Source organism: Mesorhizobium loti (assembly GCF_003148495.1).
In the GTDB taxonomy this organism is placed as follows: Bacteria; Pseudomonadota; Alphaproteobacteria; order Rhizobiales; family Rhizobiaceae; genus Mesorhizobium; species Mesorhizobium loti.
In genome coordinates this window covers 55,604-112,467 of record NZ_QGGH01000013.1, presented here as the reverse complement: position 1 = coordinate 112,467, position 56,864 = coordinate 55,604, and the positions used below count along the sequence as shown (strand labels likewise).

Here is a 56,864-nt window from a genome sequence, read left to right as displayed (position 1 = left end):
GGCGATTTCGAGGGCCCGCTGATCCGCCTGCAAATCGGCCTCGAGGACATTGAGGACCTCAAGCAGGATCTGGCGCGTGGATTGAGAGCGGCAAGATGCACGGGCCAGCCAGGCGCTGATCAATCGGTTTTATGAAGGAGATTCGACATGGTGAGCCCACGGGACAATGCCGACACATCCGACCCGCTCAACACAGTGAGCCGTGGTTCGGTCATGCCGAACGGCATGGTCACCGATGAGCCCACACACGTGCGGGCAGCGGCGGCGCACGCGGATCCCTATCCCTTCTATGCGCGCCTGGTGTCCGGCGAGCCGATTTATCGAGAGGGGCCGGCCGGACCATGGGTCGCCGTCAGCGCGGCGGCGGTGAACGCTGTGCTGACCAGCCCGCTTTGCCTGACGAGGCCGGCGGTCAGCCCGGTGCCCGAGCCGCTGATCGGTACGCCTGTCGCCGAGATTTTCAGCCGCCTCGTGCGGATGAACGATGGGGAGATTCACTGTCCGTTGAAAAGCACGGTGACGACCACGCTCGAAGGCTTGAACGAACGACGTGTCACTGACCTCGCGAATGATCTGGCGAAGGACCTGGCGGCAACGATCAAACCCGAGGAAGATAGCGAGCGGCTGAACCGGTTTGTTTCTGCCTTGCCGGCACAAATCATCATGAGCCTGCTCGGGATTCCAGCCGCCAGCTTTTCGGACGTCTCACGCTGGATGGGCGACTATGGCGCGGCTGCAACGGCCGCTGTTACGGGTGTTCCCAAGTTCACCCCTGCCATTCTGCAAGCCGGGGCCGACAGTTCGGCCAAGCTTCTCGGCCTGTTTCGCGGCATGCTTGAGGCTCTGCGCGACGATGACGGTTCGCTCTTTGCCACGTTGTCGCGGCAAGCGGCCCGTTCAGGCCGGTTGGATGCGGATCTGGTGATCGCCAACGGCATAGGGCTGATGGCGCAAGGCTTTGCCGGAACCTCCGCGCTGATCGGTTCGACGCTTGTCGCGCTGGCACGCCATCCCGATGCGTTGGCGGCTGTCCGTGGCGATCGCGCACTGCTTGGGCAGGCTATTCAGGAGGTGCTGCGGTTCGATCCGACAACGCACAGCACCCTTCGCTTCGTGGCCCGCGATGGCGTCGTCGCCGGGCAAGCGATGCAGGCGAATGACATGATCATCGTCACCTTGGCCGCGGCCAGCCGCGATCCGGCGCTCAATCCTGATCCTGATCGCTTCGACATGTTTCGCGACAACAGACGATATCTGGAGTTCGGCGCCGGCGTGCATGCCTGCCCCAGTGCTGTGCTAGCGACGACGATCGCCGAGATCGCCCTGAGCCATCTGCTTGGTCGAGGGGTCGTTTGCGAAGGCCTTGAGGAACGGGTTTCCTACCGACACTCAGCGCATGTCCGGATGCCTGTTTTCAGTGTCTAGGTCCCCGGCAAGCGTTCGAGTGGCTTGACCGCTCTGTCGATCGCTGTGTTTTCCCTGGCCCTCGCGTGCAGCGTCAAGCAAAGACGCTTTGTGACTTTGCGCAAAGCAGGGCCAATTCAGGAGGACTTCCCTTCCTCGTCAGTCGGCGCGATCAAGCCGTTCCGCAACCGCCTGTTGAGTTCATGCCACGACGGATCCATTACAAAGCCGCTCATGTTTCCACATGCCTCGGCGAGTGTCAGGTCGCCGAGGCGCTTGATAAGGTCACCCAATCCGCCGGCTCTGCCATCCAGCACCGCCGTGCAGACCATCGATCTCGGACAAGGGCGAACCTCACGGCGGCAGCGAGCGGGAACGTCATGCTGCCGAGATCGCGCGACATGGTCGAATGGCCTGGCAGAAGCGACACGGTTACGGCAAACGCTCCCTCTTCGAAACCGCAATTTCACGCGTCAAGAGGATCAACGGCGGATGCCTGGCGTCCCGGACCCTCGGGTCGCAGCAGAACGAGATAGCCATTCACATCGCCATCGCCAATCGCAACATGCGGATCGCGAGGCCAATCTCCGAGCGCGTCCGCTGAAATCACTACAAAGTCTGCTTCAGCCGCTATAGGCTCAATGCACCAGCGCCGTCCATAATAAGCGCCTTGGAGGCACCCTGCCGATTGTTCATTGGATGCGAGTGCCCGCTGCGGTCATCCTCTTTCCGTGGACGTACTCGTCGCCGATGTGCGTCGATCTCAGGATGCTGTGCGCCTTCGACGGCCGCTTAAGAACTCCATGATGCCGTGTGCGCTCACCGGCCGGCTCAGCCCATAGCCTTGCAGGATGTCGCAGCCCAAATCCTTAAGGATCTCGGCCTGCCGCATCGTCTCGACACCTTCGGCGATGACTTCCACTCCCAAAGATCTGCCAATCTGCACAATCGATTGAACGACCTCTCGCTGCTGGGCTGACTCGGCGACTGGGCCGATTAGCTGGCGTGCAATTTTCAGCCGTCGCGGCTGAAGTTTCATCACGCTGACAATCGACGCGTGGCCGGTGCCAAAATCGTCAATTTCGATGTCGATACCAAGTTCCTTGATCTGGTTGACGTTCCAGACCATAAGCTCATCATTGTCGTCGAGAAAAATTGACTCTAGAAGCTCGAACGAAAGGGTTCCTGGTTTTATTGAAAGCGACGTCAGGCTGTTGATCAGTTCCTCATCCTGCAGCCGCCTCGCAGAGACGTTGACAGAAGTGCGCGGCATCAGCAGCCCGGCTCTCTGCCACTGATCAAAGTCGTGAAGGGTTTGCTCGAGTATCAGCCGGTCAATAATCGCAACGACATCCAACTCTTCCGCAATCTTCAGGAACTCGGCCGGCGTCTGAAGTCCGCCGGTCGGATGGTTCCAGCGCGCGAGCGCCTCAACGCCCGCAACCTCCAGTGTTTTTGCGTCGAACTGCAGCTGGTAATGGGGAACGAATTCGTTACGTTCCAGGCCTGCAAGGATCTCATCGGCGACCCGTTTGGTCCGAACGATCTCAGACTGGAGATCTTGGGTAAAGAACTCATATCGATTGCGTCCGCGGCTCTTTGCCCGGTAGAGCGCTATGTCCGCGTTGACCATCAGGCGCGGGCCGTCGACAGCACCGTCCGCATCGACCGCGATGCCGACGCTGACCCCGATACGGCATTGGTGGTCTTTGTAGGGCACTGGCTGTCGCAATCTCTGTAGAATGCCATCGGCCCGTTGGCTGAGTTGGTCAATCGAGATATCGCTGCTGCAGACTACGACAAACTCATCGCCTCCGACTCGGGCAACGAAATCGGCTGGCCGAACAGTCGATGTCAGCACCTTTGCGGTATGGATCAGCACGGCGTCCCCGACAGCGTGGCCGAGTGTGTCATTGATCTGTTTGAAACGATCGAGATCAAGATGCAGAAGCGCGGCGCCGCGGCCGGCGGTTGAACCTGTGGCGGCGTGGCTGTCAAGCATGATGTCGAGGTAGCGGCGATTTGGAAGGCCGGTCAGCGTATCGTGAAGCGCTGCATACTCATTGCGCGCCGTCGCCGCCTCGAGCTCAGCATTTCTCGTTTCGGCGAGGTCCTTTGCTTGCTCCAACTCCCGCGTCAGGGCCACATCCGCCGTCACGTCCCATTCTGCTCCGACCATTTTGTGCTTGGTATCATCACTGTAACTTTTGGCACGCGCGCGAAGATGTCGAACAATTCCATTGGGAAGCACGACACGATATTCTGAGGAGTACAGACCCGTCGCGATCCCTTGCTTGAAATCCAGCTTGGCCTGCTCAAGATCGTCGATGTGGATCGATCTTGACCACTCTTCGAAGGACCTCGGTTCGCCATCTGCCGGCTTTCCATAAATTTCGTTCAGGCGGTCGTCCCAAAATATGATGTCTGAGTCGAGATCCTGCTCCCAGACGCCAATTTGCGAGGCGTCAAGCGCGAGTTCCAGCCTCTCCGAAAGCTGTGCAAGCCGTCGTTCGCTGCGGCGCAGATCGGCGTAGTGCTTACGCCGTTGCTCGAGAAGCCGCCCTGCAATGACTATGGGAACCACGACCAGTGCGCCGCCGATGAGCATTGCCAGTCGCAAAATCCAGGCGTTGCGGGGCGTAGCACTCCAACCACCCTTGGGAATAGCAGCAATCTGCCACGATCCTGTCGGCAGCCGCACCTCGGCTGTGACGGGATTGCTTTCGATCACGTGCGCGGGACCGTAAAATCGCGCGCCGCTTTGGCCGAGAGAGTCTTTTCCCGTCAGGGCGATCTCGATCGGCAGTTTCTTGTCTAAAAGACCGCTGTCCTCGTACAGTTTTTGAATGTCGATTACCGCAGCCACTATGCCCCAGAACGTCTCGGTTGGGCGGTCACGGTCGAGGAAGACGGGGAATCGCCCGATGAATGCCTGACCGCCTTGTTTGAGTTCTACTGGTCCGGCCAACACCAGTCGTCTGGAATCGCGTGCCCGAAGTACCGCTTCACGCTGCTCTTCATCCTTACTAAGGTCCAGTCCAACGACCTTTTCATTGCCTTCCATCGGATACATCAACGAAATGACCAGGCCAGGGGCCGCGCCAATGTTTCTGAGATGTGTCTTCTCGCGAAAGATGCTCTCTGCCAGCTTGGCAAAGCGGGCTTGGCTCATATTCGGTTCGGTAACGATCGTCGCGATCAGGCCGCGCGCCAATTGGAGATCCCCATTGACGTTGCCCTCGAGATTGGCGCGGATGAGGTTCATCTCCTTCGCAACGTCAACGCGCATTGCCTGCTCGGCAACGACGCTGTTTTGATGGTCGGCAAAAAATCCAGCGATCAACAGCACGACGAGGGCAATCACTGCCGGAAGACTGGTCCAGGTCATCAAGGTGCGGAAGCGCTGCTGCATTGCAAATGGCAAGGTGGAATCTCGATCGGCCAAGCTTCCGATTGGCCAAGGCTATCAGAGCGAACTTAATCGAATCTTGGTTCGCCTACTCAAAGTTTAGAAAGACATTTCTTTGCCGGTTAGGCAAATACTGGAGGCGGCCAGTACGTCAGGGTTTCTTCCGGTTGGCTTTTTTTGATGGAATGGCGCCAGACGACTTCGACAAAGGGCTTCAGTGCTCCGTGTCCGCTACAGACATCGGAGGAGTGCGTTATCTAACTTCGACGATCTTTTGTCGCAAGGCGTTTTCGATGGGATCAGGCATGGTGCCAGCGCTGGTCGCGGACGCACTGAGATGAAGATAAAGCGGCTTGCCGGCGCGTACCATGGCACGCGCGATCGCGAGCTCGGCTTCAGTCTTGGCATTCTCTTTCTGTGTCATGTTGTCGGCGGCAATGAGCCGCTTCAGCGCCCGCAATGTCTCACCCCGGGCCCAGCCCACTTCGACGCGATGGCACGAGGTGAGTTTAATGACGCTGCATTGGATTCATCGAGCGGCGACGGTTGCATTGAGTACCCGTCCCCCGCGCGTTTTCGAGACATTTGATATCGCGACATAAGTTTCCGAACGAAAACTGCGTTCAGCGAGGGCAAATGAGGGACTAGTTCGCCGATGTCCTGAAAACGGTTGATTTCCGGGCAGAGGCCAAGTCGCTTATAAACGCGTTTCGGTTGAGCTCAGCAACGTCTTTTGAAGGGCCGCTTTGCGCCGCTTCTCCGTGATGACCTTGGCAAGCGGAAACGAAACGGCTCCGCTATTGGAAATGGGCAGGTCGGCGCCAGTCGGGCCAACTGTCAGCCCTGGGCTACATACGAGCCGGCACCCTGAGTTGGACATAGGGTCACCGGCCGATCCTCTCACACTCGTCGAGCATCCCGCCGAGTTCCTGGCAAAGAATGACTTGGCCCAAACCGTTCGAATTGTCGTCCAGGCCCATCCGCCGGTTATAAGACGACACCTGGTCCCTCAATTGAGATACCCGGCCAGCGCTATGACCGCTGGAGTAGGCCCATCCGCCTACAGCGCATATGATCAGTGCAGAAACGAAGACGGCAAGTGTCAACTTGTTACCGTGCACCTTTTCAGGCAAAAACTTAACAACGCTTTGCATGAACTATTATCTACAGTTGCCATTTTACGGGCCTCAAGTGTGACGCAAAAAGATAAACATTTTCTTGGGCGCCCGATCACCGAAATGCGCATAGATGTGGCAGATGGGCGCCGTTTTCTACAGGCTGGGGTTTCGGTATGCGCCCCCCGAGTTGCGGCATTACCAAGTCCCCACTGGAAAACCAGCAGCAGGGAGGCATCCTCCTCATGTCCGGCGGATTGCTGACGTTGTCAGTGGGAATGCCTCTTCGCAGACGCTAGACAGGCGTTCGGGCAGCATTGGTCATTTTCTGAAATTCAGAAAGAATCTCCGGGAAACTCTGCGCAAGATATCGAACAATGCGGGCGTTCTCCAGCAGCCGGCTGAGATACCCCGTGGCCACCACCAGATCCAGATGGTCAGATCCATAGCTCTCCTCGACAAGCCGGTATTCCTTATCGAGTTTGGTTGACTCGTTCTCCATCAATGCGATCTGCGCGTCGCTCAGCCCGGCAAGCTTTTTCGGCTGCGACGTATCGGCAAGCTGTGACTGCGGGGTCGCGCCGACCAGGGACTTTGCGTAGTTGATCGAGAATTTGTTCATGGCGATCATCAGTTGCGCCGCCTCGATCTGACGCACCGCGGCCAACTTCCGTAGTTCGATGAATGTGTTGGTCGGGACGAAGCGGTCCTTGAGCATGTCGACCGCTTCCCGACAGATCCCTTTCAGCAGATGTTTTTTAAGCCTGATTTGGGCGATGTTGACATTCAGGGTTCTCGCGATGGTCTCTTCAGGGACGCCGCTGTCGATGGCTTTCAGGATCATGAAGTGTTCCTGGATCGTCGCGAGCCGGCTCACCCGTTTGTTGTAGGTGAATGCCTCGTCATCGTTGGCCACCAGACAATCAACCTCAGTGGCGCCTATCTCGCGCAAGATCTCGATACGCATGTGGCCGTCGACCAGCAGGTACTTTCCCGGCGTGTCTTTGTCCCTTGCGACCACGGGCAGTTCCACAAGTCCGATCTCGCGAACGGATGACCTGACCTGTTGGTATTTCGGAGTTTCCCTGGCGCTTTCGGTAAACAGGTGAAGCGGCTGGATGTCTTCAAGCCGAAGGCGAATTGTATCGCGCTCAAAAGCGGATTTTATGTCCTGAATTGTAGGGTGCTGTGTGGTCATGCGGGCTCAACTCTGCTGATCCTGGCCGCCAGGTTTCGTGGAAGGGTGTTCAGTCCTTCCGCCGCAAGAAGGTCCTGGAATGCCTCTTCTGCCATCAGTTGCCGCAAGGCGTGGGTCACAAACAGCAGGCGGTTTCGCGTTGCGTCCGCTTTCCGGACAAGAATGCGTTTTCTGTCCGTGTCCGCTTTGAAAGCCTTGATCAATGCTGATGCTGAAGGAGTCTTCGTGCGATCTGGCAGGAACGTTCCCAGGCCTTTCCCCCGCCTGCGGCGGTTCTCAATCAAGCGGCGCGCTATCACAAGCTTATGACCACGCAGCTGGTTCTTTTTATAGGCAAGCTGAAGAACCGCTTGGATACCGGGCTCGTCGGCGGTGGAAATATCGACTGCGACCGACAGCGGGATCTGGCCGGAGTCGACGGCCCGCAGAAGGCGCTGTTCGCCTTGTGACAGAAGGCGTGCAACCCCTCTGACATATTCGGTCGAAAGACCGATCTTTGCTGCGATGCCGGCGTCCGAATAGCCGCTTTCTTTCAGCCGACCGATATCGCGAAGAAGGTCATAGGCGGTATGATACCGGCGAGCACAATTTTCCACCAACCCTTTAACCAGCGCTTCGGCCTTGGTTGCCTCTATCACAAAGGCGGGAATCTCGGTCTGGCCAAGCAGCCTGAAGGCCTCGATCCGCCCCTGGCCGCACACCAGATCGTGCGTGAAGGCGCCTTCGTCGACATCGCTTTTCGTCACCGTGACGGGACGCTTCAGGCCGACGCTCTTGATGCTGTCGACAATATCCTGGAAGGATTTTTTGCCTCGCGTGCGCGGGTTGGTAATTTTGATCGCGTCCAGGCGCAGGAGCGAGATTGGTCTGTTGGTGGCGTCCATCAGCGAGCGGCCGTGATGGCGTTGCGTTCGGCCAAGGCGAACAGCGGATCCAGCGATTTGAAGAAGAAAGTGTTGAACTCCAGTCTCTTGTTCAAGGCGCGGTTTAAGGGTTTTCCACCAATCTCATTTGCTGGCGCAATCAGATAATCCAGGATCGTCTGGTTATCCGGGCTCATGCGGATGGCCACTTTCACGTCCGCAGCGGTACCCCGTTCCGCAGGGGCCAACCAATGAGGATAGCCGTATGGCGTGTTGCGACAGCGACCCATCGCAATGGATACGGTGAATTCATCATTGACGCGAAGCACGCCGAGACCGCTCTGACGCACCGCAGAGCCGCCCGCCCGCTCAATGGTCGCGACTATCGTTTGGACGACTTCTTCGAAGATCTCACGAAGCCGCCTTCTGATATCAAGAAACCGATAGTTCTGAGACGGATCGTATCCAACGAGCTTGTAGGCTCGCAGCAGACTGCCGAATTTTTTCCTGTAGCGGCTGCTTGGCGGACAATTAGCCGCCGCGTCAATGATCGGGCCTGAGAGGGTACCGCGCTTCTTCAGAAGTTCGGCGAGCACAACCAACATCTGATTGTTGCCCATCTTAGATGAGCGGGCGTCGGCTATGACTTGAGCCCGTTCGAACAGTTTGCGGTCTACAATGGGTTCAAAGACACCATCGGCGCGCACCCATTTGGTCGTATCATTGGTCACCTTCCTTTGCTTGAGCTTGAAAGACTGCCGATTCCAGACGTTGTTGCCGACATATTTTTCGTTGCTGAGTATCTGGTGAATGGATTCGCGTTTCCACGATCGATTGAGATCGGTGACCACTCCCTTGGTATTCAACGACCGCGCAATTTGTAGCTCGGTCCGACCACCCTTCACATATTCATTATAGATACAGCGCACCGTAGCAATTTCATCAGGTGGTCCAGGTACGAGGATGACCCGATCCGTCTGGAGGCTCTTGTACTCTTTGAGAGCGAGCATGGTCTTTGTGCGCCCATGCTGGTCGATGAGCCGGCGCCTCAGGCCCAGGCCGGACGACCCTCCTTGCCGGTATCCCATTTGAATGAGCCTGCACTGGCCGGCAAACACCTTGACCGACAACACGCGACTGTGCTCGGCCGCCATGGTGCGCTTTATTGCCTTGAGCAGGTCTGATGCGATGGTGCCATCGTTGGCAAACTGTTCGCCACAGTATTCAATTCGCACTCCGGCAACGCGACACCGGTACTCGTACGACGCACTCTCATCGGGGTTCGGGAATCGCCCCCAGCGGCTCACGTCGTAGACGATGATGATTTCGAAACCCGCGTTCTTCGTCTCGACGTCCGCCAACAGCCTTTGCAAGCCGGCGCGACCTTCAAGGTTCAAGCCGCTGCGACCAGCGTCCTCGTATGTGGCTACGATGTCGTAGTTCATCGCAGCCGCGAAGGCGCGGATTGCATCCTTCTGATTGTCGATCGAGAAGCTCTGGCGGTCAGTAGACATTCGCACGTACTGAGCTGCGCGCACGCGTTGTGCGTCTACAGAAGGTCGACGGGCCGTGTGCGCCTCTTCCATCACTCCGCGCCTAAAAGGCAGATTGAACGTTCGCTTGAACCAGCGACCCTAGCGGCATGACGCTTCAATCCCGTTACACATTGACCGACACTTTGTATCGAATGAGGCTTTGTTGCCATGAACCGAGAGGGTCAAAAAATAGCAGGCAGGGTTTCTATCAACGCCCGAGAAACCATGTCTTTTATCGTGAGGCCTCGTGCCCCCGTTCCGCCGCATTGCGGCCGCAGGTGGCAAGCCATAGGGATTTCAGGCCTTCAAGGGAGAACGCACATGAACTTTCACAAAGCCATCGCAGCCGTGCTGATGACCGCAGCACTGGCAGGCTGCGCGCAGACCGAAGGCCAGCAGCGGGCCGGAACCGGCGCGCTGATCGGCGGCGCCGGCGGCGCCCTCGTCGGCCAGGCCATTGGCGGCAACACCAAGAGCACGGTCATCGGCGCGGCCAGCGGCGCCCTGCTCGGCGCCGTCGTCGGCTCAGCCACCACCCCACAGCGCCGCGAAGACCAGCGCCGCGGCGACCAGATGTGCCGCTACGAGGATCGCGACGGCCGCATCTACACGGCGCCCTGCGACGACCGGTACTACAACGGCGATTATTGATGCGAGCCTGACGGCGGGACGCGTTTGCCAGCAGGTAGTTGCTCAAGAAAGGAAGGGGAGCTCGTCGCCCGATCCGGCCTAGGTCGGACGGAATGGACGCGTCCGCGACACGTCCATAGGCATATCAGGCTACGTCTATCGGGCGAATTGCGCGGGATCCAAAACGCGCTCACAATCCATTCTTCCGGAGCACAGTACGCCTCAAGAAGCTTGCTGATATTGCTATCGGATTGTTTGCCGACCCCCGTCTTCCCCCCGAAGCCCTGTCGGCAGACGAGGCGGATTCTGTCCCCGGATCCGCCTCTTTGATGTGCGAGGTATCGGCATTCCGCAGGCCGGTTCCGTCTTCGGGCCGCCCCGGTCCCGTCGCCTCGGCCCGATCAGGCTTCAGTGCTATTTATCGCGATGAACGTCATAATGACGCTGGACGCGGTGCGGTTCCAGTTCGAGTGCCAGTTCGGCGTTGGTGGCGAACTCGTCGGTCGAGGAGGCGTCGAGGAACACGCGGTACGAAGTGCCGGCGACCGTCCTGGATTGTTCGCCGGCTGCGCACGCGGAGCGACGGATCCGGCGTCTGGCAAGATCACGTGAGATTCCTTTGTTGAGAATTGGAGGTCGGTGACGAGCCCTCCCATGGCGAAGCTTTGTTGTCACTCGTTGGAGGGCCTTCGAGGGAGAAATTGGCTCGCTGTCATTTTTTGCCCACTTGCCCGGGCTAGACTGTTCTTCGCGGCGGGTTGTGGAGGAGGTCGATGTGACGACAAGCCTTGCCGCCCTGAAAAGCCAAAGCAAACGCGCCGTGAAACGGCTCATCGGTTACGATTCCCGCAACTGGCTGCGCATCCGCCAGATCGAGGCGTTCACGCTCTTTCTCGAAGCCGGCAACCGCAAGGCCTCCGACGTCATCGAGATCTCGCCTGGCTGGAACCGCTATTGGCGGGCGATGTGCCCCAATTACAGGTCGGTCGATTTCCCTGCTTTCGACATCTGCAAGGACCGCACCGACGAGCAATATTCCATCGTCATCGCCGACCAGGTGCTGGAGCACGTGCGCCGGCCGCAGGCAGCGGTGGAAAACATCCACGCCATGACCCGGTCCGGCGGCTGGGCGATGGTGGCGACACCCTTCCTGTTTCGCGTCCACGCCAGGCCGCACGACTACAACAGATGGACCCCCGCCGGCCTCAAGCAGCTGATGGTCGAGGGCGGCTTCGCGGAAGCCAACGTCAAGGTCCACGGCTGGGGCAACAAGGCCTGCGCCAGGGCCCATATCGGCGGCCCCGTGCGCGCCTACGGCCTGTGGCGCGACCTCAGCAACGACGAGGAATACCCGCTGATGGTCTGGGCGTTCGCGAAGAGAGCGTGAGTGGCCGAGCGCGCTAAGTCGCGACCCCTGCAGTTGAGGTCTTTGCGCTCAATTCTGGCTTGAGCCAAATCCGGCTTCTCGACAACGCCTGCGTTAAGGTTCTTGATCCTGGCCGTGCAGCTATCGCTTTTGCTGGCCAACGATCGGCCCCCCGGGGAATGTTCCATGCGCAATGGAACTCGTGGCGTCGGGTGTGGTTATCGACGATCACACAGGAGGGCTGCACATGTCTGGCAACGACAACCATCGCGAAACGGGAGCAACAAAATATCCGGCCAAGACCGGTCCCGACCCTTCGGATTCTTTCTCCCAGGACGCGGCGGGTAACAAGAAGCCGAGGAGCGGGGTGGGACTGACACGGCCTTCGAACGAAGTGAACGACAAGACCCATCAGTCGGACGGGCAGAACCCTTCGGGGCAGATAAATAAGGACAGCCCATGAACGTCGCAAATCTTCGCGCGAAGGCTGATGACTTCGATTGCGTGGCAACAATGTGCATGTTCACAAGGGCCTGCTGTCGACGACATTGATATCGGTCTGAGAACGGTTGAGGCGTCCCGCGACAGGCAACCAGGGGGCAAATGAAGTTCCCCTGCCAATCGCAACGCGATCTGCTGTCCGATCCCGCTTCTTCAGATCGCTGACAAAGCCCAAGGTGAATCGGACATCCCCCATTTTCCGAACTGGCGAAGATGGTTGGACAAGCGAAAGAGCATTACAACGACCAGATGTGAGGGGCTGCTAGCCTGCAGCATTCTACATTTCACTGTTTTCGATGATGCCGGCTTCGCCATCTCGAACGCGTGTTCGCGGTGCCGTCGGCTTCCTTAGGCGAACTCCCGGTCCTCCGCCTTGCGCAGTCTGCCCATGGCTCAGGAAAGCCACGCCGCCCATTTCCAATGCGGCTTGCATCGCAAGGAGCTTGTCGGTGGCCGGTACACGCTTGCCGTTTTCGAAGTCCCTAACCGTTCCTTCGCTCACATTCGCTTTTGCGCCAAGCCTGGCTTGCGACCAATTTAAGAGCCCTCTTGCCGCACGGCATTGTTCCCGGGTTGGTCGGACCACAAATGTCTCCTCGATCGCGTGGGGCGCGGCCGTGCTCAAGCTTTCTTACGCTTCGGCGAAAGGCTCTTTCTGGATGCTGCCAGCCCTTCCTGCTTGAGACTCTTTTTAAGAATTTCAGCCAGGTTGATGACGTTCTCTTTTGGCTTGGGAGCCGGCTTTGGCGGCGCCTTACCCTTGCGCTTCGCATCGATCATGGCGATCAACGCATCTTCATACGTATCTTCAAATTTTGAAGGATCGAAAGTCGTAACTTTCTTGTCGATCAGCATGCCGGCGATTTCGAGCAATTCAGGATCGTATTTCGCCTTCGTCAAGCCATCGAAAACACTGTCTGCCGAGACCACCTCGTTGTGGCTCCGCAATTCTGTCATCAGCATGCCTTTGCCATGAGGTTGGATCAGCACCTCCCGGCCGCGCTGATAAAGGACGATACAGGATCGGGCAGCAACACCCTTGTTCTTCATCGCGTCGCGAATGACGCCGTAAGCCTCGACAGCGGCGCCGTCGGCAGGAATCAGATAGTAGGGTTTCTCGAGATAGCGCGTATCCACGTCGTCAATGGATACGAATTCGCCGACCTCAAGTGTATGATCCGATGTCAGCTTGAGCGCCTTGATGTCGTTGGGATCGATCTGAAGGAACTCATCTTTCTCGACTTCGAACCCCTTCACCTGGTCTTCCGCCTCGACGGTCTTTCCCGTCTGCTCGTCGGCATAAACACTTTTGACCGGCAGACCGTCTTTTCGGTTCAGGATCTTGAAATGAATCTTGGATGCCTCGCTGGTTGCGCCGATAACCTTCACGCCGCAAGCGACGGAACCAACCTTCAGAAAGCCCTTCCAGGCCGCACGCGGCGCAACCATTTAATTTGTCCTGTTTCCGTCGAGGCAAACGAACGGGCGTTTGAATCGTTCCGCTGCATGCCGGTCTTGCCGCTGTCAGGCGTGCCTGACCAACGGACCTATGCTCATCGAGAACGGCCCGCAGCTCTTCGGCAAGGTCTTCAAGGTTGAAGGGTTTTGGCAACAGCTGCGTGCCGAGATCGAGCTTGTCTTGAGCGACCTTGCTGGACCGCGATGTGTCGAGCGCCAATCCGCGGCGACGGAGATTAAGACGCCACATCTCCTCTGAGACGGAAAAAGTGACTGCCGCGTCATTCCAGCGCCGAACGAACCAAATCTCGTCCACGGCGTTGAGTCGCGCGTCGCGTCCTCAGCCGGGATCTGTTGCATGACAAAAGGCGAGCTTTCCACCTATCGCGCCAAGCGTGATTTTACGAAGACGAAAGAACCGAGTGGCGAGCGCTCGATCGCTAAATCGAACCGGCTCCGCTTCGTCATTCAGAAACACGCGGCGACGCGACTGCACTATGATCTTCGCCTTGAGCTCGACGGTGTCTTCAAGTCGTGGGCTGTTACCAAAGGTCCGTCTCTGGATCCTCAGGACAAGCGCCTGGCCGTCCAGGTTGAGGATCATCCGCTCGACTACGGCGACTTCGAAGGTACCATCCCCAAGGGGCAGTATGGCGGCGGAACGGTGCAGCTGTGGGATCGAGGCTATTGGCAGCCGGAAGGCTCCATGCCTCCTGAGCAGGCACTGGAAAAGGGTGATCTGAAGTTCATGCTCGACGGCAAGCGCCTGCATGGAAGCTTTGTGCTTGTGCGCATGAAGCATGACCGCAATGGCGGGAGACGGACGAACTGGCTGCTGATCAAGCATCGTGACGAATACGCGACGGATGGCAACGGCGACGCGGTGCTGTCTCATGATCGATCCGTGGCCTCCGGACGGAGCATGGAAAAAATTGCCGCGGGCAAGGGTTCCGGCCCGAAGCCGTTCATGATGCAAGGCTCTTCTGTGGCCGATGCCGATGCGGTGTGGGACAGCAATCGTGGCCACGCCGCCGACGAGCGCGCCAAGTCGTCTAAGGGACCGGCGAAGGCGGTGCTGCCTGCGAAAGGAGCCCCGCGGGGTTCGACGGCGAAGATGCCTGGCTTCATCGCACCACAGCTCTGCGCGACGCTTTCGCGGCCGCCGGCAGGGACAGACTGGGTTCATGAAATCAAATTCGACGGCTACCGCGTCCAGTTGCGCATCGAGGACGGCGCCGCCACGTTGAAAACACGAAAAGGTCTGGATTGGACGGAAAAATTTGACGCCATCGCAAAAGAGGCGGCCGATTTCCCCGATGGCATTATCGACGGTGAGATCGTAGCGCTCGGCGAAAATGGCGCACCGGATTTCGCCGCTTTGCAAGCCGCGCTGTCCGAGCGCCGGACAAAGGATCTCGTATTCTTTGCCTTCGACTTGTTGTTCGCCGACGGCGAGGATTTGCGCAGACTGTCTCTTACGCAACGCAAAGAAAAGCTGAGCGAGATGCTGGGCGAGGTGGATCGCGGCGAGGAACACCTGATCCGCTATGTCGAGCACTTCACCAATGGCGGCGATGCGGTGTTGCGTTCTGCTTGTCGTCTTTCGCTTGAAGGCATCATCTCCAAAAAGGCTGATGCAACCTATGTGTCGGGAAGGACCGACACTTGGGTAAAATCGAAATGCCGCGCCGGGCATGAGGTTGTCATCGGTGGCTGGTCTACCACCAACGGCAAATTCCGATCTTTGCTCGTTGGCGTCAACCGCGGCGAACATTTCGCCTATATCGGCCGTGTCGGAACCGGCTTCAGCGAGGCAAAGGTCAAGCAACTGCTGCCCAGGTTGAAGGCAATGACGGCGACCAAATCACCTTTCACCGGCGATGGCGCGCCGAAGAAGGACTCCACCATCTTTTGGACGAAGCCGGAACTGGTTGCTGAGATCGAGTTCGCGGGATGGACTGGGGGCGGCAATGTCAGGCAGGCTGCCTTCAAAGCCCTGCGTGAAGACAAACCAGCGAAGGACGTCGAGGCCGAGCGCCCCGCCGATCCTCAGGACACGAAGCTCGCCGACCCTGCCAAGGCAACGCGAGTTGCGGGAAAAAGCCCGGTTGTCATGGGCGTCATCATTTCCAAGCCGGACAAGCCGCTTTGGCCGAACGCCGGCGACGGCGGGCAGCCGGTGACGAAGCTCGACCTGGCCGAATACTTCGAGGCCGTCGGCCCATGGATGATCAAGCATCTCAAGGGACGACCCTGCTCCCTCGTGCGCGCTCCTGATGGCTATGCGGGCGAACAGTTCTTCCAGCGCCACGCAATGCCAGGCACGTCCAATCTGCTGGAACTGGTGAAGGTTTTCGGCGACCACAAGCCATATCTGCAGATCGATCGTGTCGAGGGGCTGGCGGCCATCGCCCAGATCGGCGGCCTGGAGCTGCACCCCTGGAATTGCCAACCCGGGCAACCCGAGATCCCCGGCCGACTGGTTTTCGATCTCGACCCTGGTCCGGAAGTTGCCTTCGCCGAGGTCGTCGCGGCGGCCAAGGAAATGCGCGACCGTCTGGAGGATTTGGGTTTGGTGAGTTTCTGCAAGACGACGGGCGGCAAGGGGCTGCACGTTGTCACGCCCTTGGCGACCCAGCGCAGCAAAACCACATGGCCCGAGGCCAAGGCCTTCGCCAAGGCGGTCTGCATGCAGATGGCACGCGATAGCCCAGACCTCTACCTTGTAAATATGGCCAAGAAGCTGCGGACGTCCCGAATCTTCCTGGACTACCTTCGAAACGATCGCATGGCGACAGCCGTCGCCCCACTGTCTCCGAGGGCGAGAGAAGGCGCAACGGTATCCATGCCCCTGACATGGGGGCAGGTGAAGGTGGACCTCGATCCGAAGAGATACACGGTCGCCACTGTGCCCGGCCTCCTGAAGAAGACCGTCGCCTGGACCGATTACGGTGATGGCGAACGCTCGATCAGCACCGCTATCAAGCGGCTGGGGTCGGCAAAGCTCGCCGCATGACATCTGAAACCGCAAAGCTGCCGTTTGGCGTTCCATTGGACACCGTGCCGATGGAGGCGAAAACTGCAGACGCGTTGCCTGACGGCGCCGGCCAATGGCAGTACGAACCCAAATGGGACGGGTTCCGCTGCCTTGCCTTCAAAGCCGGCGATAAGGTGGACTTGCGCGCGAAATCGGGCAAGCCGCTCGGCAGGTATTTCCCCGAAGTCGTCTCGATGTTGCGAGCCTTGAAGGCCAAAGAGTTCGTGGTCGATGGGGAAATCGTGATCGACGTCGATGGCGCGCTTTCGTTCGATGCATTGCAGATGCGGCTGCATCCAGCGGAAAGCAGGATCCGGAGACTTTCTGCCGAAACGCCGGCCAAACTGATCCTGTTTGATATGCTGGCCGGTCCCGGCGGCAGCGTGATGGACCAACCGCTGTCAGCGCGCCGCAAGGCCCTGGAAGCGTTCATTCCGTCGACTGGAAGCACCGGCCTTGAGCTTTCGCGGTCGACTCAGGACGTGATGACGGCAGTGAAGTGGCTCAGTCAATCCGGGCAGGGTTCGACGGATGGCGTTGTCGCAAAGCGTCTCGACGAAGGATACCGACCTGGCGAGCGTGCCATGGTCAAGGTCAAGCGTCTGCGCACGGCGGATTGCGTGGTTGGCGGATTCCGGTATCTGGCAAGCTCGCCCGAGGTCGGTTCTCTTTTGCTTGGGCTCTATGATGGTGAGGGCAAGCTCGACCATGTGGGATTCACCTCGACGATCGCTGAGCAGGACCGGCCACAATTGACGCGACAACTCGAAGCTTTGCGTTCACCTCCCGGCTTTACCGGCAAAGCGCCGGGTGGCCCAAGTCGCTGGAGTACGGAAAGAAGCGGGCAATGGGAGCCATTGAAGCCGAAACTGGTCGTAGAAGTTCGGTTCGATCATGTCACAGGCGATCGCTTTCGGCATGGGACCAAGTTCATACGCTGGCGTCCCGACAAGCACCCCAAACAGTGTACGTTCGACCAGCTGCTGAAATAGCGAACGGGGCCCCGTCCATTTCTGAGGGTGCCGGGTAAGGCCATTCGGGCAGTAGCCATCACAGCGTAGGATCAAAAAGGTGGGACCACGCGGAGAGCCGTCGCTACCGCTTCGGCAGCATCCTCGGCCAAATAATATCGGCCCTCAAGGGACTGTCCGGTCAGCGCGCCAAACTCCACCTGTCGTGCTAGGTAGCATTGTCTGGATCTCAAGTGAGGTCGCCAAATCCTACTCCGCCTCAAAGGCAGGTAGCGGTGTGTGCTCTCCGGTTTGGCAAGTATCTGCGGGCGGTTCCGCAGGCATGTGCCCAGGAAGATGAAAGACCCCGAACCAGCTCTCGGTGTTCTGCGCGCAAAGGCGCGGAATGCCCAGCGGAACCGAACGACACCCGCGAACTTAAAGCGATATGAGCACGCGTGGCGCCGACTTTCTCTATCACTGGATTTCAGAACACCTGCCTGAAAAGGCGCCCCCTGATCTGCTGGTTTCGGTCGCCGATCTGGCGGACGAGGCCATGCAAGAGGCCGGCCGGCAGGGAATATCGACCGAAGAAGTCGACGAGGAAGTAGAGAGCGTCTACGAAGCGATTTTTCATGCCATGGAATACCGGGCAGGCGGGTTGGTGGACTGAATCGCTTCCTGTTCGTTGCGGCCGAGTTGCTACTTCACCCACCCCCACTTTTCTACGTCATGATCGTTGCACTGGTGGTCGGCACGACGCTGTCGATTGCTCTATCGCTCGTGCGTCATCGTGCGTCGGGCTCGGGTCAGGCAGTCTTCGAGACAATGACGGCCAGCGATGCCAACCGGCCTTCGCTCAGGCTGCGGATGTAGTTCTTGCGTCGCTGCACGAATTCGGCGCCGAGCACGATTTCATTGGCCTGCTGTTGGGCCGGCGAGGGCATGATGCCGGAGCTTGCCCTTTTCAATGCCAGTTCGACATGTTCGCCGGTCTCGTCAATGATGTCGTCAACATGGAAGCCTGCGTCGACGAACAGGGTCTTCAGGGCGTTTCGGTCAACAAGGTGGCTGGCCTCCGGCGCGACCGCCCAGGGCAACGGGTAATGCGGCTCACCGCCCGCCAGCACGGCTTCGGTCCAGATCAACTTGCCGCCCGGTTTCAGGACGCGAAAAGCCTGCCCGATGACGGCAGCCTTGTCGGCGATGTTCATGCCGACATAGAAGCAGATTGCCGCGTCGAACGTGTTTTCGGCAAAGGGCAGTTTCGCCGCATTGGCTTCGTGGAAGCGAACCTTGTCGGCCAGGCCGCTGAGCTTGGTCAGTCGGCTGGACGCCGCGACAAAGGCTGGCGTGAGGTCGACGCCGTCGACGTCGCAGCCATAGGTGGCGGCAAGGAAGCGCGCCGGGCCGCCAATGCCGCTGCCGATATCGAGGATCCGGTCGGTGGGCGAGGGGGCCAGACGAGCAGCATGATCCTGCGTGGCAATGAGCTCGCGGCCATGCAACTGGTCGAACGGATAGAGTTGCGCGGCACTGAGACTGTCGGGTTTGGCGTCGGGGATCGCGGCCAATATGCGCTCGACGATACCGTCGCTGCCGTAATGCGTGGTGACGCTGCTCATGGATACTCCCTAAGTGCGCAGCTTCCCACTATTGCGTGAGTTCGGCAATGTTTGGCGCCCGTGGGATTCCAATGTCCGCGCCGAGAACCCCATTGTCGGTCCGGATGTCCTCCGCAAGGCGCTCGGTTGCCCAATCGGTCTAAACGAAGTTCCCTGGTTCGCCTCCAGCTCAGCTGATGGTGGACAGAATAAGAACATCGAAGTCAGGAAGCTCTTGACGATAGAGGAATATATTCCTTATTTGATGAGATGTAGATTAGCAGTAGGCGGTCGGTGAGGTCGCGACAGCGCGGCGTGACCGGTCGGACAGAACATCGTTCCGATCAGATTGGGACCATGTGCGGGCGGATAGTCCGGGATGCCTTCTGCCAATGGCGTCGTGTCGAGCAAGCCGATGAACGCCTGCTGAGCGAGCGGCCGCAGCAGAGCCGTTGGGAATTTACGCGTCACAACGCACCTCAGGAGCAGCCGAAGCGATGCAAGACCTCATCGATTTCTTCCAGACCAACTCGGTGCTGGTAGTGGCCAATCCAACGGTGTTTGCAACCTGCGCTGTCCTTTTTGCAAGTGGCGGTTTTGTGGTTGGACGATACTTTTTGACCGAACGCCTCGCCAACCTCGAGAGCCGCATTGCGCGGCGCGACGAGGAAATCAAGGAATTGAAATCTCTTGGTTCGGCGAAGCACTCTGAGCCTCCCCTCATTCCCATCATAGGTACCAGCGCGATCGGCGCATACGAGTGTCGTGAAGTTTCGTGGTGCGAGGCCTGTGGTCGCAATCCCAATGATGACAGCGGCGTTTCAAGCGGCAAAACAGCGGCGAGCTTTGCAGGTCTCGCGTGGCATGGGTCAAAAACAGGACGATGAACAAAATGAGGAGGGCGAAGGCGATTCCGGTGACAAGTGGCATTGCGCGTTCTCTGGCGATCGAACCTGCCGGACGACTGCACTCCCTGACAAAGAAAAGCCCGCAGAACAGTCAGCCCGATCGTATGACGCCCGGCTCTTCGGGGAACGGATCACTGATCGGCTGCCGCCGGGATTCGTCGCGCATCACGTCCGAGAAGTTGACGGTGGCGACCAGATAGCCGGCCTCATCATATACCTTGGTGATCGACGCGGTTTGATCGACGCTTCGATGCGCAAGCAGCACTGCGTGAGCTTTTTCGATGGCGCGCGGACTTGCGAGGTCTGCGCTGGCCAACTCTTCCTCGGATATCGTCGTGCGGTCGGAATCGATGGTCTCAAAGCGGAATTTTGGCATGGACATCTCCTGTCATCAAGCAAATGTCCCTTGAGCCGTTGTGTTCCAACTTGGCCATGCGTCGTCATGGAACAACGGGTAAATATCGTCGGCTTCGTGACATGGGGACCACAGCGGACGGGCGACAGACGGTCCGGCATCCACTCGTCTGGCCGGCGCTAGGGCGGCCTCAACGCAACCGAGCGATCACATTGGTTCGATCAACTGCACTTGCTCTCAGTGCGGTCGGCGCAACAGAGTAAAGGTCAGCCTTCGCGACCTTGTTGTACTCGTTTTTGGGTCGAACCCGAGCAACATCGCGAGCCCGGCCACAACGCTTGATTCGTCCAGCCAAATCACTGCCTGGCCCGGATCGAATCGCAGCAACGCTAAATTCGAGCCCTCTTTGCCCCCTTCAAGGCGCGACGGCGACACGACATATCACCGAGCAGCTTGTCGAGCGACCGGTGCCTTTTAACCGTCCAGAAGCTTTCCTATTGTAAAGGAGGTTCATGAAACCGCTACGGCATTTTGGCGAACCAACCCGCCGTCTCTTCCTGTTGAGAACGGCTTTGCCCATCATCATGTTCACGCTGGTAGTTGCTACCGTCACCACAGGACTTTTGCTGTGGTCGGCTATCCAGACTGACAGTGTTGCCGTGTCGCGACAGAAAAGCCTAGTTGCCCTTATCGTATCCAATCTGGAGAACGGAGTGGCACATGACCAGGAGAGCGTCACGGTTTGGGACGATGCGGTCAATGCGCTGCGGACCCGCGACGCAAAATGGATCGATACCAATCTCGGAAGTTGGATGCACACCTACTTTGGCCATGACGAGGTCTACATTCTCGACGCCAATGACGCCCCGGTCTACGCATTCGTCGACGGCTCGACTGCTGCGTCCTCCAGCTACCGTTCCGTTAGCCAGATGACAGCGCCTCTTGTCGTTCATCTTAGGGCAAGACTGAAACGTGGGGACACCGAGGGAGTAACGGAGCGGGTGCTCACGATAGGTGCCTCCGATATGGCCGTTGTCTCGGGCCATCCTGCCATTGTGAGTATAAAGCCGGTCGTTTCCGACAGTGGCCACATCGCGCAAATACCGGGTCAGGAGTTTCTGCACGTCGCGATTCGATATCTCGATGGCGGTTTCCTTAGCTTGCTGCGCCAGGATTATCTGCTCGACGGGGCGCGTTTCTCCTGGGCGAATAGGCTCGCCTCGGCAGAGACATCTTATCCCCTCATCGACCGATCTGGCTCGACGATCGGCTTCTTCGTCTGGCAGCCATATCGGCCCGGGACCTTCGCCCTTTTTCAACTGCTTCCAATTGTCGTCGCCTTATTCGCGCTGGTGCTGGGCGGTGTCGGTGTAGCCCTGAGGGCCTTTCGCAGGCGAACTTTGAAGCTGATTGAATCGGAAGGTCGAATCTTTCACCTCGCCCACCACGACTTCCTCACGGCGCTGCCCAATCGTGTCCAATTCAACGACCGTTTGGCTGACGCGCTATCGCGACTGCCCTCGACGGGAGAGCAGCTGGCAATTCTTTACCTCGACCTCGACAGGTTCAAGCAGGTTAATGATACCTTTGGTCATCCCGCTGGCGATGAGTTGCTTAGGGAGTTCGCAGACCGGCTGAGGCGGCTAACCACTGATGCAGATACGGTCGCGCGCTTGGGAGGCGACGAATTCATCATCATCCAGCGTTCGGTCGCAGGCGAAGATGAGGTCAAGACATTGTGCGAACATTTGCTCGAGACCGCTCGCCGGCCATTCCAAGTCGCGGGAGCTCAGCTCTTTGTGGGGGTGAGTGTCGGCGTAGCGTTCGCTCCAAGGGACGGATTGGAGTGGGTGGAGTTGGTGCGCAGAGCAGACGTTGCACTGTATCACGCCAAAGCCGGCGGCCGCAGCGGTTATGCATTCTTTGGAACCGAGATGGACCAGACGCTGGTAATGCGCAAGGGTCTCGAACAGGACCTGCGCACTGCTTTGCAAGCGCCCTGCCAGATCCAGGTTCACTACCAACCGCTATACACTGCAGACACAAACAGGATGACGGGCGTTGAAGCCCTTGCTCGCTGGTCGCATGTGGAGCGTGGTTGGGTTGCCCCCGACTTGTTCATACCGTTGGCCGAAGAAACGGGGCTCGTTGAACAACTGGGCGAGCTGGTTCTCCGGCAGGCATGTCTCGATGCTGTGCACTGGCCAATAGAGACATTGGCAGTGAACGTGTCGGCTTTGCAGCTGAGCAATCCGAGTTTCGCCATGAGGGTGACGAGCATCTTACTGGAGACTCAGATGGATCCTCGACGGCTCGAACTCGAGGTTACCGAAAGCACGCTATCTCAAAACCGGACTGAGTGCCGGCAAAACATCGAAGCGTTGCGCAGCATCGGCGTGCGCTTTGCTCTTGATGATTTCGGGACGGGATTTTCCTCGCTTGGACGCCTGCAAAGCCTGGACGTCGATCGGATTAAGATCGATCGGAGTTTTGTGCAGGGCTTCGGTCACTCAAATGGTGACGAGGCTATTGTTCAGGCCATAGTCGACCTGGCCCGCGCCACTGGCCTCAGCACCACGGCGGAAGGTGTGGAGACGCAGAGCCAGTGCGATGTTCTGCGCAAACTCGGCTGCGAGCAGCTACAAGGATTCTTGCTGTCCAGGCCCGTGCCCAAGCAAGAGGTTGAAGATCTCATAGCGGGAGCAGCAAGGCGCGCTTCCGCCTGAGGCCGCCGAATTGGCTCCGCCCGGCTGGTGAGCGGGCAGTTTCGATATGGCCCCCTCGACTTGCGCCCGCGATGGTGCTTTCCTGTCTTGCTGGAGAGGCAAGGAATGGTATGGCAAGGCTCGGCCGGTTCATACTCTGGCTGTTTATCGCGCCAGGCGACATTCTCTCCGATCGGCTTGGCGTTACCAAAGACCAAAACCGCGACCTCGTTCGCATGCTCGTCAATTCGCTCTTCTGGATATTGATCGTCATCATCGGCTTAGCGATCTGGACGTCACGAATGCCGGCGTTCCGATAAGCGGAGATGTAACTACCCTGTTGAAGTGGTGCAGCGAGCGCAGTTCTCCCGTGGAGCCGACGTATTCAAGCGCCTGGTATTTTCGCTGATCAGGTTGCCATCTTGTGTCCACTGCCAAAGCAGACAAGCGCTCCGGATTGGCTTCGGTGGAACAGCTTCGTCAGCACATAGCTGCGGGGCACAAAGTGGCGCCCGCTGTTTGTTACCCAACTACGACTGAAGTCCTAGCGGTGGCCGGCAAAGGTCCGTACTCGGCAACATTTGGCGCCGCCGACCGTTTCGAAACGACCGCCGATTATTAGTCCCTTCATCGTCGGTCGTACCCGCCAGACGGGGGTGGCGGGTACTCATTTGCGGAGGATTCGGGTGCGGCTTGGCGAGGTCATAGCAAACACGTTCACTGCGCTGCTCGTCAGTGGCATTGTCGGAATTTTGTTCTTCCTCTCGGGTCGGATACCATGGCCCGAACGACACGGACGGATGGTGATTATCCAGCCGATTGACCGAATAACTACGACCTCGACCGAGACTCAACTGCTGCTACCGGCCACTTTTGACGCGACTAAAGCGCCTGCGAGACCGAAGCGTCTGGCCTCGAACCAATGATAGACCAAGCCAATGCCACGTCTTGTGCTGAGCCTATTCGCCTATCTTTTTTGCTCCACGCTTCTTCAGGCTCAAGCGTGGCAGCCCTTCGGCGTCCGGCAGCTTGGCTTCACGTTCGATGTTCCTCCTGGTTTCGTGCTGACACAGCATGAGGATCAGGGTGCAGCTTTTCAGGGCCCAAGAAACGCGTTTCTTGCCGTATGGGGTGCAAGGCTCGGCAAGGCCAGCTTTCGCGCAGAGATCGAACATCGGATGATGGAGGACGAAAAGGCGGGCTGGCAGCTCAGCTACCGGCGCCTCACCCCGAAATGGGCTAGCTATTCGGGAGTCAAGAATGGCGAAATCCGTTACGTCCGTGCCATTAAAGTCTGCAACGACCGCGCCGCTCTTTTCACAATCAATTACAGCAGATTTGAAAAGACACCGTACGATCCAATTGTTGTGCGTATGGTGCGGTCTCTGAAAGCCGAAGGCTGCTAGCCGACAGGCGCAGCGACTTTGTGTTGGTACTCCGCTGCAACATGGCGTTAGAGCCGCACCACCTTGTCAAGGCGAAGTCTTATTCGCTGGCCTTCCGCATATGCCATCGCGAGCGATTCATGCTCAAATGAATGGGTAAGTTCTCCGTCATCCGACACTATGCGGACGAACCACTCTCCGCATGCCTCGATCATTTCAACGCAAGGTGAGACCTTGCCTTTCGGCTGCACGCTATCCATCGCAGCCTCCCCTAAAAAGGAAGATTAAATCCGTCAGGATCAGGCCTGCAAGGCTTTGAAAAATACGTACATTGCGTAGAACCCACCCGATGCGTTGATGGTCAGAAGCTTGTCGGAATTTTAGCTCGCTCTAATAATTTATGCGGCAGCGGGATCCCAACGGCCCGTGAGCTCCACCTCAGGGGCGACCCGCCGCTGCCGTGAATGGGGCGGCGGGATTCCGCTGAACTTGGGGTCAGTCAACACCATGCGCGACGGCGTTCCGGTCCGAACATGCACCCTAGAAGCTGCCGTTCCTGATCAGCCAGGGCGTTGTCACCACGCTCTACGTCTCGGCGATTTCCATCGTCATCGCTTCGGTCATCGCGGTCGCCGGCGCGGTCGCCAAGCTTTCCAGCAATGGTTTCGCCTACGCCATCGCCAGCTTCTACACGTCCTTCTTCCGCGGCCTTGCGCTGCTCATCCAGGTTTACCTGATTTATCTCGGCCTGCCGCAACTCGGCTTCGTCATCAACGCGGTGCCTGCCGGCATCCTGGCGCTTTCGCTCTGCTACGGCGCGTACATGACCGAGATCTTTCGCTCCGGCATACAAAGCATCGATCGCGGCCAGTGGGAGGCGTCGCGCTCCATGGGCTTCGGCTTCGCCTTGACTATGCGCCGCATCATCCTGCCGCAGGCTCTGCCGGTCATCATTCCGCGACAGGCAACCAATTCATCTCGATGCTGAGGGATTCCTCGCTGGGCTCGGTCATCGGCGTTTGGGAGCTAATGTTTCTGGCGCGCACACTCGGCCAGAAGACCGCTTCGAGGCGATTGAAGCAACGGATCAGTGTCGACTTGCCTGAGCCGGATGGCCCGCAGATGGACGATGCGTTCGCCCTTGTGGACCGTCAGATTGATGTCCTTCAGCGCGTGGAACTGAGCATACCATTTGATATGGCCTTGGCTTCAATAATGGCCTGAGCGCTCATCGCACCTTGCTCCTGTGGCAATGCCGCTCGATCCGCGCCTGAATCAGTTCGAGGCAGATCGACGGCATCCAGTAGATCATGGCCGCCGAAATCAGCATCTCTATGTGTTGAAAGGTAAAATCCGTCATCGAAGAGAATATCCCTGAAGACAGATGGCGGGCACTGGCCGCCGACTTTATCCGCGACTTCACTGGGAGCGATGACATCGATCCCGCGTTGCTGGAATGGCTTGTGCGAAAATAGTCGGCCACCTCAAATTGCAAATTGAAGCACTTTCACGCCTCACAGCAGCCGGTCTGCCCATAGTGAAAATCTATCCCCACGGCCGTCACGACCGACGCAAAAGTCATCCGGCAGGACATCCTTGGTAACCCTTTTGGCGCAATTGCGTGAACACTGAGGTTTCATGAGCTTGCGAGTTTCCGGGTCATCATGGTCCTTCCAATGGCTCTCGCCGCACCAGTCATGACCTAGGGCTGGAAGGTGGCCATTCATGGTTCATCCATCATATTAGGCCACGATCATATGCGGACATGACAGGTAGATAGTACATGCCTCGAAGCCCTCGGCGCTAGTGATGCGCCGGGGGCTTTAACTTTCATCTCCGGCAGCACGTTTGCCTGTGACATTGTGGTGGTTCCCGATCTGTCGACGGAGATGTGAAGCATAACCACCGGCACCCAGCGAAATAGGCGCCAACGCAACCGCCACTTCACGGAGCCTCCTGCAGGATGGACGAAAGTTCCGACAACATTTCACCGATTGCCAATGGGCCGAAACGGCACTTCGCTCGCAGGCGGCAACTTGAGATCGACTTCGAACCGGTCACCCAATCCTCGCTCGCGATCACTGCGCGGCGTGTGGAGTGCCCCGGAGCGCTCGCGCTGCCTCACAATGGCCGCAACCACCGTCAAGCTGTTCCGTGCGTTTTACGATTAGCTTAAGTCCTATCGCCCGCGAAACGCGCGCCGGCAGGTTCGTGGTCCCGTGGAACCCCACGGCCACAAGACCGTTTCACCGTGAAACGCAGTCTTTCACCGTGAAACGGAGGTCGCTACCATGGATTGGAACCGGGTCGAAGGAAATTGGAAGCAGGTCAAGGGGAAGGTGAAGGAGCAGTGGGGCAAGCTCACTGATGATGATCTCGACCGCATCGCGGGTAAGCGCGATCAGCTCGAAGGCATAATCCAGGAACGCTACGGCATTGAGAAGGATCGCGTCCGGCGTGACGTCGATGACTGGTACGATCGACAGGGCTGGTAGGTTCACGGCACCTTCGCCTACCACGGTCGCTGGTTCACATAGTTTGGCGGTCGCAATTGCTGGGGTACTTTGGCTGCTCGACTTTAGGAGCTACCCGGCCACGCGGAGCTGCGGCAGCCCTGCATGGCGTGTCGGTTCGCCATAGCTGGCAACCACGCGGTCTCGGCCCGGCATCCCAAGGCAGAGTCGTTCCATGATAGTGCCCTAGACTTGGACAGGCGATAAGCATGAGCGACGAAGTGGCGGCCATGGCGACGACGCTGGAGCGTCTGCACAGTCGGGCTAATCCACGATGAGCTCTTGTCGAACGGGGGCGCATTCGAACCATGTGCTTTGGCGCTTAACTTCTCGTGCGCGGCCGTAGTCCGGCGATCGGGCGCGGTCTTATGCGCACCGAGCTACTCCAAGGCTCGGCGACTTGAGCAATGCGCGGATAACGAAACGAATGTGAGCACGGATTTACGGCGCGTGACTTCGCCTCCTGTGCTCCCTGCTGCGAGCCTTTCGACGGGCAACTCTCAGTTCAGCAAGGGTTGGCCTCCACCAGCCTCTTAAGCGTTCAGTCGGCCCGGCGGCTGATCGAGCAGGCCATGTGCTCACAAGTTCGGCCAGGGTTGCCGAACGCCAGTTACCCCAAACGAAGTCACCACTTGCAGGCAAGGCGTGGGGATAGAAGGCGGCTGCGTCTGACAGCTCAACGAGTTCACCGGCAAATTCGCTGAAGACGACAATCCCGTACTGCTCGGTGGCGACGGCGCGGCCCAAGGTAGGTAGATCCTGAGCTGGCAACGGGTAGCGGTGGCGCCGGCGTTCACCAGCCCGCTGTTGTGCGGCTCTACAGGCTTCGGTGTTTCTGGCGGCCGCACGTCGCCGTTTTCTTTCCTCCGGTTCGGCATGCTGGGCAGCCCGTTCGATGCTTGGCCATCGTGCCCGGAGAGCCTCATATGAGCGGAATGGAACTCTCCAGGCCCGCAATTCATCGTCCCAACTCGCCCACGGGACAGCGCGCAGTTCTTCAAGCACAGTCCTCGAATAGGGCGTGCGGACGCGCAGGTCGTCCGCGATGTCCAGATACCGGCTTGAGATTGGCTCGAAGGCGAAGGCATCTCGTCCCTTACTATCGTCATGAGGTACTCGCAACGCCGCCTCTTGCGCCAGCCAGCGGTCGATCCGCTGGGCTGCAGTCTTTCCGGGTACGAACCAGCTCTTGCGCTCGTCGCTCCATCTGGCACGCGGAAATGCTTGCTGAAACCGCTCGACCGCCATTCGATCGTATGAAAAGCGAGCTTCGGCACCAATTGCGTCCTGTTTCTGGGGCGCGGGACCGGCGTTGGAATCCGTCATAGTGCATCAACCGAGTTGGCTGGATGGAACGCCGCGCCAGCCCTAAGGTTCATTAAACGACACGCCGCAGAAATATGGCGCCTGAATGATGCCCAATGCTCGGGAGCGGCGCTGTGAACTTTCCCCGCGCTGGGCGGTTAAGGAGAGCCGATGGATGAACGATGCCTCAGGTTGGCGAGGCCGCTCAGCCCTGGAAAGACCACTGACAACTTCATGTTCATATCGGCAAGGTTTCTTGAGAACTCCAGATGATCCGCATCGCAACCTTCAACTTGAACGGCGTGAACGGACGTCTGCCCGTGCTCATCAAGTGGCTGGGCCAGCACGACTATGACATCGTGTGCCTTCAGGAATTGAAGACGTCGGATGAGAAATTTCCTGCCGAAGCCATTAGGAACGCTGGCTACGGCGCGATCTGGCACGGACAAAAATCCTACAATGGTGTAGCCATACTAGCCCGGGGAAAAATGCCGCTGGAACGTCGACGCGGCCTGCCGGGGGATTCTGGTGACACTCACAGCCGCTACATAGAGGCCGAGGTGGATGGGGTCGTCGTGGGATGCCTGTATCTCCCAAACGGCAATCCGGCGCCGGGCCCGAAATTCGACTATAAGCTGCGCTGGTTCGACCGTCTGATCAGCTACAGCCAGTTACTGCTCACAGAAGGTGTCACAACCGTTCTTTGCGGCGATTACAATGTCGTGCCAACGCCGATCGATGCCGCGGTCCCAAGACGTTGGGTGGGCGACGCAGTCTACTTTCCGGAGAGCCGGCGAGCCTATGCCAAAATGCTTGGTGACGGCTGGATCGATGCCGTCCGTCGCATCCATCCGGAGAAAGGCATCTACACCTATTGGAACTTCTCCTACGGGGGCGGTTATGACCGCAGCTCAGGCCTGCGCATGGACCATCTCCTCCTCAGCCCAGCCCTTTCGACCAGCTTACGTGATGCCGGCGTCGATGCTGCCTTGCGAGCTTGGGAAAAGCCGAGCGATCATGCGCCAGCTTGGATAGAGCTCGATCTTCCGGGAAATCGAAAAACGCCATCACCCACCGCCGACAAAAGTTCCATTCTGGCAAATTTCGTTCCTGGGCCCTAGAGTTCACAACTGCTTTTGTGCGACCGCCTGAACGATGGTGAACGGTGAAAGCATCTGGACACATACCTCAACCTAGCGCCATGTCATCGGATGAACGATTGCGAAAACGCGGTGCAACCGTGGGGAGAAGGCCGCAACGTTGCCGCGCCTATGACTGCCGCGTGGCACCCAGATGCCATCAGCGGCGACCTCCAGGCTTCGGTCAGCAACTTCGTGATGGGCCGCCTTGCTTAAGATCCGAACCGGGCAGTGACGACTTGGTCGCCCTGACAGATCGTTCAAGAAGCGGATCCGCCCGAAAATCGGACTGTCAGACATCCTAGAATCACTACCTGAGAAGCGCCGCGCGGTGATGTAGACCTTATGGCGGTCGAGCGCTTTGCGCACCGCGGCGCTTTCCATTCTGGCTGGTGACCGAACTGACCATTGCTATGACGCGGACTCTTGTATCGCCCGCGCCCAGCGGACGCGGGCCTCCCAAGACACCAAGATCAGCAGCCGTGCCAGGACGGAACGCGGCAGCCGCGATTGAATTAGCTAAGGCTGAAAATAGTTCCAGAATCCGAAATGTTGCCCCCGTGGCCGCAACAAAGCCAAGGGCCGCACGTTGTTCGGTTGGACAGCCTTTAGGAGCGCGCTGGTGCCGAAATATCATGTCGAGGAAATGGACGGCGACAGCGTCACAGCGGCCCACATCGTCAATGCGACCACGCCTTTGAAGGCCGCTAGGGAAGCAACCGAGCGCGAAGTCACGTTGCGCACCAGCGAGCCAGTGTGGATCCGGGTCACGGACGAAAAGCGCGGCCACGTCTTCGAGTACAGTTTCAGCCTATGACGAAGCTGTCAGACCTTGGCCCTCCAATTCCCGGCACGCTGTACGGCGGTGAGGATATCCCGGAAGATCAGCATTTCTATCATGCCCCTCTTGCGGGCAGAAGGTCGATCAGCGCGATTTGCGCCATGGGGAGCCATGGCACGAGCCGCTGGAACTCGAAGATAGCGCCGAGATCATCCAGTTTCCTCGTAAAGAATAAGATAGGCCCCGCCGGCCGGCGCAGATGGCATCGCATAAGACTGAAGTCCATTGCCAGTCAGCCAAAAGACCATGCCCGGAACATTCCTCCATTCCGGTTGTTCTCGGCTTAGCTTAACCGGAGCCCGACAGGGCACCGCGTCAGGGGAACTGCACATGCCTTTATCCGATGATCTACGCGACATGCCAATGGAGTTTCAGTGCCCGGCTTGTTCGCATCCAATGGTCAGACTCGGCTCCTGGCTCCGAACGATCGGCGCGTTCAGATGCGATAGCTGCGGGGTTTCGGTCCGCATCGGCTATGCAAAAAAGCTGTCTATCTTCGAGCGCTATCGTAGGAATTCACAGTCTCAAAAGAGTTACAACGGCCCCGACAGGGACATGCGCCGAGCCCCTCGCGGGTTGCCGCTCAAACATCCTAGTGCTGACAAATCCGATTCGGAAATGGCCGGCGCGTTATTGCCCGGTGAGAACAATAGTGAAACTAGCGCCGGCCACTGCGGCAACTTTGAGGGGATTGCCACTTGGCTGAGTTAGAGCGAACTAATGGGCCGGCAATTGCTTGGTTAAAACCGTACAGAGAATCTCCCTGGGGTAACCCTCAAAAGAGAGTAAAAATATTCCCTTCGTCGGAAGGGAGGCCGCGATGGTTCAACCACATTTAGATAGCGCAAAAGCGGTCATCGAAGCGGCCGCTCTCGTTAGGCAGCACACGATGGCAGGAACTGCCGGATTCCTTGGGGACATGGAACGATCCCGGAAGTCTATCCAAACGTCACGAGATCTCCTGAGGCGCCTTCGTGAACGTCATCGCGACGACATGGCGCGAGCTTGGGAGGATACAGGCCCGGTTCCCGTTGTTGTCTCGGCCTTCGATGCGGACATCCTCCGCTCTGTATTTCGAGATTTGATCCTGGAAACGAAGGTACCAGAGGCCCAATGGCGCAATCTGGCTAGGAGCCTGGTATTCGAATTTACCGGATGCGATCAGACCGAAGCAGGCTTGGTTGACTGGATCATCAGCAAGTAGCCAGTCGCCCTAACGTGAAATTAAAAGCCCGCCACCATTCGGCGGCGGGCAAGGTCTCATGGTGAAGCACTCTGTGGGTCAGTGCATGTAACCAATTTCGTCGGCGTGACAATGTTCCACAACTGCAGACACGTTGCACAAAAAGCCGACCAAGGCAGCGGTATATCCCGTGTACCGTAGACGGCGCCAAATAATGTTGGCGCAACTCGTCCAGCCCGCTACATAGCCTTGAAAGGCGCCCGGTAACTATGTCTCGTCAAACCGACCTTCCCGGGTGGGATGACGGGCTATGGCGGCCTCCTCTTCATCGTCAGGCAAGGCGTCGTCGCTGTTCTGATAAGCGTTGTCATCGTCTTCCTCGACGCCATCCATTTCGATACCGGTATTCGTTTGGGCTGTTGCGAGATTGTCGTCGCGGTCGGGTTCGATGCCGATAGTCTCGCCCTCACCATGGACCTGATCACGATGCCAGTCGTTGGTCTTGTCCGCCGTTTTGACGACGGCTTCGCGACTCCCCCGGTCTGTGTCCTTGCGGGGGTCGGGGCCGGGCATATCGAGAGATGATTTGGGATGCATGGCGTGGTTCTCCTTTTTGAAGACAAACCACTTCGGACATTCAAGGTTCCTCACCCCGCCACGCAGCACGCGCCAGATGTCGTGCCAATAGGCGTTGAACAGTGAGGCCACGGCAGGGGCTGCCATGCCGGTCACACCCTCGACCGAAATGGTAAAAGCCCGGCCCAGCGGGCTCTGCCCTTCCTTCGTTCGCATGTTTCACTAAAATTCCCAGGAATACATATTTCTTCACCAGCCGGCAGCACATCCCAACAACATGCCGCCGGTTAGGCCCAGCGGCCCTCGCTGCGAGCCCCCTCGCAACTAAGCCGTTGGGCCGCAAGTTGTGGAATCGCGCCGGCACGAAGGCGCCGAAGACAAGGAAGTGTTGCCCGATGCCACGGACAGACAAAGGGGAGGCGCTGAGGCTGTCAGTTTTTGTCGATCCTACCGATGCAGTAAATGCCGCAATGGAGCTCTATGGCTCGGAGGCGCAGACCGCAGCGGCCTACTGTGCAATGGAAGCTCACTTCGCGGGTCGACCAGCCGATTTCCGTTTGTGGTGCTCAGTCTTCCGAGAACTCACCCGCGCCAATATTCATTGACGCGCCTGTGTTCGATCCGGATAAGGCGAAGTTCTACCTCAAGGCAGGTCAGTCGAACCATACCTGGATTTGAGTGCGGCAGACGCCGCGTTTGGTGGCATGAAAGGCGAGTGGGAACAGCGGATGGGGGCCGAACGTTCTGTGTTGAGCCAAGGAGCAAACGACATGCGAAAATGCGCAATCGCCGCTGGCGTGATCGGTCAGTTTATTGTTTCGGCCTTTGCAGCCACTGAATATTGGGTGGCGAAAGATGCGGTCTCGAAGCAGTGTGAGGTGGTCACGAAGAAGCCCGATGGAACCCTGGTTATCCCTCTCACGAAGACCAGATACAAAACAGAGGCGGAGGCGAACGCAGCAATGACAAAAATGCCAAGCTGCAAGAAATAACTGCCGCTGGGCAGTCCTGTCCGCCGCTGTCCCCGTCATCCGGCCACCTCAGCTGCTGCATGTGTTTGGAGCACTTGGGTCCGCAAGCGGAACAAAGGAGCTAGGTGATAATTTCTAATGGAAAGGATTGCGGACGCAAAACGGATTCGTGCCATGACAATGCTATTCGAACTACTCGACTCGGATGGTCGCCGGCGAAGCGCGCTCTACCACGCGGCGAGGTTGTCGATGCTCCATGATCGAGTACTGATGCGTTTCGACAAGGTTGAAGAAGCGGCCGACAAGGTTGAGCGTGCCGCCGCCTTCCTGGTTGATGTTGCCCACGGAACCGCCATCGACGCGTTCGATGACGCAGCTTTCAGCAATTCGTCGGCAGCTTTCCTTCACCTCGAAGTGGGTCAGACACTCGGACTCTGACTGCGGAGACCAACATTCGATCTTGGCGCCTCCTCGGCGGAAGCGGAGCACCGGGCAAGGGCAGGCATGACCTGGCCTGAAAGAGTGAGATTCCTGAACGGGTTCAGTAAGGAACTGGTTCAGGCGATTTTCCGTCGAGAACCCTCCTGCCAGTCTTGTCGGCGCAGCCGAGAGCGGCCCCTACAAGTTCGACAGCGATGCGGCCAACCAGAAGACCGTTCTCGTGAAGAACGATGCGCGTAAGGGCACCAAGCAGGCGTTCGACAGGATCGAGTTGGTTCCCATCGGCGATGAAAACGCCGCCGAAATCGCTTTCGAGGCGGGCGAACTGAATTTCACCTACGTTCCCGTTTCGTCGATCAAGCGGCTGCGGGATTCCGGCACCGCCGGGGCGACGCTCAAGGAATACCCTGGGCTCGGATATGTCTGGCTTGGGATGAACGTGGACAACGAGGCGCTCAAGGACATTCGGGTTCGGCAGGCTGTGCAGTATGCGATCAACGTTAACATGGTTCTCAAGGCCTTAAGTTGGGAAATTACCGTTCATCGTCATCTCCGGTTCCATTCGCCCACCGCTTCGGTAAGGTCTGACGCAGGCCAGCAGCGAGAGCAGCACCTTTTTTCGACGCTCTCCGACTTCCACAGGGCGGGAAAAGTCGACGGGAATTGAGTGACGGCAACAAAAGGTGATTTGAGTTTCAGATGAGCCGCATATCGATCGCCCAAGAGCTTGAGAGTGCCGCCGACCGCATCGCGGATATGTCGCGGGCGGATTTGCAGATCATCCTTCGGCGGGCCGCCCTGATGCTCCGCAATATGGCTGGCGTGCCTCTGGAACCACCGACCGAGGATGCGTTGAACTCAATCGCCGCAGAGATGAAGATGAGCCGCCCCGACCTCATCGCGGCGATTTTGCGGGATTGGCTTGAGACAAACGCCTACCTGCCTTTCCATGTGTTTGACGATGACACAACGACAGATGGGCGGGGATAGGGCTTCCGCGATCACGCCATAACGCCAAACTGAAGAATCGACCAAGCTTCAGACGCGGCGGACCTGGTTGTCCGCATGGCCGGCGCCGAATCCCATAGCTCCCACCCTTGGCGCCGGCCATCTTGCGATTGCAGGTATCCAGATGCATTCTGCGCATTATGCCCGAGCAGCAATACCTGGACCATCGCCTCGAATGCCCGTATTGCCTCACAATACGACTGAGAATCCCGGATGGCGCCAAACCTGAAACCCAGATTGTTTGCGATGATTGCGGAAAGTACCTCGGGACGTGGGATGAACTGCTGACCGACTTTGAGAAGCAAGGTGGAAACACTGGGGTGTTCCGTCTCGAAAAGGGTCGGATCAGGCGGGTCGATTAGCAGGACAGGCCGGCTGAGAACTCGGCTACGCCTAAAGGGTTCAAAGGCTTCTTCAACATCCGTGCCTCTCGCACCAGGGACGCCCAATTGAACCCGAGGAAACTGATAAGCTCGCGGGCTTGTGCTTCGGTAATGCCAGTCTCGTCGACAAGACGGCGGGCCATGGTGCCTCTACCATCGGTCGGCGGCTTGCCTGGTTCATCAACCACAGATTGTTCCCCACCCGACCGAACGGTCTCGAAGGGGAAACGTTCCGGAGCTAGCCGGTCAGAGCGCTTTCTCTACGTCTGAATTCAAAATAGCGAGGTCGAAATCGGGTTGGCAGCGTCACAACAAGGTCAGTGACGCGGATCCACTTGCAGCAAGCGCCTCGCAGCGTAACCTTCTGTCCTAACGCTGCCTCTGCTGCCTCGAAAGGCGTGCGACCCTTTGCGTCGAACGTCGAAACAATGGATTCCCCGTCCATTTCCTCAACGCGGTAATTCTTCATGGGCTGCCTTCGGATGGGCGGGCACCGAGCGAATCGTTCTGACCAGGATAGGGTTTCGTTAGCTATCGCTCAACTAAGACCGAAGTCCCTTAGTCAGCGCCTACCCGCCCGGGAGGCGGCCTAACCGGTCCTGTGGTGTTCAACGGGATGAACTCGACTTCCTGCCCGGTGACATCCCGCACGGCTTTTCAACAGCATCTCATGCAAGGGGCGCGTCTGCCGGTAGTGGTCGCAATGCAGCGATATGAACGGCTTGATGATGCTTAGGTGCAGCGCTTCCGCTGCCACCAGAAAGCCCTCGATTTCAGCCTGGGATAATTGCTTTGACGGTTTTGATCTGACCATTTGGCGAACTCCTTGGTTGAGGAATCGCCGCAACGGGAGGATTACATTCCTCGCCTCGATCTCGGTGGCAAGGGCTATTTGGGCAGCCAGGCTTCATAATGCACAGTTGCATCTTGCGCAGCATATAACGCCCGCCGTGTGGCAGCGTGCCACCGCCACACGAACGGCTCGGCAACAAAGTCGCCGGCAGTGGCGAATGCCCCGTTGCAGACCTTAAGCTGGGATCAAGAGTGCAATTCGATGGATGCCAACCACCTTGCTGATGTTGGTGGCTTTATCTGACTTTCCCTTGCCGCAGCTGTAGATGCCGCCATCTTTGACGGTATAGGCCGGAATTCCTTTCTTCTCGATTTTGAACTCCCCGGCAATGATGTGGCAGATCATGTCCATGTCCATCATGGGCTGGTCGTCCGGATCCGAAGCTCCAGGTTGGTAAATCACATCGATTATCTTGATGCTCTTATAAGCACCGATCTGTGACTCCTGTTCCCCGACTTCCACCATCCGTCGCCCGTGCCCCATGTCCATGCCATCGGTAGCGCTATAGCTGGGCGCTGCCGCCTCCGCCGGCGCTGCTAATAAAAATACGGGGGTCGCGGCGGTCGCGGCGAGACCAAATTTAAGGGCTGATCTGCGATTAAGGCGTTCCATGTACGGTCCTCCCTTTGAGCAGTCGTGCGATAATTCGCGCAGGGGACTCGGCGCTCAAGTTCGAAAACTGTCAACCGTTCTCTCCGAAGCGGAGCCGACCGACAGACTGGTCATCCTCATTCCCCACGAAAGTCCTGCAGTGAAGCGTGCTGCAAATCCTCCTCGCCGCGCAAGTGCTTCACGCGGCCGATGATGCCCAGCTTGACCCACTGCGTCGCCGCCCGCTTCATGCCCTTCGGCGCCGTCCCTGCATGGTCCTGGACACGCTTCCACAACCGTTCGCGCATTTCCCGGTTCATGGCGATGAACGCCGACCCGACATAGCGTCCTGTGCCCCGCTCTGCCATCAAAGCGAAGGCCGGCTTGCCCGCTTCGTTCACAGAGTAGCATTTCGCCTTTAGCCGGCTGGTCGATGGGCCGCTGCGATATCTGCTGTCGCGCCGTTTCGACACCATACCGGTGCAGCGAGCGACAAAATGGCGTGAGGTCCGAGAGTTGGCGACGAGATCACCCTGACGGCCACCGTCCTGAAAGTGATGGACGACGGCGTGTCGAGCGTTAGCATTCCCTCCTACAATTTTCCCCTTGCCATCGACACGGCGAAGAAGGCGAAGGCCGGACAGAAGGTCGATATCAGCGGTTTTGCAACGCGCGTCGATGAGGAAGACGAGAAGGTAACGGTCCGGATCGACGGAGGCGGACTTGTGACTATGGATTGTCGATGCTATCGCAAACCTCTCCACGACGTCCGCGAGTGAATGTTCGGGACTAACGAATGGAACCCGGTGTGATCTTCGATGTTGTTTTCGCCAGGAGCAACCGACAATGGCAGACGACAAGAGCAAGCGTGATTTTCGTGACCGCGACCGCGTAGCAGGCGACCAAGAATACGAGGTGGCTATTTGGCCAGCAAGTTCCAACTTACGATTCCTAAAGTGCGGGAACTTATGAGAAAGCACGGCAACGACCGTGATTCGCTGGAGCGTGAGGCAAAGGCACTGGGCAGCCGATGATGAAACAATCAGATCTTGGCCCGCCGATCCCTGGCAAGCTGCATGGCCGGTATCCGACGAGCGCGACCATTTCTACAATTGTCCCAGTTGCGGGCAGATGGTCGACATGCGCGATCTGCGCCAAGTCATCTGGCATGAAGAGACGAAGCACAAGCCTCGCCTCCTGCTGCAGGATTAGCTAGTGCTTCCTTTCCTGCGGCCCGGACGTGATCCCGCCGCCCCATTCACGGCGGCGGCGGGCGCCCTAGGGATTTCGGGACTCGCGGGGTGTTGGGTTCCCACTGATGCACAAAATACCATCAGGCGTCGGCCGGTTCCTAGGCAATGTACGCATCTTACCAAGGCTTGCCGGCCTGATCCTGGCGGAGTTAAAATTCCGCTTTAAGGGGAGGCTACGATGGACAGCGTGCACCCGAACGGCAAGGTTCCGCCTTGCGTTGAAGTGATCGAAGCCTGCGGAGAGTGGTTCGTCCGCATAGTTGGCGACGACGAAGAAATCACCCGCTCATTTGATCTGGAATCATTCGCCCTGTCCTACGCGGAAGGCCAGCGGATCCGGCTAGGTCTCGCCGAGTTCAAGCGGCTGTAGGAGACGCGATGCCTCTCTCTCAGAGCCTAAACTTAGTCGAGATGGAATTCCGATGCTCGGAATGCGGATGTGGCTTCGTAAAGCCTGGGCGCTGGTTTAAGTCTGCCGCTCAACATCGTTGCGACGGTTGCCATCACGTCACGCACCTCACCTACTCCAATAAATTGGCATTGTTCGACAAATACGCCAAGCTTCTGAGCACGGGTTCTGTGGCGAGGGCCGATGCCGCGTGAGTATCGCGCAGAGGCATCAACCTCTTTCCGTGCAGCGGAAGAGGCAAGACGCCGACCTTTGATGCTCCACCGGACGGGAGACTACTTCCTTGAGGTGACCGACGAGGCCAGCGGGCGCGTCTTCGCTTATCGGTACGCAGACTTGCTCTACTGATCCGAGCCCCTAAGATTGGGGGACGCTTCCAAATAGTCGACGGATTCCAACCCAAGACGAAAGGAATTCGCGCACCGCCGCTGCCCGGCTGGGCATCCGCCTCTTCCAAATCGCCAAGCCTCTAGCGCCGCGTAATCCTCCTCGCTGAAAGAACTTATCAGTGCCAAGGTCATGGAGCGCTATAAGACCTTGAACCTCTGTACTGAGCAGCCTCAAGCCACAATGCGAGCGCAATCGATGGAGAACGTGCCTTAACTTCAAAATCATGGCCCCTGTACCCACCTGACGCGATCCATACAGTCTTTGAGCGTTGGTAGATCGCGATGCCCCGTGTGCTCGCCCAATTGCACAGTTCTTCATCATTTCGATACATTACTTCGGCCCCCGCCATCCCTAAATTCGTTATAAACAACAAACGTGCCAAATTTATGAATAGATGTTACTGATTGCAGTGCACCACAAGCTTTACTGCACCTACGGCAACTGCTTCCCGTGTAGGATCGTAAAGTCCCGCTTCATTTCCTGTATGACACGCGTGCATAGACGGGTCGTTGACACCTGCCCTGTGAAAGGCGTACGTCGCCGTTCGCACCCGCGTCCAGGGCGCGCTTTTGCCCATAGAGGTACCAAAATGGACGACAATTATACCAATGCCCGTGAACACTTCTTCGGTGCAATCCGGGCGCTGGCAGCCTCCGAGGATAGCATTCAAGCGAGGCTGATTGAGGCGAACGTAAACATTCTGAACGTCACGATCGATGAATTCGACGGTGACCGTGAACTCAAAATCAAATTTGCAAAATTGCTGGACCTTCTGGCGGTTGATCAGGATGACTTGGAGACGGTCGCTACCGAGAACGCGGCGCACATGACTGATTTCGAAGCTGTAAAAGTCGCCGATCTAATCTGCGATTTCTATTGCGAGATCACCTAGCGTGCGCACCCGCGCAAGCGCCCGGTTAAAGCTGCGACCTCAGCTGGCTGGCAAACCAGTCCGCGACCTTCTCGCGCAACGGACGGGCCTGCCATTCTTCCAGACTGATCTGCCTGGATCGCTGCAGATCCTGGTTGAACAAGTCGATCTGCGTCTTTGCGAAATCCTTGCCGTAAACATTCAGCGTGGCTTCGTCGTTCAGACGTAGGGAGCGTTCGTCCAAATTGGCTGAGCCAAAGCTCGACCAGACATCGTCAACGATCAAGAGTTTGGGATGGTACATGGTGGGCTGAAACTCAAATATCCGAACGCCGGCCTGGAGCAATGAACCCCAGAAGTAGCGCGAGCTCTTTCGAGTCAGCGGCACGTCCGTCAGCGAATTGGGCACGATGACATCAACAGATACGCCGCGTTTCCTAGAGTCCAAGATCTGCTGGAGTGCGACGTCGTCCGGCACGAAGTATGCCATCCCGATGCGCAAATGCTTTTTGGCAGCAGCCATGGCTGTCAACATCATCAGCTCCATGTCCTCCGAGCCATTCGGCTGCGAAGATAGGATCAGCTGCGCATCCAGCTCTCCTGCTGGTTCGGGTCCAGGATAGAACTTTTCACCCTGCAAAGTCTCCCCTGTGGTCTCTAGCCAGTTTTGCGCGAACGCTGCTTGGAAGGCTGACACCGCCGTTCCTTCAATTCGATAGTGCGTGTCGCGCCATTCATCCGGGTTGCGGGCGTTTCCGCGCCAGTTGTCGGCAATGCCGACACCCCCGGTGAATGCGACGTGTCCATCCACGATCAGCAGCTTGCGGTGGGTCCGATTGTTGAACCGGTCAAGCGTATACCAGTGGATGGGTCGATATCGCTCGAACGTGACCCCAGCTCTTGTCATGATCTGGATCAGGTCCTCATCGAACGGAAGGCTGCCGACCCAGTCAACCAGAACGCGGACCTCCACGCCATCTCTCGCTTTGGCCGCCAGGGAAGTCGCGAACTCATAGCCGACAGCACCTGACCAGTAGATGTACGTTTCCATATCGATGGTTGTATGAGCCGCTCTAATCGCCTGCAGCATAGAAGGAAAAATCTCGTCTCCGTTGACCAAAGTTTGCACCGCGTTCGAACCGAACATCTGCCCTTGCGAGAAACTGCCCATGGTCTTGGCAAATTGGGGATCCGAGGAGTCAAAGCGGTGAGGTACGATCGATCGTAAAACGCGCGGCTCGGGGACGAGATTTATGGCTAGCAACGTGAGCAAGCTGGCGATGACAGCAATTGCTCCGTAGATAACCCCCCTGCGCAAACGCCCGGACTCGCGAGTTTTCGCCCTTGCCGGCTGAGCCAGGAGACCGGAAGACCGCACGTCAGTCACCTCTTTGCTTGCGAAATGCCGTGCTACGGGAAATCATTTCTTCAATTGATGGGAGCATCGTTGCGATGAGTAATTGCCATCTTCAAGAACTTGGAACAGCGATTCAGGTTCCCTGGCATCGCCCTGGATCAGAGAGATCGTGACGCCCCACAATGCCGTCGGAGAGAGAGTAAAAACCTCGTGTGCAGCAACCTGCTTGCAACTCCACAGCGGTGGGTTTTTTCGAGATGTTCCTGCTTCGGCACACGCGGGCACAGGCGCTCGCAAGAATTGCGCAAGGGAACTTCGGTCCGACCAGTTTCTTGAGGATCGTTGCTAAATCCCAAGTCCACCAATCATCCACAGGGCGGAGTCTTTAGATGTCGGCACCATGCTTGCGAAGCCTACTCCAATCGTACCATGACGGCCGTTAAACCGTTCCCACTGAAAAGCTCGATACCGTCAGGAACCGGGCGAAAGTGTTAGCTCGATCGCACCTTGACCTAATTCGAATGTGTGCGTCGGTACCACAATCTCCAAATTGTTTTGAAAGCCACCGGCCTTTTAGGCTGTCAAACGTGGCCCATGCAGCTCAACGCAGGCCGGACCGGACGGAGGTTCAATTGGCCGGCGATAAGTGCAGCCATGATGCTATTCACGACCATCAGGTCGAAAATTTCGCCCGAGAGAACGGCCTAACCCCGGACCTGGTGTGGGACTTGATCCTAAAATACGGCAATGGCCGCAAGGCCGTGATTGAAGCTGCGCAGCGTATGAGAGGTGATAAGTCGAACCATCAGGCAACACGCACCCAACAGACCCCACTAACCCGGCAAAGCCGCGTCCTTCGCGGAAGTGGGCAAACCGATCATTTGCAACTGGGTGAAGCATTCCAAGAGTCCGCCACCAAGGGCAGCGGGCCAAAAGTGTAACCCGTGCATCCCTTCCCTCTGCCCGCCGCCAACGCAGGCGTATCTGAAGATGGTGCAAATCCGCCGGCCGGACCGCATCGCTTTGATTTGTGACTTGGTGGCTCCCCGGGTTTTCGCGTTCGTCGCACGCACCTGGTCGACTTCCTCCATGCGCCTAGTCGACGAAATTGCTTCTTGGTTCCATGGAACCTGTAGCCCCACCGCAGGTTGCTCAGCAGATCACCGCAGTGCAAACCCAAGGAGGACCGCATGGCGCGTAAAGCAGCTACCAATCCAAATGCCGCGACGATCCACGACCAAACCCTTGTCCGAGGGCAGGGTGGAGAGCTGCACCAACTGGCGGAAGGTAAAACAGTCATTTTGACGACGGCGCAGGGAAGCCCGGTCGCCGACGATCAGAATACCTTGAAAATCGGGGCGCGCGGACCGGCGCTCCTCGAGGATTTTCACTTTCGCGAAAAGATCTTCCATTTCGACCACGAGCGCATTCCCGAGCGGGTCGTGCACGCCCGCGGCTACGGTGCCCACGGCTTTTTCGAGACTTACGATTCCCTCGCCAAGTACACCCGTGCCGACATTTTCCAACGTGCTGGTGAAAAGACGCCGGCGTTCGTTCGCTTCTCGACGGTGGCGGGCAGCAAAGGCTCGTTCGACCTGGCTCGCGACGTACGCGGTTTCGCGGTGAAGCTGTATACCAAGGAGGGCAACTGGGACATTGTCGGGAACAATATTCCGGTGTTCTTCATCCAGGATGCCATCAAGTTTCCCGACGTGATCCATGCGGTAAAGCCGGAGCCCGATCGGGAGTTTCCACAGGCCCAGTCAGCGCACGACACCTTTTGGGATTTCATCAGCCTGACGCCTGAATCCATGCACATGATCATGTGGGTGATGTCTGATCGGGCGATTCCGCGGTCGTTCCGTTTCATGCAGGGTTTCGGAGTCCATACCTTCCGGCTGGTCAACGCGGCCGACGAGTCCACATTCGTGAAATTCATCTGGAAGCCCAAGCTCGGCATGCAATCGGTCGTCTGGAATGAGGCGGTCAAGATTAATGGCGCCGATCCGGACTTTCACCGCAGAGATCTCTGGAACGCCATTCAAGCCGGCCAATTCCCGCAATGGGAGCTCTGCCTGCAACTGTTCGACCAGGAATTCGCCGACAGCTTCGATTTCGACATTCTCGACCCCACCAAGATCATCCCCGAAGAGGTCCTGCCGCCGGTACCCGTTGGCCGGCTGGTCCTCGACCGCATGCCGGATAACTTTTTCGCCGAGACCGAACAGGTGGCGTTCATGACTCAGAACGTCCCGCCGGGCATCGATTTCAGCAATGACCCGCTCCTGCAGGGGCGCAACTTTTCCTATCTCGACACCCAGCTGAAACGCCTTGGCAGTCCCAATTTCACCCATCTGCCGATCAATGCGCCGAAATGCCCGTTCCATCATTTTCAGCAGGATGGTCATATGGCGATGCGCAATCCAGTCGGACGCGCGAATTACCAACCCAACTCGTTTGGAGTGGGACCGCGCGAATCGTCCGAGCGTGGTTTCCGGTCCTTCGCTGACGGCGAGGCGGGACAAAAGGTCAGGCTGCGCCCAGAGAGCTTCGCTGACCACTACAGCCAGGCCGGCCAGTTCTTCAACAGTCAGACGCCTCCTGAGCAGCGCCACATCGCCCAAGCCCTGACGTTTGAGCTTAGCAAGGTCGAAAGCCCGGCTATCCGGGAGCGTATGATCGCGCACCTATTGAGCATCGACGAAGTTTTGGCATCGACAGTCGCCGACAAGCTCGGAATCACCGATTTGCCGAAGGCGGCGGATGCGGCCGTGGCACCGAGAAGGGATCTGGAGCCGTCGCCGGCCTTGAGCATCATCGAGAATGGCCCTCATAGCTTCGAGGGCCGCAAGGTCGGCGTACTGATCAGCAATGGGGCCGACGCGGCTCTGTTCAAAGCGCTGCAGGCGGCGATCGAAATTGAAGGGGCGACAATGGAGGTCATTGCCCTGAAGGTGGGCGGTGTGCAGGCTGATGACGGCACCAAAATAATTGCGAAGCATATGATCGACGGCGGCCCTTCCGTGCTGTTTGACGCCGTGGCTCTGCTGCTCACCGAAGAAGGTGCGGAATTACTAGCGCGAGAGGCTGCAGCCCGGGATTTCGTGGCGGATGCCTTTGCCCACTGCAAGTTCATCGGATTTACGCCGGCGGCGGTTCCTCTCCTGGCGAAGGCGGGCGTCGATCCGGCATCCGATGAAGGCCTCATTTCTTTGACAGATGGGGACGCTGCCGGAACGTACATGGAGGCGTGCCGCAAACTTCGGCTGTGGGCGCGGGAGACCAGCGTCAAACTATAGGAGAGATTCATCCAGCAACTGCACGATGAGCTGGAGCGTTCCTTCGAACGAAAGGAATGAGCAATGACTGACGAAGAGGCCAGACGGCCGGTCATAACCCCGCAAGCCGTGCGCGCGCTGGCGCGCGAGTGCGGCGTGACCGAGAGCCAAATCCGTGAGATCGTCTCATTGGTCGGGGTAGACAGGGCGTCGATTTTGCGCGAGGCCCGGCTTCTTCGCAAGGGCGGGAATTGAGCCTTCTGGATTTCCGACCAACGAGGGACTGGCGGAGGATGCGGCAATGGCGCAGGTGAACCATAACCGGCGCAAGCCGGCTTCGCCCGATGATGTCAGGCCCCGTGCGGGCGCCAGCGTTTTTCGCCTTCATTGATTTCTTTGCCCAACTGCAGGGCCCAAGGAGGCGGATATCTCGGCTGTATTCGGGTCCCCTCCTACAGCGGTTGTTCCAACCTCAACCTTACTATCTGAGCTGGGGCGGTTGCCGACGCCTTGCGAAAGCCGGTGCGGCAGCGTGGGCAGATGCTCGTCGCAAGCGCCGGCCCTTCATGAACGTTGCCTGTTCCACCAACAAGCGTCATGCAAACGGTCCCGCAGACGAATTTGTGAGCGCGGACGGAACCTTCCGATCGCAGTAGCTTTACTCAGATCAGAAGAGGGGATGCCAACAGGCCGGATTCAAGCTGACCTCGATTGCGAGATCAGCCCATCGCCAGCGTGGAAAGGAACACGCAATGGAGTTGTTGTTTCTTCACGACTTGGCCTCAGGCCGAAGCGACGGACTGCACCCCGAACTTTTGCGCCTTTTCAGACAACGGGCTGCTCTGTCGGCATCAACCGTTGTCGAGTTGCACCCAGGTGAGGCCCGCCGTGCGCAGGGCGATCCCAATCCTCCTCGGATAACAGATCGGGCGTCGCCCGGTGATGTAATCCGTTTTCCCAGAAGGCCGAAATCCACACTCCGGAATCCCTGATGTTGGCACCTGACACACAGACCGGCTGGATCATGGTTGCGCGGCCATGCAGCGAAGCCTAGTCAAAGACGTTGCCGATCGGCTTTGGCGCTCCTGTCTTTTATCGACCATGGTCGCTTTGGCCGCCTGTTCTTCTTCCGAACACGTCGCCCAGCAATCAAAAATCGCGGCGTCGGCTTCGCAGACGGCAGCCATGGTCTTGGACGCCTGGGCCGCCGGGGATGCCCCTTCATTTTATGCATCGGCCACACTGCAATCAACAGCCGAGACGCTTGCCGCCGCCGGTCGGCAGATGCAGTCTGACAATTCACCTCAATCCTCCGAAGCGCGCGGTGTCATGACCGTGATCGGCCGGCTGTCGGCGGCGGCAAGGCGGGCCCAGGCCGGGGTGGAGGCGGGCAACCCACGGCAGGTGAGCCAGGCACGGCAAGACCTTGGGACGGCCGCGAAGGACCTCGCCGCCCTCAATGCCAGATATGTCGCGCCGAGATCATGAAGAAGCTGCTTGAAATCTCTCTTGGCATCGTCACCAGCGTTGGCGGCTTCCTCGAGGTCGGATCGATGGCCACAGCCGCCCAAGCCGGGGCGACTTTCGGCTTCCAGCTGATCTGGGCGATCCTCCTTGGCACCATCTGCATCATCTTCCTGGTCGAGATGGCTGGCCGGTTCGCTGCCGTCAGCGGCCACACGATCGCCGACGGGATCCGCGAGAGGTTCGGCTTCAATGCCTTCCTGTGGCCGTTGTTGGCCACCTTGCTGGTCAATTTCATGGTGATGTCGGCAGAGATCGGCGGCGTTTCCATCGCGGCCGAACTTGCGACAGGGATAGGCTTCCAATGGTGGGCGCTCCCTGTGGCGTTTCTGGCGTGGCTGTTTCTATGGAAAGGCACCTTCGGTTTTATCGAGAAGGGGGTGGCGATCCTCGGTCTCGTCACGCTTTGCTTCGTGGTCGGCGCGGTGATGCTTGAGCCGGATTGGCGACAGGTGGCTGCAGGCGCGGTGCCCAGCCTGCCGGGGCATGACGCGGCAAGCTACTGGTTTATGGCCGTCAGCATTCTGGGTGCATCGATATCGCCCTACCTTTTCATGTTTTATTCGTCGGGCGCTGTCGAGGACCACTGGGACAAGACCTATCTCGGCACCAATCGCGCCATTGCGGGCCTTGGCATGAGTTTCGGCGGCACCATCTCGCTCGGCGTGTTGATCGTCGCCGCACTTGTGCTCGGCGCGCACGGCATTAATCAGGTCAATGACTATCACCAACTGCCCCTGATGCTGATCCCGATATTCGGTTTCTGGGGCTTTGTTCTGCTTGTCGCTTCGCTTGCTATAGCCTGCTTCGGCGCGACCCTAGAAATCGGCCTTCAGCAGGCATATCTCGTCGCACAGGGCTTTGGATGGACGTGGGGCGAGGATTTGAAACCCCGCAATGATCCCGCCTTCTGCGGTGTCTATACGCTATCATTGCTGCTGACGGCCATCCCGATCGCACTCGGCCTCGACCCGCTGAAGCTTACAATCTTCTCCATGGCCGTGACGGCCGCCAGCCTGCCTCTGACGGTGGTCCCGTTCCTCATTCTGCTCAACGATGAGCGCTATGTCGGTGAGCACGGCAATGGCATGATTTCGAACGCCGCGGTGATCCTTATCGTCGCGCTTGGCTTCGTCCTTGCCGTGGTGAGCATTCCCTTGCAGATACTGGGAGGTTCGTGATGGATTTGCTGCGCGATCTCCTGGACAAGCAGGTGCTTGACCGCAAGCAGGTCAAGATCGGCAAGGTGGACGGATTGGTGGCCGAGTTGAGGCAAGGCAAGCCGCCAAGGGTCGTCGCGGTCGAGCTCGGCTCGATCACGCTGGCGCGGCGTCTTGGTTCGCGGCCGGGACGCTTGATGGCATGGCTTGCGGCAAGGTTTGGAGGCGAACGTCATGCCGAACCGCACCGGATAGCGTGGAACAAGGTGCGCAATATCGGCGTCGACGTCGAGGTTGACGTTGACGTGCGCCGGACAGGGATCTTCGATTGGCAAGACTGGCTGCGCGACCGCGTCATAGGCCGCATTCCGGGAGCCTGACATGGACACAGTCAATCTCGAACATCTTGCCGGACGACGGGTGCTCTCGCTACGCGGCAAAAGCGTCGGTCACATTGAAGAGATACGAGCAGAACAGGACGGTGACGATATGGTTGTCACCGAATTCCACGTCGGCATTTTCGCTGCTTTCGAGCGCCTCTCCGCCTTGGCGCTCGGCACCGCGGTTCTCGATTTCTTTCACCTGCGCCACCGCGACTGCCTGTACCGCATTCCCTGGGACAAGATCGATATCTCGGATCCAGTCAGACCGCGGTTGCGATGCACCCTTGAGCAGCTTTCTCAGATGAAGGGTGGATTTGAAAGCAAGCGCGGGGCGAAATCGTCCAAGGGCCTGGGGATCGCCAGGTGGAGCACCGTGTTGAGATTTGCTCTTGCGGTTTTCCTGTGTGCAGCCGCCGTTTGCGCGGTCTTGTGGTACATGACAGCGGCGAGGCCCCCGTTTGGGGAACAGGATCGGCAATTTGAAGGTCCGGGCAATGTCGCGCACGGCAAGCTCGTCTTCGCTGCAGGTGATTGTGCTTCCTGTCACGCAACACCGGGACAGCCCGACCGCCTGAGGCTTGGCGGCGGCATGGCGATCGCTTCACCATTCGGGACCTTTCGGCCCCCCAACATTTCCCCCGATGCGGTAGATGGTATCGGCGGATGGACTGTCACTGACCTGGCGAACGCCTTGATCGGCGGCGTGTCGCCCAAGCGTGATCATTACTATCCCGCTTTTCCCTACACGAGCTTTACCAGCATAAAGCCCGACGACGTGAAGGATCTTTACGCGTATCTCAAGACACTTCCGAAGGTGTCTGGCCGTGTACCGCCGCCCGATCCTGCACTGCTGTTCAGCATCCGACGGTCTGTCGGGATTTGGAAACTGCTGTTTTTTCGGCAACGATCAACCGCAGCCCGCTTCGATGGAGATCCTTTGCATGATCGTGGCGCTTACCTCGTCGAGACCATTTCACACTGCGCCGAGTGCCATTCGACCCGCAACGCCTTTGGCGCCATCAAACCCGGCACTCGTTTTGCCGGTGGCATCGATCCCCAAGGCACGGGATTTGTGCCGAATATTACCCAGGACAGGCTGCGCGGATGGACCGAGAATGACATCGCCAGGATGCTCAAAACGGGAGAGACGCCCAACCACGGTCGTGTCGGATCGTCGATGTCCGATGTGGTGACAAATACGGCAATGCTGCCTGACAGTGATCGCCAGGCGATTGCGCGCTACATCAAAGGTCTGCCACCCATAGCCACCCCGCGCCCTTGAAGCGGTGTTTCGCCGGGGATTGCGAAAGCCAATATCAGGAATCTACTGGGCGTACAGATACGCGGCAAGGTCTTTGGCTTCCTCTCGCGAAATGCCGGTCGCCGGCATCGCCGTCTGTGGGGAAAAACTCCGGGGCGAAACAATCCATGTGACAAGGTTGTCGGAATTGTTTTCCAGCACGCCCGCTATGTACACACGCTTTGACAACCCGGCCAGCGGCGCACCGGTCTGGCCGTCAGCTCCCGGTATGCCGGGAATGGTGTGGCAACCGGAGCAGCCGTACCGGCGGAAAATTGCTGGAGCCCGACCGGGATCGCCGCCGGTGATCGTTTTGGCCACCGCTGCTTTGGTGTGGTTGTCGCCCGCGACGTTGGCCGCGACGAAGGCGGCTGATGCCGCGGCGAGGACAATACCAATCACGGCGGCAAGGCCAATGGCGGGCGCGAGCGGCTCAGGCATTTTGCGCCCTTCCTTCACTCGCGCCGTGGATCCAGAGCGCCAGCATCGTCATCGCCGCCGCCGCATAGATCGTGCCGGCAGGCACCCACATGATGATCCCGGCCATCTGCTGGTCTTCCAGCGGCGTCAACCCCCAGCCCATAGCGGTCCGGGTCTGAGCCACGTAGAGCACGCGCGGAGCCAGCGCCATCAAAGCACCCAGAACGCTGGTGTGGATCATGGTCGCGAACAGATGCCAGGCTGAGGTGCCATAACCGCTTCGCCAAACAATCGCCCACCAGAACAATATCGCTGTCGCAAAGAAGCTGAGATGCTGGAGGCGATGCAGAGCCGTGTTGGTCACGGCCGCGTCAAACAACGCCGGCACGTGCCAGGCCCAGATGGCCAAGCCATGAATGATGGTTGCATTGGTGGCGCTCGTACACCTTTTCCATGGCCCGCCTATCATGGGCGAACGCATCAGCGACCCCGCGATGCGCCGGGATTTCCCCGGTAGCGCCCAGAGCAGGATGCCAGCCGGGCGCGCCAGCACGATCAGGGGCGCCGACACAACCATGACGATCTCGTGCTCGATCATATGAAAGGTAAAAAGGTGCTCGCCTAGCCAGTGAAGCGGCGAGAGCAGCGCGCAACCCAATGTCAGCATGCCACAGCAGTACAGCAAGGCGCGGAAGAGCATGCTGCCTGGCCTTCTGCTTCGCGATGCCAGCCTTATGACGCCTACGCCATAGAGGGCAACAAGGATGGCAAAGGGTGCTACGATCCACGGATCAAAGGTCCAGGGATAGCCCGCAGGATGTGCATCTTCGCCGTGTGCCATCGCCGGGGCAGCTATCAAAAACGAGGTCAGTGTGCAGATCAGCGTTGGCATGGGTCCAGCAGCACCGTTGCCGCTCCCTGCAATGACAGCGCAAAAACAAACGCCAGCGCGACCAGAAAGCCCGCATCGGCAATGAACCGTTCGGACTTGGCCGTTCCCGTTGAAAGCAGTCGTGATATCACGACGCCAGCAACCGAAACGAGGAGCAGGATGCCGCAAGACACCGCTGTCCACTGGCCATTCCGTTGGCAATCGATGTAGGGCGCGATCTGACCGAACTGGGTGCTGAGCGCCCAGGCGAGGAGCGGCAGGATAAGGGCTGTGTATCGAAGCCAAATGTTCGTCATAGCCTTGGAACCCAATAGAGGCAGGCATACATCGGCAACCACGTCGCCACCACAAAGTTCCAGTACATCGTGTTGTCGCTGACATCTCCGTACCGCCGCGCGTTGTCGCCGTGCCGTGAAAACATCAGGCAAGTCAGCACCAACGTCTCGACCAGATCGGTCAGAATATGCGTCGTGTGCAGGCCGAGCATGACCCACACGATCGAGCCGTAGGCGTTTTGGTCCCACTTGATATGCATTGCCGGAAACTCGAAGACCCGCAGGATCAGCGGCGCCATGCCGAGCAGGGACATGACGATGAGGCCGATACGGACCTTCAGCAAATCTTGGCTACGTGCCCAGCGGGCGAGGAAAATGTTGGGAACAAGGCTTGCTATCAAGAGAGCTGTCAGGATCGTCCCGGCGAGCAGATCAGGCGGTGCGGCATCCAGAGGCCAATGTGGTGCCAAGCTCATGAGATAAAGGTAGACAACGATCGAAAGCGCAAAGCCCGTGCCTTCAATGAGCATAAAGGCAAGCGTTCCCCACCAGGACACGCTCGCGGTGCCGAGGCCGTGAGAGGGAAGGTCTGTCAGGTCGAGCGTGGCGCTATCTTTCATGACTCATCCTCCGGCACGCCCTTTGGCCAGAACCAGCCGATGAGTGCGATCGCCACTGGTATCGAACCCCAGACAACTGCCCACGGCGTGAATATCGACCAGATCAGCGTCGCGGTGGTGGCAAGCGCTGCCCATAGCGGCCAGATCGAATCTCCGGCCGACGATTCTCGCGCTTCCGGAATCGCTTCGACCACACTGCTGACCAACAGTTCTCGACGGTCGACGCGCAGGCCCGTCGCAACGGGAAGGGCAGTCGATTGGTCTGACAAGGCTTCAAGGCTGCCGATCACCGGCAGGCGGGCGAAATTGTACGGTGGCGGCGGCGACGAGGTCGCCCATTCAAGCGTCGAGGCCCCCCACGGGTTGGACGACGCGGCGGCGCCTGACCTGGCACTGCGTATCACGTCGATGAAAAACAGCAGGAAACCGAGGGCGAGGATGCTCGCGCTGAGGCTGATGAACAGGTTCAGCGCCGACCATGGCATCTCGGGCTGGTATGTGTAGACGCGACGCGGCATGCCGCGCAGACCGAGAATATGCATGGGGAAAAAAGTCAGGTTGAAGCCGGCAAAGATGAGGCCGAACACCCAACGGCCGACTGTCTCGCTCATCATCCGTCCCGTGAGCTTAGGGAACCAGTAATAGATCGCGCCGAGCAAAGGAAAAACCGCGCCGCCGACAAGGACATAGTGGAAGTGAGCGACGACGAAATAGGTGTCGTGGACTTGTGTGTCGAACGGCACGGACGCCACCATAACGCCGGTCAGGCCGCCAACGACGAACGTGACCATGAAGCCGATGACAAACAGGAACGGCGTCTTGAAGATCGGCTTGCCTGCCCACATCGTCGCCAGCCAGCAGAATATCTGCAGTCCCGCAGGAACCGCGATCGCCATGCTCGAGGCCGTGAAGAAGCTCTCTCCAAGCCTGGGAAGGCCTGCGACGAACATATGATGGACCCAAAGTCCAAACGCCAGAACGCCCGTAGCGATCAGGGCCATCACCATGGCCAGATAGCCAAACACGGGGCGCCGCGTGAACGTCGCGACGATCGTCGACACCATCCCCACCGCTGGTAGAAAGATGATGTAAACCTCGGGGTGTCCGAAGAACCAGAACAAATGCTGCCACAGCAGCACATCGCCACCTTCAGCGGGATTGAACAGATGCGTTTCGACCAGCCGGTCGAGTATAAGGGACGTGCTGGCGATCATGATCGCCGGCATTGCCAGGATGACGAGAAACGACGTGACCAGCATCGACCATACGAACAATGGGATCCGATCGAGTGACATCCCCGGTGCGCGTTGCTTGAAGACGGTCACGACGATCTCGACGGCGACGGCGAGCGCCGAAACCTCTGTGAAGGTGATCATCTGCGCCCAGATGTCGGCTCGCTTTCCCGCCGCATATTGAGGCCCCGACAGCGGGACATAGGCGAACCAACCGATATCCGGTCCGGTGTCGAGCACGAAGGCGATCCACAACAGCAAACCGCCGGCGAGATACATCCAGTAGGAGAACGCATTGAGGCGCGGGAAAGCGATGTTTCGCGTTCCCACCATCAAGGGCACGAGGTAGACGGCCATTGCCTGCATGACAGGCACGGCAAAAAGGAACATCATGTTTGTGCCGTGCACGGTAAAAATCTGGTTGTAACGATCGGGCCCGATGAAGCGGGCTTCGGGTTGCGCCAGTTGCAGCCGCATCAGCAGGGCCAGCAACCCGCCCAGTGCCAGGAAGACAAAGGCCGTGCTGATGTAGCGCCGGCCGATGATTTTATGGTCGACCGACGACAGCGCGCCCCAGAGGCCCGGCGGTGTCGACCAGACCGACGCAAGGCGGTGATCGAGTTCACCATCGTTGAACCCGGTGTCTCGCGAGTCGGTGCTATCTCTGCCCGTCATTTCAGGCTCTCCATATAGGCGGAGATATTCTGGAGCTCGGCGCTGGTCAGCGGGACCATAGGCATGTTGTTTCCGGGCTTGAGTGTCTGAGGATCGGCAATCCAGGCGGCGAGCGAACCGCGCGTGGTTTCCGCCAGTCCGGCGGCGATCGTCAGCCGGCTGCCAATATGGGTAAGATCCGGTCCGGTCGTGCCATTGGCGGCAGTGCCCCGGATCGTGTGGCAGGCAGCACAGGGCTTTGCCAGGAAGGCCCCTCGTCCTGCGGCCGCATCCGGATCGGCCGGCATCGTCGCATCACCACGCTGCGACGCCGCCCAGCGGTCATAGTCCGCCGGCGCCTCGGCGACGACCATGATCGCCATGTGGCTGTGCTGCAGGCCGCAGAACTCGGCGCATTGTCCCCGGTAGACGCCCGGCTTTTCGGCTCGTAGCAGCATACTGTTGGAGCGACCTGGAACAAGATCCTGCTTTCCCGCAAGGCTGGGCACCCAGAACGAATGAATGACATCGGCGCTTTCAAGCCGCAGATGAACATCTGTCCCGATGGGAATGTGAATTTCATTGGCAGTCTGAAAGCCGGGCGTTGCGTCGGCACCGGCATAAAAGACCTGCCACCACCATTGTTGTCCCCGCACAGTGATTGTCAGGGCATCGCTTTTCGGGACGCCGATGTCCCGGGTGGTATAGAAACTTGCGATCGTCAGGCCAGCTATGATGATTACGGTGGCCGCGACAGCGGCAACCACCGTCATTGCCAGCCATGCCTCGGACTTCGCGGTATCGGCCGCGGCGCGGGGACCCCGTAGAAGCGCGACGCCAAGCATGACCATCACCACGACCCAGATCACCGTGCAAATGGCGACTATGCCGATGATCAGGTGCTCCATATGAATCGCGGGAGCGCCGTGCGGATCAAGTGCTGACTGATTGCCGCTGCAGCCCGACGCGACGGCACTGATCAGAAGGGCGCTGGCCACCCTCAAGGCGACGGTCCTTGGTCTGGATGCGCGCCGAGCGGTCCCTCGTCAAACAGGATTATCGCCGGGCCGCGATTCTCGGCCGGCCGGGTGTGTTCGTTATCATTGCGACTGGGCGCGGCGATCTTCGGCGTATAGGAACCGATTGTCTGGACATATCCTGCGAGCTGCCAGATCTGCTCGATTGTCATCCGGCTGCGAAATGCAGGCATGCCATGCGGGCGGCCATCGCGGATGGACGCGACGATGGAAACCATTTCCGGGCCATAAAGCCACCAGCCGTCGAGGAAGCTGGGCCCGGCCCCGCCGCGACCATCACCATGACATGTCGCGCAATCGAACCAGGTGTAGAGACGCTTGCCCTGGCTCAAATTGTAAGCGTCTGTTTCATACGGCTTGCCCAGTGCAAAATAACTCTCAGGCGGTGTTCCGCTGATGCCATTGGGCATGCGACGGAACTGGTCGAGGTCGGCAACAGCCGGCGGATCGAGGCGAAGCTCTCTGGGTTGCCGAAGCCAACCGAGCAGAGCGCCAACGCCAATAAGGAGTAGAAGCGCGCCAGCTACGAACGCCGGCGCGGGATTTGCGATGGTCCTTTCTGTCAAGCGGTTCTGTGCCCCCATGGGGTCAACCATCTGGAGTTGCGTGCGATCGGCTAAGGCGGACTGGCAAAAGCTTGTATGACGGCGTCTTCGACTTCGGGTCGTGATGCGCCAATGGAAAGAGCGGATTGGTTTCGGGAAAATACGCCCCGCAGCAGCCCTTCGCGATGTTGTAGGAAACGATCCTCAGGCCAGTCACCTTGCGGACGAAATTGTCGTCGATGGCCGTAGTCACATCAACAATTTCGCCATCTGCGAAGCCTAGCCGGACGATGTCTTCCCCGTTCATGAACACAATCCGGCGCGTGCCTTCAACGCCGCGAAAACGGTCGCTGTAGCCGTAGATCGTGGTGTTGAACTGATCGTTCGATCGCAGCGTCGCAAGGTGCAGAACGTCGGTTCTGCCCGAGGTGGAAAATTCGGGAAAGAGCTTGCCTGGCGTAATGAAATTCGCTTTCCCGCTTTGCGTCACCCATTTTCGCTCGCGTGCCGGCAACGGCCTGGCGAACCCGCCAGGCTTGAAAAGCCGCTTGTTGAAATCCTTGAAGGTTTCCGGGTACGTCCGTTCTATGGCGTCGCGGATTTCCGCATAGTTGCCGACCCAGGCATCCCATGGAACCCTGGTCTTCCCAAGCGTCGCCTTGGCTATGCCGGCGACGATCGCCGGTTCCGACAGAAGGGTTGCACTTACGGGTTTTGTTTTTCCGCGAGAACCATGGAAGTGGGCAATGGAGCTTTCTATCGACACGGCCTGTGGACCAGTCGCCTGCTCGTCCATCTCGATACGGCCGAGGCAGGGCAGCAGATAGGCGATTTCGCCATGCAAGACATGGCTGCGGTTGAGCTTTGTCGCGATCTGCACGTTCAGACGCAGCTTGCGCCATCCCGCTTCCATAGCGGTGGTCTCTGGCACCGCCTTCAGGAAGTTACCGCCAAGGCTGATAAAGGCCCGGGATTGGCCGTTGATGATTGCATCGCAGGTCTCGACCGTCGAGCGGCCGGTCCAGCGGGGCGGTTCAAATCCATAAAGCTCGGACAATTTGTCCAGCGGCGCCAGCCCCGGCTTTTCCGTGATCCCGACAGTGCGCTGTCCCTGAACGTTGGAATGGCCGCGGACGGCGCAGATATTCGCTCCCGGCTTGCCGATATTGCCGCGCAACAGCGCGAGGTTGCAAACCATATGGACGTTCTGGACGCCCATGAGGTGTTGCGTCAGACCCATGCCGTAGACCATCAGCACGGCATCGGATTTGGCGTAGATGGCCGCCGCCTTCATCATCTGATCGCGGCTGAGTCCGGAGACCCGCTCCAGCTCATCCCACTGGTGAGCTCGTGCAGCTAAAGCAAACTCCTCGTATCCGGCGGTATGCTCCTTGATGAAATCATGGTCGAGCACATGCTTTTTGTCGGCCGAGGCAATCGAGGCCGCGAATGCGACCATTGCCGCATTATCCGGATCTTTCGGCTTGCCGTCCTCTCCCGCTACGCGGCTGGTGCCCGATGCTTTGAGGGCGTCGTCGGCTTCGATGAGCGCCTTGCAGACACCGAACAGGGCGGCGATATCGCCGCCATTTTTGACCTGATAATATTCCGTCGAGATCTTTGTCTCTCTGCCGGTCAGCATCTGAACCGGCGACTGCGGATTGACGAAGCGCTCCAGCCCCCGTTCGTGAAGCAAGTTGAAGGTGACGATCTTCACGCCGCGGTCGACCGCGTCCTGGAGGTCGTGTAGCAGGCGCGGGGAAGACGTTCCTACGTTTTGGGCGATGTAGAAAATACAGTCGGTGTTTTCGAAGTCCGACAAAATAGCTGTACCGACAGAGGCGCCGATACTTTCCGGAAGTGCCACTGACGAGCTTTCGTGGCACATGTTGGAACTGTCGGGTAAATTGTTGCTGCCGTACATGCGGGCAAACAACTGGTACATATAGCTCGCCTCAAGGGATGCACGGCCCGAGGTGTAAAGGTCGACCTGATGAGGATCGAGCGCGCCCAGCTCCCTGCCGATCTCATCGAAAGCTTCCGCCCATCCCACCGGAAGATACTTGTCGCTAATCGCATCCCAGCGCATGGGATGGGTTAACCGGCCCTGTTCCTCCAGATCGTGATCTGGCCAGAGCTCCAGCTCGCTTAGCGTGTGCTTTTCGAAGAACGCGGGGTCAGCCCGACGGGAAGTGATTTCCCAAGCCGTCGCCTTTGCCCCGTTTTCGCAGAATTCGAGCGGATGCGGTTGCGCCGGTTTTGCCCAGGCACAACTGACGCACATATATCCTTCAGGCTTATTCTGAACCGAAAGCAGCTTTGGCGCCTTCAGAGGGACGTGCTCTCTTGCGATGATCCCCGCCACGGATTTCGCTGAGCCCCAGCCGCCGACCGGTCCGCTGTACGGTTTGATGGTGGCCGGCCTGGTTTTCATCTGGTCTCACCCTATCGACGCGATGCCTGCCGACGTATTGCACTATCCAGGTCACGGATCAGTCTGTCGCCGGTACATAGCAACTTGGAATCTGGCGCGCGGTTCCACGAAGGTTCGTGGCTTCGTTCGAGGTCGCTTCTCGGCAGTCGGCACGACCAAATCCGACCTCTGGCCGATGTGCAGGGGAAGGGCATAGCGCGCCGCTCGTTCAAGACGATCTAGAGGTGCGAGCGTCGCACCGCATATGCGAGATCAGCGAGATGCGCGAATCCCCAGCAGGCATATCCCGCAAGCAACCAGGTAGCCAAGAACGAACTGACTTCGTCAATTCGCGCTGACACGGCTTTGAGACGGTACGGACGTCAGCGCCAAGCTGGCCCGCTCAGGGAGGGCGTTTGTGTTCCTCGCGAAAAAAGGCCCGTGCCAAAGGAACGGGCTCCAGATCAGGCTTGGGAACTACGCCTTTAGAGCGTTCGTGTCCGGCGCCACAGGAGGTTATTTTCAGCCGCCCATCTTCTTCGCCATGGCGCAGAAGTCCGCGTGCGACTTGTTGAGCGTGGTGTCGCCGCAGTCTTTCAGCACCGCCTTTTTTTCATCCGGTTT

At 58.6% G+C, this 56,864-nt stretch carries 53 protein-coding genes and 5 pseudogenes (2 of these 58 running past the window's edge); 32 read left to right on the top strand and 26 right to left on the bottom strand.

The annotated features are described in order from the left end of the window. Together C8D77_RS30100 and C8D77_RS30095 are read left to right on the top strand one after the other, a co-directional pair. On the top strand, positions 1–135 hold the end of the coding sequence (locus C8D77_RS30100; RefSeq protein ID WP_109671095.1) for a cystathionine beta-lyase. Its footprint begins 1,068 nt before the window's first position; 135 of the gene's 1,203 nt are visible here — the last part of the coding sequence; its start codon lies off the left edge, out of view; its stop codon occupies positions 133–135. Between the two features lie 12 nt (positions 136–147). Next, positions 148–1,425, top strand: coding sequence for a cytochrome P450 (locus tag C8D77_RS30095; protein ID WP_109671093.1), 1,278 nt, complete (start codon positions 148–150; stop codon positions 1,423–1,425). 742 nt (positions 1,426–2,167) lie between these two features. On the opposite strand, the gene C8D77_RS30080 is transcribed toward C8D77_RS30095, so the two are convergent. The 5 genes from C8D77_RS30080 to C8D77_RS30055 all read right to left on the bottom strand — a co-directional run bounded on the left by C8D77_RS30080 (position 2,168) and on the right by C8D77_RS30055 (position 9,575). After that, positions 2,168–4,816 (bottom strand): bifunctional diguanylate cyclase/phosphodiesterase, encoded by a 2,649-nt coding sequence (locus C8D77_RS30080; protein WP_109671086.1) that lies wholly within the window; start codon positions 4,814–4,816, stop codon positions 2,168–2,170. A 250-nt stretch (positions 4,817–5,066) separates the two neighbouring features. Continuing rightward, positions 5,067–5,273 (bottom strand): hypothetical protein, encoded by a 207-nt coding sequence (locus C8D77_RS30075; RefSeq protein WP_109671083.1) that lies wholly within the window; start codon positions 5,271–5,273, stop codon positions 5,067–5,069. A 950-nt stretch (positions 5,274–6,223) separates the two neighbouring features. Next, a complete protein-coding gene (locus C8D77_RS30065; protein ID WP_109671072.1) occupies positions 6,224–7,126 on the bottom strand; it encodes a plasmid partitioning protein RepB C-terminal domain-containing protein in 903 nt (300 codons plus the stop codon). Further along, positions 7,123–8,010 carry a plasmid partitioning protein RepB C-terminal domain-containing protein gene (locus C8D77_RS30060; protein ID WP_109671070.1) on the bottom strand — a complete coding sequence of 296 codons (888 nt, stop codon included), beginning with the start codon at positions 8,008–8,010 and terminating at the stop codon, positions 7,123–7,125. The genes C8D77_RS30065 and C8D77_RS30060 overlap by 4 nt, the downstream gene beginning before the upstream one ends. Beyond that, a complete protein-coding gene (locus C8D77_RS30055) occupies positions 8,010–9,575 on the bottom strand; it encodes a recombinase family protein (RefSeq protein WP_109671067.1) in 1,566 nt (521 codons plus the stop codon). Before C8D77_RS30055 ends, C8D77_RS30060 begins: the two co-directional genes overlap by 1 nt. 270 nt (positions 9,576–9,845) lie before the next feature. On the opposite strand from C8D77_RS30055, the gene C8D77_RS30050 reads away from it, so the two are divergent. From C8D77_RS30050 to C8D77_RS30040, 4 genes are all read left to right on the top strand, one after another. After that, on the top strand, positions 9,846–10,175 hold the full coding sequence (locus C8D77_RS30050; protein ID WP_109671065.1) for a YMGG-like glycine zipper-containing protein: 330 nt from the start codon (positions 9,846–9,848) through the stop codon (positions 10,173–10,175). A gap of 417 nt (positions 10,176–10,592) precedes the next feature. Then, entirely contained in the window at positions 10,593–10,766 is a 174-nt protein-coding gene (locus C8D77_RS37800) for a hypothetical protein (RefSeq protein WP_164548590.1), read from the top strand. 163 nt (positions 10,767–10,929) lie between these two features. Further along, on the top strand, positions 10,930–11,541 hold the full coding sequence (locus C8D77_RS30045; RefSeq protein WP_109671191.1) for a class I SAM-dependent methyltransferase: 612 nt from the start codon (positions 10,930–10,932) through the stop codon (positions 11,539–11,541). Positions 11,542–11,767: 226 nt separating this feature from the next. Next, complete coding sequence (locus C8D77_RS30040) at positions 11,768–11,983, top strand: hypothetical protein (protein WP_206438780.1); 216 nt, start codon at positions 11,768–11,770, stop codon at positions 11,981–11,983. A 315-nt stretch (positions 11,984–12,298) separates the two neighbouring features. On the opposite strand, the gene C8D77_RS30035 is transcribed toward C8D77_RS30040, so the two are convergent. Both C8D77_RS30035 and ku read right to left on the bottom strand, forming a co-directional pair. Beyond that, positions 12,299–12,607, bottom strand: a complete 309-nt coding sequence (locus C8D77_RS30035; protein WP_109671190.1) for a helix-turn-helix domain-containing protein — start codon at positions 12,605–12,607, stop codon at positions 12,299–12,301. Positions 12,608–12,642: 35 nt separating this feature from the next. After that, a complete protein-coding gene (gene ku, locus C8D77_RS30030; protein ID WP_109671063.1) occupies positions 12,643–13,470 on the bottom strand; it encodes a non-homologous end joining protein Ku in 828 nt (275 codons plus the stop codon). Positions 13,471–13,570: 100 nt separating this feature from the next. Between ku and C8D77_RS37795 the strand changes: the two genes are divergently transcribed. The 4 genes from C8D77_RS37795 (at position 13,571) to C8D77_RS30015 (ending at position 18,139) form a co-directional block, all read left to right on the top strand. Continuing rightward, on the top strand, positions 13,571–13,738 hold the full coding sequence (locus C8D77_RS37795) for a hypothetical protein (RefSeq protein ID WP_164548591.1): 168 nt from the start codon (positions 13,571–13,573) through the stop codon (positions 13,736–13,738). Between the two features lie 99 nt (positions 13,739–13,837). Beyond that, positions 13,838–16,495 (top strand): DNA ligase D, encoded by a 2,658-nt coding sequence (ligD, locus tag C8D77_RS30025; RefSeq protein ID WP_109671060.1) that lies wholly within the window; start codon positions 13,838–13,840, stop codon positions 16,493–16,495. Beyond that, on the top strand, positions 16,492–17,508 hold the full coding sequence (locus C8D77_RS30020; protein WP_109671057.1) for an ATP-dependent DNA ligase: 1,017 nt from the start codon (positions 16,492–16,494) through the stop codon (positions 17,506–17,508). Before ligD ends, C8D77_RS30020 begins: the two co-directional genes overlap by 4 nt. 406 nt (positions 17,509–17,914) lie before the next feature. Further along, the gene (locus C8D77_RS30015) at positions 17,915–18,139 is read left to right on the top strand and encodes a DUF768 domain-containing protein (RefSeq protein ID WP_109671054.1); all 225 of its coding nucleotides are present in this window, start codon (positions 17,915–17,917) and stop codon (positions 18,137–18,139) included. Between the two features lie 136 nt (positions 18,140–18,275). Here C8D77_RS30015 and C8D77_RS30010 read toward each other — a convergent pair whose 3' ends face one another. Next, positions 18,276–19,091 (bottom strand): class I SAM-dependent methyltransferase, encoded by an 816-nt coding sequence (locus C8D77_RS30010; RefSeq protein WP_109671051.1) that lies wholly within the window; start codon positions 19,089–19,091, stop codon positions 18,276–18,278. Positions 19,092–19,567: 476 nt separating this feature from the next. Here C8D77_RS30010 and C8D77_RS38500 point away from each other — a divergent pair, with 476 nt between their 5' ends. Next, entirely contained in the window at positions 19,568–19,957 is a 390-nt protein-coding gene (locus C8D77_RS38500) for a hypothetical protein (RefSeq protein ID WP_245462990.1), read from the top strand. Between the two features lie 112 nt (positions 19,958–20,069). On the opposite strand, the gene C8D77_RS30000 is transcribed toward C8D77_RS38500, so the two are convergent. Beyond that, positions 20,070–20,354, bottom strand: coding sequence for a hypothetical protein (locus C8D77_RS30000; RefSeq protein ID WP_126067728.1), 285 nt, complete (start codon positions 20,352–20,354; stop codon positions 20,070–20,072). 491 nt (positions 20,355–20,845) lie between these two features. Between C8D77_RS30000 and C8D77_RS29995 the strand changes: the two genes are divergently transcribed. The 4 genes and pseudogenes from C8D77_RS29995 to C8D77_RS29975 all read left to right on the top strand — a co-directional run. Next, positions 20,846–23,059 (top strand): putative bifunctional diguanylate cyclase/phosphodiesterase, encoded by a 2,214-nt coding sequence (locus C8D77_RS29995; RefSeq protein WP_109671046.1) that lies wholly within the window; start codon positions 20,846–20,848, stop codon positions 23,057–23,059. 110 nt (positions 23,060–23,169) lie between these two features. After that, positions 23,170–23,358 (top strand): hypothetical protein, encoded by a 189-nt coding sequence (locus C8D77_RS29990; protein WP_109671044.1) that lies wholly within the window; start codon positions 23,170–23,172, stop codon positions 23,356–23,358. A gap of 618 nt (positions 23,359–23,976) precedes the next feature. Next, positions 23,977–24,444 (top strand): hypothetical protein, encoded by a 468-nt coding sequence (locus C8D77_RS29985; RefSeq protein WP_109671042.1) that lies wholly within the window; start codon positions 23,977–23,979, stop codon positions 24,442–24,444. A gap of 523 nt (positions 24,445–24,967) precedes the next feature. Beyond that, positions 24,968–25,485, top strand: a pseudogene (locus tag C8D77_RS29975) (amino acid ABC transporter permease); the annotation flags it as partial. Here the strand turns inward: C8D77_RS29975 and C8D77_RS38495 are convergent. Continuing rightward, positions 25,481–25,655 (bottom strand): annotated as a pseudogene (locus C8D77_RS38495) (ATP-binding cassette domain-containing protein); the annotation flags it as partial. The pseudogenes C8D77_RS29975 and C8D77_RS38495 sit on opposite strands and share 5 nt — an antisense overlap. Next, positions 25,652–25,771, bottom strand: a pseudogene (locus C8D77_RS29965) (amino acid ABC transporter permease); the annotation flags it as partial. The pseudogenes C8D77_RS38495 and C8D77_RS29965, both read right to left, overlap by 4 nt. Before the next feature lie 943 nt (positions 25,772–26,714). Here C8D77_RS29965 and C8D77_RS29960 point away from each other — a divergent pair. Further along, positions 26,715–26,918, top strand: coding sequence for a CsbD family protein (locus C8D77_RS29960; protein WP_109671037.1), 204 nt, complete (start codon positions 26,715–26,717; stop codon positions 26,916–26,918). Between the two features lie 459 nt (positions 26,919–27,377). Here the strand turns inward: C8D77_RS29960 and C8D77_RS39135 are convergent, their stop codons facing one another. After that, positions 27,378–28,262, bottom strand: a complete 885-nt coding sequence (locus tag C8D77_RS39135) for a hypothetical protein (RefSeq protein ID WP_109671035.1) — start codon at positions 28,260–28,262, stop codon at positions 27,378–27,380. Positions 28,263–28,510: 248 nt separating this feature from the next. On the opposite strand from C8D77_RS39135, the gene xth reads away from it, so the two are divergent. Next, positions 28,511–29,362, top strand: coding sequence for an exodeoxyribonuclease III (gene xth / locus C8D77_RS29950; protein WP_109671033.1), 852 nt, complete (start codon positions 28,511–28,513; stop codon positions 29,360–29,362). Between the two features lie 640 nt (positions 29,363–30,002). Further along, positions 30,003–30,197, top strand: a complete 195-nt coding sequence (locus C8D77_RS29945; RefSeq protein ID WP_109671030.1) for a hypothetical protein — start codon at positions 30,003–30,005, stop codon at positions 30,195–30,197. Between the two features lie 1,474 nt (positions 30,198–31,671). Here C8D77_RS29945 and C8D77_RS38120 read toward each other — a convergent pair. Beyond that, the gene (locus C8D77_RS38120) at positions 31,672–32,196 is read right to left on the bottom strand and encodes a hypothetical protein (protein WP_206438844.1); all 525 of its coding nucleotides are present in this window, start codon (positions 32,194–32,196) and stop codon (positions 31,672–31,674) included. Between the two features lie 458 nt (positions 32,197–32,654). Between C8D77_RS38120 and C8D77_RS29920 the strand changes: the two genes are divergently transcribed. From C8D77_RS29920 to C8D77_RS29905, 4 genes and pseudogenes are all read left to right on the top strand, one after another. After that, positions 32,655–32,972, top strand: coding sequence for a hypothetical protein (locus C8D77_RS29920; RefSeq protein WP_245951916.1), 318 nt, complete (start codon positions 32,655–32,657; stop codon positions 32,970–32,972). Between the two features lie 153 nt (positions 32,973–33,125). After that, a complete protein-coding gene (locus tag C8D77_RS29915; RefSeq protein ID WP_109671187.1) occupies positions 33,126–33,389 on the top strand; it encodes a hypothetical protein in 264 nt (87 codons plus the stop codon). Between the two features lie 157 nt (positions 33,390–33,546). Beyond that, positions 33,547–34,059 (top strand): annotated as a pseudogene (locus C8D77_RS29910) (ABC transporter substrate-binding protein); the annotation flags it as partial. Between the two features lie 32 nt (positions 34,060–34,091). After that, complete coding sequence (locus tag C8D77_RS29905; RefSeq protein ID WP_109671023.1) at positions 34,092–34,382, top strand: hypothetical protein; 291 nt, start codon at positions 34,092–34,094, stop codon at positions 34,380–34,382. A gap of 959 nt (positions 34,383–35,341) precedes the next feature. On the opposite strand, the pseudogene C8D77_RS29895 reads toward C8D77_RS29905, so the two are convergent. The 3 genes and pseudogenes from C8D77_RS29895 to C8D77_RS29885 form a co-directional block, all read right to left on the bottom strand. Next, a pseudogene (locus tag C8D77_RS29895) lies at positions 35,342–35,597 on the bottom strand (hypothetical protein). A gap of 213 nt (positions 35,598–35,810) precedes the next feature. Next, positions 35,811–36,248 carry a hypothetical protein gene (locus tag C8D77_RS29890; RefSeq protein WP_109671018.1) on the bottom strand — a complete coding sequence of 146 codons (438 nt, stop codon included), beginning with the start codon at positions 36,246–36,248 and terminating at the stop codon, positions 35,811–35,813. A 116-nt stretch (positions 36,249–36,364) separates the two neighbouring features. Beyond that, positions 36,365–36,628 carry a hypothetical protein gene (locus C8D77_RS29885; RefSeq protein WP_245462992.1) on the bottom strand — a complete coding sequence of 88 codons (264 nt, stop codon included), beginning with the start codon at positions 36,626–36,628 and terminating at the stop codon, positions 36,365–36,367. Between the two features lie 156 nt (positions 36,629–36,784). Between C8D77_RS29885 and C8D77_RS37790 the strand changes: the two genes are divergently transcribed. The 3 genes from C8D77_RS37790 (at position 36,785) to C8D77_RS29860 (ending at position 39,171) form a co-directional block, all read left to right on the top strand. Continuing rightward, positions 36,785–37,006: a hypothetical protein gene (locus C8D77_RS37790; protein WP_164548508.1), complete on the top strand. Its 222-nt coding sequence runs from the start codon at positions 36,785–36,787 to the stop codon at positions 37,004–37,006. Positions 37,007–37,658: 652 nt separating this feature from the next. Further along, positions 37,659–37,850, top strand: a complete 192-nt coding sequence (locus C8D77_RS29870; protein WP_109671016.1) for a hypothetical protein — start codon at positions 37,659–37,661, stop codon at positions 37,848–37,850. 1,018 nt (positions 37,851–38,868) lie between these two features. Then, a complete protein-coding gene (locus C8D77_RS29860; protein WP_109671012.1) occupies positions 38,869–39,171 on the top strand; it encodes a hypothetical protein in 303 nt (100 codons plus the stop codon). Positions 39,172–39,196: 25 nt separating this feature from the next. Here C8D77_RS29860 and C8D77_RS29855 read toward each other — a convergent pair whose 3' ends face one another. Further along, on the bottom strand, positions 39,197–40,297 hold the full coding sequence (locus tag C8D77_RS29855) for a phospholipase D-like domain-containing protein (protein ID WP_245951915.1): 1,101 nt from the start codon (positions 40,295–40,297) through the stop codon (positions 39,197–39,199). 842 nt (positions 40,298–41,139) lie between these two features. On the opposite strand from C8D77_RS29855, the gene C8D77_RS37355 reads away from it, so the two are divergent. The 7 genes from C8D77_RS37355 (at position 41,140) to C8D77_RS29815 (ending at position 48,134) form a co-directional block, all read left to right on the top strand. Further along, positions 41,140–41,448: a hypothetical protein gene (locus C8D77_RS37355; RefSeq protein ID WP_126067732.1), complete on the top strand. Its 309-nt coding sequence runs from the start codon at positions 41,140–41,142 to the stop codon at positions 41,446–41,448. Between the two features lie 249 nt (positions 41,449–41,697). Beyond that, positions 41,698–43,806 carry a catalase gene (gene katE / locus C8D77_RS29845; RefSeq protein ID WP_109671004.1) on the top strand — a complete coding sequence of 703 codons (2,109 nt, stop codon included), beginning with the start codon at positions 41,698–41,700 and terminating at the stop codon, positions 43,804–43,806. A gap of 63 nt (positions 43,807–43,869) precedes the next feature. Next, on the top strand, positions 43,870–44,040 hold the full coding sequence (locus tag C8D77_RS29840) for a DUF3606 domain-containing protein (RefSeq protein WP_109671001.1): 171 nt from the start codon (positions 43,870–43,872) through the stop codon (positions 44,038–44,040). Between the two features lie 846 nt (positions 44,041–44,886). Next, positions 44,887–45,273 carry a hypothetical protein gene (locus tag C8D77_RS29835; RefSeq protein ID WP_109670998.1) on the top strand — a complete coding sequence of 129 codons (387 nt, stop codon included), beginning with the start codon at positions 44,887–44,889 and terminating at the stop codon, positions 45,271–45,273. Then, positions 45,270–46,490, top strand: coding sequence for an Nramp family divalent metal transporter (locus C8D77_RS29830; RefSeq protein WP_109670995.1), 1,221 nt, complete (start codon positions 45,270–45,272; stop codon positions 46,488–46,490). Before C8D77_RS29835 ends, C8D77_RS29830 begins: the two co-directional genes overlap by 4 nt. Next, on the top strand, positions 46,490–46,849 hold the full coding sequence (locus tag C8D77_RS29825) for a hypothetical protein (protein WP_109670993.1): 360 nt from the start codon (positions 46,490–46,492) through the stop codon (positions 46,847–46,849). Before C8D77_RS29830 ends, C8D77_RS29825 begins: the two co-directional genes overlap by 1 nt. A gap of 1 nt (position 46,850) precedes the next feature. Continuing rightward, a complete protein-coding gene (locus tag C8D77_RS29815; protein ID WP_425453768.1) occupies positions 46,851–48,134 on the top strand; it encodes a c-type cytochrome in 1,284 nt (427 codons plus the stop codon). Positions 48,135–48,176: 42 nt separating this feature from the next. Here C8D77_RS29815 and C8D77_RS29810 read toward each other — a convergent pair whose 3' ends face one another. From C8D77_RS29810 to C8D77_RS29770, 9 genes are all read right to left on the bottom strand, one after another. Further along, entirely contained in the window at positions 48,177–48,593 is a 417-nt protein-coding gene (locus C8D77_RS29810; protein WP_109670990.1) for a c-type cytochrome, read from the bottom strand. Further along, positions 48,586–49,464 (bottom strand): cytochrome c oxidase assembly protein, encoded by an 879-nt coding sequence (locus tag C8D77_RS29805; RefSeq protein WP_109670987.1) that lies wholly within the window; start codon positions 49,462–49,464, stop codon positions 48,586–48,588. Before C8D77_RS29805 ends, C8D77_RS29810 begins: the two co-directional genes overlap by 8 nt. Next, positions 49,452–49,802: a hypothetical protein gene (locus C8D77_RS29800; RefSeq protein WP_127373119.1), complete on the bottom strand. Its 351-nt coding sequence runs from the start codon at positions 49,800–49,802 to the stop codon at positions 49,452–49,454. Before C8D77_RS29800 ends, C8D77_RS29805 begins: the two co-directional genes overlap by 13 nt. After that, complete coding sequence (locus tag C8D77_RS29795) at positions 49,757–50,359, bottom strand: cytochrome c oxidase subunit 3 (protein ID WP_109670982.1); 603 nt, start codon at positions 50,357–50,359, stop codon at positions 49,757–49,759. The genes C8D77_RS29800 and C8D77_RS29795 overlap by 46 nt, the downstream gene beginning before the upstream one ends. After that, the gene (gene ctaD, locus C8D77_RS29790; RefSeq protein WP_109670980.1) at positions 50,356–52,266 is read right to left on the bottom strand and encodes a cytochrome c oxidase subunit I; all 1,911 of its coding nucleotides are present in this window, start codon (positions 52,264–52,266) and stop codon (positions 50,356–50,358) included. The genes C8D77_RS29795 and ctaD overlap by 4 nt, the downstream gene beginning before the upstream one ends. Beyond that, entirely contained in the window at positions 52,263–53,249 is a 987-nt protein-coding gene (coxB, locus tag C8D77_RS29785; RefSeq protein ID WP_245462993.1) for a cytochrome c oxidase subunit II, read from the bottom strand. The genes ctaD and coxB overlap by 4 nt, the downstream gene beginning before the upstream one ends. Next, on the bottom strand, positions 53,246–53,866 hold the full coding sequence (locus C8D77_RS29780; protein WP_109670977.1) for a c-type cytochrome: 621 nt from the start codon (positions 53,864–53,866) through the stop codon (positions 53,246–53,248). The genes coxB and C8D77_RS29780 overlap by 4 nt, the downstream gene beginning before the upstream one ends. 4 nt (positions 53,867–53,870) lie before the next feature. Beyond that, entirely contained in the window at positions 53,871–56,261 is a 2,391-nt protein-coding gene (locus C8D77_RS29775) for an FdhF/YdeP family oxidoreductase (protein WP_109670974.1), read from the bottom strand. A gap of 501 nt (positions 56,262–56,762) precedes the next feature. Continuing rightward, on the bottom strand, positions 56,763–56,864 hold the 3' end of the coding sequence (locus C8D77_RS29770; protein ID WP_109670972.1) for a hypothetical protein. 180 nt of this gene lie beyond the right edge of the window; 102 of the gene's 282 nt are visible here — the last part of the coding sequence; its start codon lies off the right edge, out of view; it ends in the stop codon at positions 56,763–56,765.

Excerpts from the sequence above, each read along its gene's own strand:
- C8D77_RS30095 (WP_109671093.1), top strand. The coding sequence starts at position 148 with ATGGTGAGCCCACGGGACAATGCCGACACATCCGACCCGCTCAACACA.
- C8D77_RS30080 (WP_109671086.1), bottom strand. The coding sequence starts at position 4,816 with ATGCAGCAGCGCTTCCGCACCTTGATGACCTGGACCAGTCTTCCGGCA.
- C8D77_RS30065 (WP_109671072.1), bottom strand. The coding sequence starts at position 7,126 with ATGACCACACAGCACCCTACAATTCAGGACATAAAATCCGCTTTTGAG.
- C8D77_RS30060 (WP_109671070.1), bottom strand. The coding sequence starts at position 8,010 with ATGGACGCCACCAACAGACCAATCTCGCTCCTGCGCCTGGACGCGATC.
- C8D77_RS30055 (WP_109671067.1), bottom strand. The coding sequence starts at position 9,575 with ATGGAAGAGGCGCACACGGCCCGTCGACCTTCTGTAGACGCACAACGC.
- C8D77_RS30050 (WP_109671065.1), top strand. The coding sequence starts at position 9,846 with ATGAACTTTCACAAAGCCATCGCAGCCGTGCTGATGACCGCAGCACTG.
- C8D77_RS37800 (WP_164548590.1), top strand. The coding sequence starts at position 10,593 with ATGACGCTGGACGCGGTGCGGTTCCAGTTCGAGTGCCAGTTCGGCGTT.
- C8D77_RS30040 (WP_206438780.1), top strand. The coding sequence starts at position 11,768 with ATGTCTGGCAACGACAACCATCGCGAAACGGGAGCAACAAAATATCCG.
- ku (WP_109671063.1), bottom strand. The coding sequence starts at position 13,470 with ATGGTTGCGCCGCGTGCGGCCTGGAAGGGCTTTCTGAAGGTTGGTTCC.
- C8D77_RS37795 (WP_164548591.1), top strand. The coding sequence starts at position 13,571 with ATGCTCATCGAGAACGGCCCGCAGCTCTTCGGCAAGGTCTTCAAGGTT.
- ligD (WP_109671060.1), top strand. The coding sequence starts at position 13,838 with ATGACAAAAGGCGAGCTTTCCACCTATCGCGCCAAGCGTGATTTTACG.
- C8D77_RS30020 (WP_109671057.1), top strand. The coding sequence starts at position 16,492 with ATGACATCTGAAACCGCAAAGCTGCCGTTTGGCGTTCCATTGGACACC.
- C8D77_RS30015 (WP_109671054.1), top strand. The coding sequence starts at position 17,915 with ATGAGCACGCGTGGCGCCGACTTTCTCTATCACTGGATTTCAGAACAC.
- C8D77_RS30010 (WP_109671051.1), bottom strand. The coding sequence starts at position 19,091 with ATGAGCAGCGTCACCACGCATTACGGCAGCGACGGTATCGTCGAGCGC.
- C8D77_RS38500 (WP_245462990.1), top strand. The coding sequence starts at position 19,568 with ATGCAAGACCTCATCGATTTCTTCCAGACCAACTCGGTGCTGGTAGTG.
- C8D77_RS30000 (WP_126067728.1), bottom strand. The coding sequence starts at position 20,354 with ATGCCAAAATTCCGCTTTGAGACCATCGATTCCGACCGCACGACGATA.
- C8D77_RS29995 (WP_109671046.1), top strand. The coding sequence starts at position 20,846 with ATGAAACCGCTACGGCATTTTGGCGAACCAACCCGCCGTCTCTTCCTG.
- C8D77_RS29990 (WP_109671044.1), top strand. The coding sequence starts at position 23,170 with ATGGCAAGGCTCGGCCGGTTCATACTCTGGCTGTTTATCGCGCCAGGC.
- C8D77_RS29985 (WP_109671042.1), top strand. The coding sequence starts at position 23,977 with ATGCCACGTCTTGTGCTGAGCCTATTCGCCTATCTTTTTTGCTCCACG.
- C8D77_RS29960 (WP_109671037.1), top strand. The coding sequence starts at position 26,715 with ATGGATTGGAACCGGGTCGAAGGAAATTGGAAGCAGGTCAAGGGGAAG.
- C8D77_RS39135 (WP_109671035.1), bottom strand. The coding sequence starts at position 28,262 with ATGACGGATTCCAACGCCGGTCCCGCGCCCCAGAAACAGGACGCAATT.
- xth (WP_109671033.1), top strand. The coding sequence starts at position 28,511 with ATGATCCGCATCGCAACCTTCAACTTGAACGGCGTGAACGGACGTCTG.
- C8D77_RS38120 (WP_206438844.1), bottom strand. The coding sequence starts at position 32,196 with ATGCGAACGAAGGAAGGGCAGAGCCCGCTGGGCCGGGCTTTTACCATT.
- C8D77_RS29915 (WP_109671187.1), top strand. The coding sequence starts at position 33,126 with ATGACAATGCTATTCGAACTACTCGACTCGGATGGTCGCCGGCGAAGC.
- C8D77_RS29905 (WP_109671023.1), top strand. The coding sequence starts at position 34,092 with ATGAGCCGCATATCGATCGCCCAAGAGCTTGAGAGTGCCGCCGACCGC.
- C8D77_RS29890 (WP_109671018.1), bottom strand. The coding sequence starts at position 36,248 with ATGGAACGCCTTAATCGCAGATCAGCCCTTAAATTTGGTCTCGCCGCG.
- C8D77_RS37790 (WP_164548508.1), top strand. The coding sequence starts at position 36,785 with ATGGACGACGGCGTGTCGAGCGTTAGCATTCCCTCCTACAATTTTCCC.
- C8D77_RS29870 (WP_109671016.1), top strand. The coding sequence starts at position 37,659 with ATGGACAGCGTGCACCCGAACGGCAAGGTTCCGCCTTGCGTTGAAGTG.
- C8D77_RS29860 (WP_109671012.1), top strand. The coding sequence starts at position 38,869 with ATGGACGACAATTATACCAATGCCCGTGAACACTTCTTCGGTGCAATC.
- C8D77_RS29855 (WP_245951915.1), bottom strand. The coding sequence starts at position 40,297 with ATGTTCGGTTCGAACGCGGTGCAAACTTTGGTCAACGGAGACGAGATT.
- katE (WP_109671004.1), top strand. The coding sequence starts at position 41,698 with ATGGCGCGTAAAGCAGCTACCAATCCAAATGCCGCGACGATCCACGAC.
- C8D77_RS29840 (WP_109671001.1), top strand. The coding sequence starts at position 43,870 with ATGACTGACGAAGAGGCCAGACGGCCGGTCATAACCCCGCAAGCCGTG.
- C8D77_RS29835 (WP_109670998.1), top strand. The coding sequence starts at position 44,887 with ATGGTCGCTTTGGCCGCCTGTTCTTCTTCCGAACACGTCGCCCAGCAA.
- C8D77_RS29830 (WP_109670995.1), top strand. The coding sequence starts at position 45,270 with ATGAAGAAGCTGCTTGAAATCTCTCTTGGCATCGTCACCAGCGTTGGC.
- C8D77_RS29825 (WP_109670993.1), top strand. The coding sequence starts at position 46,490 with ATGGATTTGCTGCGCGATCTCCTGGACAAGCAGGTGCTTGACCGCAAG.
- C8D77_RS29815 (WP_425453768.1), top strand. The coding sequence starts at position 46,851 with ATGGACACAGTCAATCTCGAACATCTTGCCGGACGACGGGTGCTCTCG.
- C8D77_RS29810 (WP_109670990.1), bottom strand. The coding sequence starts at position 48,593 with ATGCCTGAGCCGCTCGCGCCCGCCATTGGCCTTGCCGCCGTGATTGGT.
- C8D77_RS29805 (WP_109670987.1), bottom strand. The coding sequence starts at position 49,464 with ATGCCAACGCTGATCTGCACACTGACCTCGTTTTTGATAGCTGCCCCG.
- C8D77_RS29795 (WP_109670982.1), bottom strand. The coding sequence starts at position 50,359 with ATGAAAGATAGCGCCACGCTCGACCTGACAGACCTTCCCTCTCACGGC.
- ctaD (WP_109670980.1), bottom strand. The coding sequence starts at position 52,266 with ATGACGGGCAGAGATAGCACCGACTCGCGAGACACCGGGTTCAACGAT.
- C8D77_RS29780 (WP_109670977.1), bottom strand. The coding sequence starts at position 53,866 with ATGGGGGCACAGAACCGCTTGACAGAAAGGACCATCGCAAATCCCGCG.
- C8D77_RS29775 (WP_109670974.1), bottom strand. The coding sequence starts at position 56,261 with ATGAAAACCAGGCCGGCCACCATCAAACCGTACAGCGGACCGGTCGGC.